Source organism: Niallia sp. CD-39 (assembly GCF_059874745.1).
This window is the reverse complement of the sequence record NZ_JCBCPS010000001.1, coordinates 1189984-1241630: the sequence shown is the minus strand read 5'-3', so window position 1 is coordinate 1241630 and position 51647 is coordinate 1189984. Positions and strand designations below refer to the sequence as shown.

The 51647-nt window shown below is 38.1% G+C and carries 45 protein-coding genes, 1 pseudogene and 2 other annotated features (1 of these 48 running past the window's edge); of the genes and pseudogenes, 40 read left to right on the top strand and 6 right to left on the bottom strand.

Annotated elements, in window-relative coordinates:
* Positions 1–712: 712 nt before the first annotated feature.
* On the top strand, positions 713–1564 hold the full coding sequence (locus AC6F34_RS06320) for a patatin-like phospholipase family protein (RefSeq protein ID WP_500770062.1): 852 nt from the start codon (positions 713–715) through the stop codon (positions 1562–1564).
* Between the two features lie 48 nt (positions 1565–1612).
* Here the strand turns inward: AC6F34_RS06320 and AC6F34_RS06315 are convergent, their stop codons facing one another.
* Entirely contained in the window at positions 1613–1744 is a 132-nt protein-coding gene (locus tag AC6F34_RS06315; protein WP_500770060.1) for a hypothetical protein, read from the bottom strand.
* A 389-nt stretch (positions 1745–2133) separates the two neighbouring features.
* Positions 2134–2386 (top strand) — a binding site (T-box leader).
* 66 nt (positions 2387–2452) lie between these two features.
* On the opposite strand from AC6F34_RS06315, the gene ilvB reads away from it, so the two are divergent.
* The 18 genes and pseudogenes from ilvB to AC6F34_RS06225 all read left to right on the top strand — a co-directional run bounded on the left by ilvB (position 2453) and on the right by AC6F34_RS06225 (position 23793).
* On the top strand, positions 2453–4177 hold the full coding sequence (gene ilvB, locus AC6F34_RS06310; RefSeq protein ID WP_500770058.1) for an acetolactate synthase large subunit: 1725 nt from the start codon (positions 2453–2455) through the stop codon (positions 4175–4177).
* On the top strand, positions 4174–4692 hold the full coding sequence (gene ilvN / locus AC6F34_RS06305) for an acetolactate synthase small subunit (RefSeq protein WP_500770056.1): 519 nt from the start codon (positions 4174–4176) through the stop codon (positions 4690–4692). The genes ilvB and ilvN overlap by 4 nt, the downstream gene beginning before the upstream one ends.
* Before the next feature lie 35 nt (positions 4693–4727).
* A complete protein-coding gene (gene ilvC / locus AC6F34_RS06300) occupies positions 4728–5753 on the top strand; it encodes a ketol-acid reductoisomerase (protein ID WP_500770053.1) in 1026 nt (341 codons plus the stop codon).
* On the top strand, positions 5740–7284 hold the full coding sequence (locus AC6F34_RS06295) for a 2-isopropylmalate synthase (RefSeq protein ID WP_500770051.1): 1545 nt from the start codon (positions 5740–5742) through the stop codon (positions 7282–7284). Before ilvC ends, AC6F34_RS06295 begins: the two co-directional genes overlap by 14 nt.
* Positions 7285–7307: 23 nt before the next feature.
* Positions 7308–8420 (top strand): 3-isopropylmalate dehydrogenase, encoded by a 1113-nt coding sequence (gene leuB, locus AC6F34_RS06290; RefSeq protein WP_500770049.1) that lies wholly within the window; start codon positions 7308–7310, stop codon positions 8418–8420.
* Between the two features lie 70 nt (positions 8421–8490).
* A complete protein-coding gene (leuC, locus tag AC6F34_RS06285; RefSeq protein ID WP_500770047.1) occupies positions 8491–9906 on the top strand; it encodes a 3-isopropylmalate dehydratase large subunit in 1416 nt (471 codons plus the stop codon).
* Between the two features lie 12 nt (positions 9907–9918).
* The gene (gene leuD / locus AC6F34_RS06280; protein WP_500770045.1) at positions 9919–10515 is read left to right on the top strand and encodes a 3-isopropylmalate dehydratase small subunit; all 597 of its coding nucleotides are present in this window, start codon (positions 9919–9921) and stop codon (positions 10513–10515) included.
* A gap of 449 nt (positions 10516–10964) precedes the next feature.
* A complete protein-coding gene (locus tag AC6F34_RS06275; RefSeq protein ID WP_500770043.1) occupies positions 10965–11972 on the top strand; it encodes a tetratricopeptide repeat protein in 1008 nt (335 codons plus the stop codon).
* 116 nt (positions 11973–12088) lie between these two features.
* Positions 12089–13375 carry a trigger factor gene (tig, locus tag AC6F34_RS06270; RefSeq protein WP_500770042.1) on the top strand — a complete coding sequence of 429 codons (1287 nt, stop codon included), beginning with the start codon at positions 12089–12091 and terminating at the stop codon, positions 13373–13375.
* A gap of 272 nt (positions 13376–13647) precedes the next feature.
* Positions 13648–13806, top strand: a pseudogene (locus AC6F34_RS06265) (ClpX C4-type zinc finger protein); the annotation flags it as partial.
* 285 nt (positions 13807–14091) lie between these two features.
* Positions 14092–15357 (top strand): ATP-dependent protease ATP-binding subunit ClpX, encoded by a 1266-nt coding sequence (clpX, locus tag AC6F34_RS06260; protein ID WP_500770040.1) that lies wholly within the window; start codon positions 14092–14094, stop codon positions 15355–15357.
* Between the two features lie 320 nt (positions 15358–15677).
* Complete coding sequence (gene lonB / locus AC6F34_RS06255; protein WP_500770038.1) at positions 15678–17348, top strand: ATP-dependent protease LonB; 1671 nt, start codon at positions 15678–15680, stop codon at positions 17346–17348.
* Positions 17349–17723: 375 nt separating this feature from the next.
* Positions 17724–20051, top strand: a complete 2328-nt coding sequence (gene lon, locus AC6F34_RS06250; RefSeq protein ID WP_500770036.1) for an endopeptidase La — start codon at positions 17724–17726, stop codon at positions 20049–20051.
* Positions 20048–20629, top strand: coding sequence for a ribosome biogenesis GTP-binding protein YihA/YsxC (gene yihA, locus AC6F34_RS06245; protein WP_500770034.1), 582 nt, complete (start codon positions 20048–20050; stop codon positions 20627–20629). The genes lon and yihA overlap by 4 nt, the downstream gene beginning before the upstream one ends.
* Positions 20630–21023: 394 nt before the next feature.
* A complete protein-coding gene (locus tag AC6F34_RS06240; RefSeq protein ID WP_500770032.1) occupies positions 21024–21311 on the top strand; it encodes a DUF5316 family protein in 288 nt (95 codons plus the stop codon).
* A gap of 222 nt (positions 21312–21533) precedes the next feature.
* Positions 21534–22313 carry a transporter substrate-binding domain-containing protein gene (locus AC6F34_RS06235; RefSeq protein WP_500770030.1) on the top strand — a complete coding sequence of 260 codons (780 nt, stop codon included), beginning with the start codon at positions 21534–21536 and terminating at the stop codon, positions 22311–22313.
* 117 nt (positions 22314–22430) lie between these two features.
* Positions 22431–23042, top strand: a complete 612-nt coding sequence (locus AC6F34_RS06230) for an amino acid ABC transporter permease (RefSeq protein WP_500770173.1) — start codon at positions 22431–22433, stop codon at positions 23040–23042.
* A 13-nt stretch (positions 23043–23055) separates the two neighbouring features.
* Positions 23056–23793, top strand: coding sequence for an amino acid ABC transporter ATP-binding protein (locus AC6F34_RS06225; RefSeq protein ID WP_500770028.1), 738 nt, complete (start codon positions 23056–23058; stop codon positions 23791–23793).
* A gap of 62 nt (positions 23794–23855) precedes the next feature.
* On the opposite strand, the gene AC6F34_RS06220 is transcribed toward AC6F34_RS06225, so the two are convergent.
* Positions 23856–24332, bottom strand: a complete 477-nt coding sequence (locus tag AC6F34_RS06220; RefSeq protein WP_500770025.1) for a hypothetical protein — start codon at positions 24330–24332, stop codon at positions 23856–23858.
* 210 nt (positions 24333–24542) lie between these two features.
* Between AC6F34_RS06220 and hemA the strand changes: the two genes are divergently transcribed.
* The 6 genes from hemA to hemL are packed head-to-tail and all read left to right on the top strand — an operon-like array spanning position 24543 to position 30786.
* On the top strand, positions 24543–25895 hold the full coding sequence (gene hemA / locus AC6F34_RS06215; RefSeq protein ID WP_500770023.1) for a glutamyl-tRNA reductase: 1353 nt from the start codon (positions 24543–24545) through the stop codon (positions 25893–25895).
* A gap of 14 nt (positions 25896–25909) precedes the next feature.
* Positions 25910–26737, top strand: a complete 828-nt coding sequence (locus AC6F34_RS06210; protein ID WP_500770021.1) for a cytochrome C assembly family protein — start codon at positions 25910–25912, stop codon at positions 26735–26737.
* A 45-nt stretch (positions 26738–26782) separates the two neighbouring features.
* A complete protein-coding gene (gene hemC / locus AC6F34_RS06205; protein WP_500770019.1) occupies positions 26783–27715 on the top strand; it encodes a hydroxymethylbilane synthase in 933 nt (310 codons plus the stop codon).
* Between the two features lie 14 nt (positions 27716–27729).
* Positions 27730–28479 (top strand): uroporphyrinogen-III synthase, encoded by a 750-nt coding sequence (locus AC6F34_RS06200; protein WP_500770017.1) that lies wholly within the window; start codon positions 27730–27732, stop codon positions 28477–28479.
* Positions 28480–28489: 10 nt separating this feature from the next.
* Positions 28490–29467: a porphobilinogen synthase gene (gene hemB, locus AC6F34_RS06195; protein ID WP_500770015.1), complete on the top strand. Its 978-nt coding sequence runs from the start codon at positions 28490–28492 to the stop codon at positions 29465–29467.
* A 20-nt stretch (positions 29468–29487) separates the two neighbouring features.
* A complete protein-coding gene (gene hemL, locus AC6F34_RS06190) occupies positions 29488–30786 on the top strand; it encodes a glutamate-1-semialdehyde 2,1-aminomutase (RefSeq protein ID WP_500770013.1) in 1299 nt (432 codons plus the stop codon).
* 54 nt (positions 30787–30840) lie between these two features.
* Here hemL and AC6F34_RS06185 read toward each other — a convergent pair whose 3' ends face one another.
* Positions 30841–31782 carry an SDR family NAD(P)-dependent oxidoreductase gene (locus AC6F34_RS06185; RefSeq protein WP_500770011.1) on the bottom strand — a complete coding sequence of 314 codons (942 nt, stop codon included), beginning with the start codon at positions 31780–31782 and terminating at the stop codon, positions 30841–30843.
* A gap of 57 nt (positions 31783–31839) precedes the next feature.
* Complete coding sequence (locus AC6F34_RS06180) at positions 31840–32418, bottom strand: TetR/AcrR family transcriptional regulator (RefSeq protein ID WP_500770009.1); 579 nt, start codon at positions 32416–32418, stop codon at positions 31840–31842.
* Between the two features lie 227 nt (positions 32419–32645).
* Between AC6F34_RS06180 and spoVID the strand changes: the two genes are divergently transcribed.
* Entirely contained in the window at positions 32646–33743 is a 1098-nt protein-coding gene (spoVID, locus tag AC6F34_RS06175) for a stage VI sporulation protein D (RefSeq protein ID WP_500770007.1), read from the top strand.
* Between the two features lie 103 nt (positions 33744–33846).
* Positions 33847–34920 (top strand): spore coat protein YsxE, encoded by a 1074-nt coding sequence (gene ysxE, locus AC6F34_RS06170; RefSeq protein WP_500770005.1) that lies wholly within the window; start codon positions 33847–33849, stop codon positions 34918–34920.
* A gap of 18 nt (positions 34921–34938) precedes the next feature.
* On the opposite strand, the gene AC6F34_RS06165 is transcribed toward ysxE, so the two are convergent.
* Positions 34939–35295, bottom strand: coding sequence for a hypothetical protein (locus AC6F34_RS06165; protein WP_500770003.1), 357 nt, complete (start codon positions 35293–35295; stop codon positions 34939–34941).
* A 180-nt stretch (positions 35296–35475) separates the two neighbouring features.
* Positions 35476–35717 (top strand) — a binding site (T-box leader).
* A 47-nt stretch (positions 35718–35764) separates the two neighbouring features.
* On the opposite strand from AC6F34_RS06165, the gene AC6F34_RS06160 reads away from it, so the two are divergent.
* The 3 genes from AC6F34_RS06160 (at position 35765) to AC6F34_RS06150 (ending at position 41585) form a co-directional block, all read left to right on the top strand.
* Entirely contained in the window at positions 35765–38410 is a 2646-nt protein-coding gene (locus tag AC6F34_RS06160) for a valine--tRNA ligase (protein ID WP_500770001.1), read from the top strand.
* Positions 38411–38482: 72 nt separating this feature from the next.
* Positions 38483–39775 carry a bifunctional folylpolyglutamate synthase/dihydrofolate synthase gene (locus AC6F34_RS06155; RefSeq protein ID WP_500769999.1) on the top strand — a complete coding sequence of 431 codons (1293 nt, stop codon included), beginning with the start codon at positions 38483–38485 and terminating at the stop codon, positions 39773–39775.
* 91 nt (positions 39776–39866) lie between these two features.
* Positions 39867–41585: a sensor domain-containing diguanylate cyclase gene (locus AC6F34_RS06150; protein ID WP_500769996.1), complete on the top strand. Its 1719-nt coding sequence runs from the start codon at positions 39867–39869 to the stop codon at positions 41583–41585.
* Between the two features lie 89 nt (positions 41586–41674).
* Here the strand turns inward: AC6F34_RS06150 and AC6F34_RS06145 are convergent, their stop codons facing one another.
* Positions 41675–43198 carry a PulJ/GspJ family protein gene (locus AC6F34_RS06145; protein WP_500769994.1) on the bottom strand — a complete coding sequence of 508 codons (1524 nt, stop codon included), beginning with the start codon at positions 43196–43198 and terminating at the stop codon, positions 41675–41677.
* Between the two features lie 61 nt (positions 43199–43259).
* Here AC6F34_RS06145 and AC6F34_RS06140 point away from each other — a divergent pair, with 61 nt between their 5' ends.
* From AC6F34_RS06140 to pilM, 10 genes are all read left to right on the top strand, one after another.
* Positions 43260–43640, top strand: a complete 381-nt coding sequence (locus AC6F34_RS06140; RefSeq protein WP_500769992.1) for a type IV pilus modification PilV family protein — start codon at positions 43260–43262, stop codon at positions 43638–43640.
* A 5-nt stretch (positions 43641–43645) separates the two neighbouring features.
* Positions 43646–44098: a hypothetical protein gene (locus tag AC6F34_RS06135; protein WP_500769990.1), complete on the top strand. Its 453-nt coding sequence runs from the start codon at positions 43646–43648 to the stop codon at positions 44096–44098.
* A 90-nt stretch (positions 44099–44188) separates the two neighbouring features.
* The gene (locus AC6F34_RS06130; RefSeq protein WP_500769988.1) at positions 44189–44617 is read left to right on the top strand and encodes a hypothetical protein; all 429 of its coding nucleotides are present in this window, start codon (positions 44189–44191) and stop codon (positions 44615–44617) included.
* A 27-nt stretch (positions 44618–44644) separates the two neighbouring features.
* The gene (locus AC6F34_RS06125; RefSeq protein WP_500769986.1) at positions 44645–45637 is read left to right on the top strand and encodes a G5 domain-containing protein; all 993 of its coding nucleotides are present in this window, start codon (positions 44645–44647) and stop codon (positions 45635–45637) included.
* Positions 45638–45661: 24 nt separating this feature from the next.
* Positions 45662–47320, top strand: a complete 1659-nt coding sequence (locus AC6F34_RS06120) for a GspE/PulE family protein (protein WP_500769984.1) — start codon at positions 45662–45664, stop codon at positions 47318–47320.
* 14 nt (positions 47321–47334) lie between these two features.
* Positions 47335–48375: a type IV pilus twitching motility protein PilT gene (locus AC6F34_RS06115; protein ID WP_500769982.1), complete on the top strand. Its 1041-nt coding sequence runs from the start codon at positions 47335–47337 to the stop codon at positions 48373–48375.
* A 1-nt stretch (position 48376) separates the two neighbouring features.
* A complete protein-coding gene (locus AC6F34_RS06110) occupies positions 48377–49582 on the top strand; it encodes a type II secretion system F family protein (protein WP_500769980.1) in 1206 nt (401 codons plus the stop codon).
* A gap of 102 nt (positions 49583–49684) precedes the next feature.
* Complete coding sequence (locus AC6F34_RS06105; RefSeq protein ID WP_500769978.1) at positions 49685–50176, top strand: prepilin-type N-terminal cleavage/methylation domain-containing protein; 492 nt, start codon at positions 49685–49687, stop codon at positions 50174–50176.
* A 294-nt stretch (positions 50177–50470) separates the two neighbouring features.
* Positions 50471–51226 (top strand): prepilin peptidase, encoded by a 756-nt coding sequence (locus AC6F34_RS06100; protein ID WP_500769976.1) that lies wholly within the window; start codon positions 50471–50473, stop codon positions 51224–51226.
* A gap of 28 nt (positions 51227–51254) precedes the next feature.
* Positions 51255–51647, top strand: partial view of a type IV pilus biogenesis protein PilM gene (pilM, locus tag AC6F34_RS06095; protein ID WP_500769974.1) — the 5' end (the start) only. It continues 597 nt past the right edge of the window; the window shows 393 of its 990 coding nt (coding positions 1–393); it begins with the start codon at positions 51255–51257; its stop codon lies beyond the right edge, outside the window.

Here is a 51647-nt window from a genome sequence, read left to right as displayed (position 1 = left end):
CAATCAATTCACCGTGCGAGAAGAAGCAGACATTGACAAAATCGGGAAAGCTATCGTACGTGAACTTATACAAGCGAGGGAGGCAGGGGCGTAATGGAATTTTGGTTGTCGTTTAATAATGGCGCTGAACGATTGCGCTTACCGGATGCGTGATATTCGGAAGTGCCTTCGGGCGCTTTCCGCTTTACATACGCTTGTGAGAGCGATTCTGGCGAAATTAACTTTAAATTTGCGTAGGATTGTCCGTTTATCTGCTTGTATATAATAGAAGAAAATGCTAAGATTTACTCAAACGGTCAGTTGAACGCTCAATGACCGATTCAACTAGCGCTAGGTATTACGAGTTTATAACGTCGAATATGACGGGTCGGGAGTTCGAATCTCTCCTGGGACGCCATTATTTACTACATACACTACCCATTAAACTCATTCCTTTTGGAATGGGTTTTTCTTTATGCTTATGGAGAAACAGTGCACAGCGGAAAAGATAATCTATACTTTATCCAATTTTTGTTATAATATAAGGAACCTTAGGCTAAGTATAATAGGGTGAACAGATTGCAGTTTCTATTAAAGACCTATAAAATAGATTGAATAAATTATTAAAATGATACGCGCAGTGCAGTGCTTGTAGCGCAAATGAGTAAAGTACAAAACATTCGAATTGGCTTAAACACATAGCTGATTGTTAAAAGGAAGGAGAACACAAACATTGGTAAAAACAGGTTTAGTGCTTGAAGGTGGAGGAAGTAGAGGCGTTTTTACAGCGGGCATTTTGAATGTACTCATGGAAGAAGAAATGTATTTGCCATATGTAATTGGTGTATCGGCTGGGGCATGTAGCGGATCTTCCTACATATCAAGACAAAAAGAACGAAACCGTGCAGTAAATCTCGATTTTCTAGATAATCCAGAATATTTGTCGTATCGGAACTACTTTAAAAAAAGAGAGTTATTTGGAATGGATTTTTTATTTGATCGGCTACCGAATGAGTTAGCACCATACGACTTTCAAACATATCATGCAGCAGAAGAGGAGTTTGTTGTAGGCACAACAGACTGCATAACAGGAGAATCGATTTACTATAAGAAATCTGAGTACCCAGAGGATTTATTAACAATCTTACGTGCATCAAGCTCCTTACCCTTCGTTGCACCGGTAGTGTCATTCGACAATCGCTCACTTATGGATGGAGGGATCTCGGACCCAATTCCAATCCGAAAGGCGATTGACGACGGATATAAGAAAAACATTGTGATTCTCACTCAGCAGCGCGACTATATGAAGAAACCGCAGTCGTTCGGCTGGTATATGAAGAGGAAATACAAAATGTATCCAGGTCTACTAAAGGCAGTTGAAAAACGACATGATGTATACAATGATACACTTGCGTTTATTCGAGAAGAAGAGAAGAAAGGCAATCTATTTGTAGTAAGCTCCGAAGAGCCTTTATTAGTTGGAAGAGTAGAACGGAATCGTGACAAGCTTTTGCATCTTTATGAGAATGGGCAAAAGCAGATGAAGCAGCTCATGCCAAGTCTAAGGGAATTTTTACAAGAATAGCAGAAAATGAGCCGTACAGTTCACTACGAATAGTACGGCTCTAAACGTTTACATACTCGTAATAATAGTGATAATTGATGCGATCGCTGCTACAGTAGCTACAAGAAATTGGGCCGGCAACTCAATATGAGTTTCTTTTCTTTTACCTGTACCATCCTCCTTAACAATGTAAACTTTCATCGTTAGACCTCCTAAAAAAATTGTGATCTTTCTGCCATTAGTATTTCCATAGCAAGGGTTGTCCTAGTAGGAAATGAGTAAAAAGAATATCGACAATGTCCGTTACAATCCGCCAAATTCTAAAAATGAAATCCAAATAATTAGGCTGTTGATTGGCGCTTTATTTGAGTTAGTCTCACAATTTTTTTCTTTTTTTTCAAAGTCAACACTGGTAAGCATGTAAGCGTATACAATTAAACTGATTAATCAAAATTATCAAATAATTCTCAAATTTACTGTTGACGTCTTCTTAAATTGGGCGTAAGATAGTCCTCAACAAAGCTTTTGCATAACAAAAATAAATAAACACCATGATTTGCAGTTGTTTTTTTTACATCAAAATTTAATGGTTTAAAGCGATGAAGAGGATAAGTAGGTTTATACAATGAGAATTAACAGAGAGCCGGAGGTGCTGGAAACCGGTAATTCTCGTATAAGTTGAACTCACCTCGGAGTGTGAGCCTGAACAGACTTTAGTAGGGCTTGCCGAGTGTTCATCACTCGTTATCAAAAGAAACAGTAATCATGCTGTTAGAGAGCACGCAAAATGCGTGAATTTGGGTGGTACCGTGGAATAGGTCATAAAGCCTTTTCATCCCTATGCCGACAGGCAATTTTTAGGGATGAAAGGGCTTTTTATATTGAAAAAATGAGGGAGGTTACCGTTGCATGTTGCAGGAAGCGGCATTGTCTGAAAGGGAAAGTGAAAGGAAGCAACCGCAGATTGGTGCAGATTTATTGTTAAAGGCGCTGGAGGATGAAAAGGTAGAAGTGATTTTTGGTTACCCAGGGGGGGCGGTGCTCCCAATCTATGATAAGATTTATCATTCGAAAATCTTACACGTCTTACCGAGACATGAACAAGGTGGAATTCATGCAGCTGAGGGGTATGCAAGAGTTTCAGGAAAGCCTGGCGTTGTCATCGCTACTTCTGGGCCAGGTGCAACGAATGTTGTGACAGGTTTGGCTGATGCGATGATGGACTCATTGCCTCTTGTAGTATTTACCGGGCAAGTTGCAACGGGTGTCATTGGATCGGATGCGTTTCAGGAAGCAGATGTCTTAGGGATTACAACACCAATAACAAAGTATAACTATCAAATTCGTAAGATTGAAGATATTCCAAGAGTTGTAAAGGAAGCCTTTTATATCGCTTCTAGTGGTCGACCAGGACCGGTATTAATTGATATTCCAAAAGATATTGCAGCAACTCCAGTCTTAAACGAGATAGCTGAACAAGAAATCCATCTTCCAGGATATCAGCCTACTACTCAACCAAATTATTTGCAAATCCGAAAACTAACTGAAGCGGTAAGTCGAGCGAAAATGCCTGTTATTTTAGCAGGAGCAGGAGTGATACATGCGAAGGCGTCAGCAGAATTGAGACAGTATGCAGAGCAGCAACAGATTCCAGTCATTCACACGTTACTCGGTCTTGGAGGGTTTCCAGCAGATCATTCACTAGCACTTGGATTAGCAGGAATGCATGGGTGTTACACAGCGAATATGGCTCTTTCAAAATGTGACTTGCTTATTAACATCGGTGCAAGATTTGATGATCGGCTAACAGGTAACTTAGACCACTTTGCACCAAAAGCGACTGTCGCTCATGTTGATATTGACCCAGCTGAGATTGGAAAAAATGTTCCAACAGCCATTCCAATAGTAGCAGATGCAAAGGAAGCCTTAATCCAAATGATTGCTCAATCTGGAAAACCGCCGACGCATATCGAGTGGATGAAAGCATTAAAGGGTTGGCAAGAGGAATATCCATACTTTTATGATCAAAAAAGTGAAAAGGTGAAGCCACAAAACGTGATGGAACTTGTTTATAAGCTTACAGATGGAGAAGCAATCGTAACGACAGACGTTGGGCAACATCAAATGTGGGCAGCTCAGTATTATCAGTTTAAGGAAGCAAACCGCTGGGTTACGTCAGGTGGACTTGGCACGATGGGCTTTGGTTTACCAGCTAGCATTGGTGCCCAAATTGCTAAACCCGATGCTCTAGTCATTGCTGTTTTAGGAGACGGTGGTTTTCAGATGTCTACACAAGAGCTAGGTGTGATTAGGGAGTTAAATTTACCGATAAAAATCATTATCTTAAACAATCGTTCACTTGGAATGGTAAGGCAGTGGCAACAGATTTTCTATGATGAGCGTTATTCACATAGTAAGTTTATGTCTCAGCCATCTTTTGTCAAACTAGCGGAAGCTTATGATATAAAAGGCATTACAATTTCTACAAAAGAACAAATGGAGAGAGAATTAAAAAGTGCGTTATTAAATAATGAACCAATGCTAATCGATCTTCATGTAGATGCGGATGAAAATGTATACCCAATGATTGCACCAGGAAAAGGGTTGCACGAAATGGTAGGTGTAAAGCCGTGAAAAGAGTCATCTGCTTAACTGTTTTAAATCGACCTGGTGTCTTAAATAGAATTACTAATTTGTTTTCTAAACGAAATTACAATATTGAAAGTATTTCAGTCGGGTTATCCGAACATGAGGGAATGAGCCGTATCACTTGTGTAATCCATGTTGATAATGAACAGGCAAGCGAACAAATTACGAAACAATTAAACAAGCAAATCGATGTCATAAAAGTAACTGATATATCGGATCAATCAATTGTGGCAAGAGAATTGGCTCTGATCAAGGTTCAATCATCTCCCCACACGAGAAATGAAATTTATTCATTGATTGAACCGTTTCGAGCGACAATTATCGATGTTAGCAAAGAAAGCTTAGCGATTCAAATTACAGGAGAATCAGAGAAAATTGAAGCGTTCATTGAGTTAATTAAACCATATGGAATTAAAGAATTGGCTCGTACTGGAACAACGGCTTTTGTTCGTGGTACACAACGAGCTGTGAATGGACAAAAGTCGATCTCGATTGTATAAACAATAAATTTGAACGTAAAAGGAGAATGATGAATATGGCGAAAATGTATTATAACGGGGATGCAAATGAGACTTACTTACAAGGAAAAAAGGTTGCAGTAATTGGATATGGCTCTCAAGGTCATGCTCATGCTCAGAATATGAGAGACAGTGGTGTAGAGGTTGTGATTGGACTCCGAAAAGGAAGGTCTTGGGACCAAGCGGAAGCAGATGGCTTTCAAGTTTATTCTGTGAGAGAAGCTACTGCCCAAGCAGACGTCGTCATGATTCTTTTACCAGATGAATTACAAACAAAAGTTTATAAAGAGGAAATTGAACCAAACTTAACGAATCAACCTATCCTTTTTGCACATGGATTTAATATTCACTTTAATCAAATCGTCCCACCGAAGGAAAGTGACGTATTGCTCGTTGCACCGAAGGGTCCAGGACATTTGGTTCGACGCACATATGAAGAAGGAGCTGGAGTACCTGCATTGTTTGCAGTTTATCAGGATGTTACGGGAGAAGCGAAGGAATTAGCACTTGCATACGCAAAAGCGATTGGTTCCTTAAGAGCAGGAGCTTTAGAAACAACATTTAAAGAAGAAACGGAAACCGATTTATTTGGGGAACAAGCTGTACTATGTGGAGGTTTAACTTCGCTCGTGAAAGCAGGCTTTGAAACGTTAACAGAAGCAGGCTATCAGCCAGAGCTCGCCTACTTCGAATGTTTGCATGAGTTAAAGCTTATCGTTGACTTAATGTACGAGGGTGGTCTTGAATATATGAGGTATTCGATTTCAGATACAGCACAATGGGGTGACTTCACGAGTGGACCAAGAGTTGTTGATGAAAGAGTGAAGGAAGAAATGAAAGCAGTGCTTAAAGACATTCAAGACGGAAAGTTTGCAAAAGGTTGGATTTTAGAAAACCAAGCAAATCGTCCTGTGTTTCATGCAGTGAATGAACGCGAAAAACAGCATCCTATTGAACAAGTTGGGAAAGAGTTACGTAAAATGATGCCGTTTGTCGTACCGAACACTAAGAAGAAAGAAGTGGTTGTGAGTGCAAACCATTAAAATATTCGATACAACTTTGCGTGACGGAGAGCAGTCAGCTGGGGTAAACTTAAATTTTTCTGAAAAAATAGAAATATCGAAGCAGCTAGAGCGGTTACATGTTGACATCATTGAGGCTGGGTTTCCTGCAGCGTCAAAAGGTGATTTTACCTCAGTCGAAGCAATTGCTAAAACGATAAAGCAATCATCCGTGACAGGACTAGCGAGAGCGGTATTAACTGATATTGATACGGCATGGGAAGCATTAAAAGCAGGTGAACAGCCTAGACTGCACACATTTTTAGCAACTTCACCAATCCATAGACAATTCAAATTAAAAATGACGAAAGAACAAGTGATTGAAACTGCAGTTGCATCTGTAACGCATGCAGCAAAGAAATTTCCGTTGATTCAATGGTCAGCAGAAGATGCATCAAGAACGGAGCTTCCTTTCTTAGCGGAAATTGTTGAGAAAGTTATCCAAGCAGGAGCCAGAATAATAAACATTCCAGATACAGTTGGGTATGGGACACCAGCTGAATACGGAGCGATCTTCAACTACTTGCGAGAACACGTTCCTTCTATTGATAAAGTTTCACTTTCTACTCATTGCCACGATGATCTCGGCATGGCGATTGCGAACTCCTTAGCTGCGATTGAAAACGGTGCGACACAAGTCGAAGGGACGATTAATGGAATTGGTGAACGAGCAGGAAATGCATCACTTGAAGAACTTGCAGTAGCTTTGCATATTCGCAAAGATTTTTATGGAGCAAAAACGAATCTTAAACTAGATGAAATTAGCCGAACGAGCAATCTCGTAAGCAAGTTAACAGGAATGGTCGTTCCAGCGAATAAAGCTGTAGTTGGTCGTAATGCATATGCACATGAATCAGGCATTCATCAAGACGGAGTCTTAAAGGAAAAAACAACTTATGAAATCATCTCTCCTGAATTGGTAGGCTACCAGTCGAATTCAATGGTTTTAGGCAAACATTCTGGAAGGCATGCATTTAAAAATCGCTTACATGAGCTTGGTTTTGTCATTCAAGAAGAAGAGATTCATCAGTTATTTATGATTTTTAAAGATTTAGCAGATCGCAAAAAGGAAATGACAGATGATGATTTAGTCGCCATTGTCTTAGAAGAAAAGATGTCAAAGGATCAACGCTATTACGAGTTAATTCAGATTCAAGTGCAATACGGAACAAATAATGTCCCGACAGCAACGGTCACATTATCAGGTCGTTCCAATGAATTGATCCAAGAGGCAGGTACTGGAGCTGGAAGCATCGAGGCACTTTATAACACATTAGAAAAATGCATCAATGGAAAAGCGAACTTGCTCGATTACCGTATTCAATCTGTTGGAGCGGGTAGAGATGCACTTGCTCAAGTGTATGTTGGCTTGAATTACGAGGGTGTGGAGACAAGTGGAAGGGGCCTTGCTCAAGATGTACTAGAAGCTTCGGCAAAAGCATATTTAAATGCAGTGAATCGCATCTTTTATACAACTAATAAAAATAGTGAATTTGTGCATCAATCATCATAATAAAAAAATTCGGAGGGATAAAAATGGAAAAGCGTATCGCGGTACTACCAGGTGATGGCATTGGCAAAGAGGTTGCGCATGGGGCTGTTGAAATTCTCCAAGCTGTTGGGGAACGATTTGGGCATGTATTCACATTTGTGTATGGTGAGATTGGTGGATCTTCGATTGACAAATTTGGAACCCCTTTAACAGATGAAACAATTGAACTTTGCAAAAAAAGCGATGCGATTTTACTTGGGGCTGTAGGTGGACCAAAATGGGATCAAAACCTACAGCATTTGAAGCCAGAGCGAGGCTTGTTGAAAATTCGTAAAGAATTAAATTTATATGCGAATCTACGACCAACACATTATTATGAAAGCTTAGCTGAAAATTCTCCACTCCGTAAAGAGTACATTGAGGACGTGGACTTGTTAATGGTACGAGAATTAACCGGTGGCTTATATTTTGGGAAGCCTAGTGAACGCAAGAGTCATAATGGAGAGGATGTAGTCGTTGATACACTTTATTATGAAAAGACAGAAATGGAAAGAGTTTTAAAGCTGTCTTTTGAACTTGCGCGCAATCGATCGAGGAAAGTGACATCCATTGATAAAGCAAATGTTTTAGAATCCAGTAGGCTATGGAGAGAGGTAGCAGAGGATGTTTCTATCCAATATCCAGATGTTGTGCTTGAGCATATGCTTGTTGATAATGCAGCGATGCAAATCGTGAAAAATCCGAAGCAATTTGATGTGATTGTAACAGAAAATATGTTTGGAGATATTTTAAGTGACGAAGCATCCGTATTGACTGGCTCGTTAGGAATGCTACCTTCAGCCAGTATTTCAGTAGATGGACCATATTTATATGAACCAATTCATGGATCTGCACCAGATATTGCAGGGAAGAATAGTGCAAACCCATTAGCAATGATCTTATCTGCAGCGATGATGCTACGACTTTCCTTTGGGCTTGAAGAGGAAGCACTTGAAGTGGAAAAAGCAGTAACCCAAGTTCTTGATGCGGGTTTTAGAACAAAAGATATTGCCTATTTTGGAAAGACGACCGTATCCACTGATGAAATGGTTCAAGAAGTCAAAGGCATGCTGTTGGATTCAGAAGCGATTATCCACATCATGAGTGCGTATGCGTAATAGCAACAAGTGAGGATGTCGACTAATCGGCATCTTTTCTACTAAATAAATAGTCGAGAGGAGATTGATGATGGGAAGGTCTATTATCGAAAAAATTTGGGATCAACATATTGTTCACCAAGAAGAAGGGAAACCAGATTTATTATACATTGACTTACACTTAGTCCATGAAGTAACTTCACCTCAAGCCTTTTCAGGATTAAGAATGAAAAATCGAAAAGTGCGACGACCAGATAAAACGTTTGCAACAGTCGATCATAACATTCCGACCGATAATCGCTATGATATTCAAGATAGAGTCGCCCTGACTCAAATGACTACATTAGAAAAGAATTGTCATGAGTTCGGCATCACTTTAGCTGGAATCGATAGTCCTGATCAAGGCATCGTTCATGTCATCGGACCAGAGCTTGGTTTAACACAGCCAGGAAAAACCATTGTATGTGGAGATAGCCATACATCGACTCATGGTGCTTTTGGGGCCATTGCTTTTGGGATTGGAACGAGTGAGGTAGAACATGTTCTTGCCACACAAACCATTTGGCGTACAAAGCCTAAAACCTTAAAAATTGATATTAATGGCAAGTTAGAGCAAGGCGTAACGGCTAAGGATGTCATTTTATACATTTTAGCTACATATGGCTTTGATTTTGGAACAGGACATATTATTGAATATGCTGGAGAAGTAATCAGAAATATGTCTATGGATGAGCGGATGACGGTTTGTAATATGTCAATTGAGGGTGGTGCGAGAGCAGGACTAGTCAGTCCAGACGAAACAACTTTTTCCTATTTAAAAGGAAGAAGGCATGTACCATCAGGTAAGGAATTTGCAAGTATCGTAGACCAATGGAAAGCGATGGCTTCTGACTTTGATGCAACGTATGATCGTGTCATTCGTATCGAAGCAGGTGATATTGGACCAATGGTTAGCTGGGGGACGAATCCGGCAATGACATCAAAGGTAACAGATACCATCCCAACAACCGCTAATTTCCAAACTGAACAAGAGAAGAAGTCATTCGTTGCAGCATTACAATATATGGGTTTAGAAGAAGGGCAGCGAATTGAGGATATTAATATTCAACATGTCTTTATTGGATCATGTACGAACTCACGCTTAGAGGATCTGCGCCAAGCAAGTGATATTGTTAAGGGCCATAAAGTCCATCCTAAAGTACGAGCACTCGTAGTTCCTGGTTCACAACACGTGAAAAAAAGAGCAGAAGAAGAAGGGTTACATGAAATCTTCATAGAGGCAGGGTTTGAATGGAGAGATTCGGGGTGTAGCATGTGCTTGAGTATGAATAATGACATTGTTCCGAGTGGAGAGCATTGTGCATCAACATCTAATCGGAACTTTGAGGGGCGACAAGGTAGTGGAGCAAGGACGCATTTAGTAAGTCCTATTATGGCTGCAGCAGCGGCTATACATGGAAGAATTTTTGATGTAACAAACATGTTGAAGCCCCAATCCGTTCAGTAAGGAGGACATAGCATGGCTGGAATAAATAGAATAGAAGCAAAAGCAGTGGCATTTAATCGTATAAATGTAGACACTGATCAAATCATTCCAAAACAATTTTTAAAAAGAATAGAGAAGACAGGATTTGGCCCTTATTTATTTTACGATTGGAGGTTTAAGGCGGACGGGTCACCAAATCCTGACTTTGAGTTTAATCAACCTAAAAATCAAGGATCAGGAATTATGATTACAAATGATAATTTTGGGTGTGGCTCAAGCCGTGAACACGCTCCTTGGGCATTACTGGACTATGGGTTTAAAGCAATTATCGCTCCATCATTTGCAGATATCTTTCATCAAAACTGTTTGAAGAATGGTTTATTGCCAATTGTTCTTGATAAGAAACAGGTAGAATGGCTTTTAGAAGAGGCCGCGAAGGAGAGCTTGTTTTTAATTATTGATATTGAGAACGAAACCATCTCTAATGGAGACATATTTCAAACTTCATTTAAGATTGACTCTTATTGGAAAAAGATGCTTATTAACGGATGGGACGAAATTGAGATCACCCTTCAATTAGATGATAAAATTGGGGAATTTGAAAAAGGAAAACCATTCATTTCTATATAACATTGGTTGGCTTTTAGCAGGTACATGATTTACAAGCCTAAAGCGTAGACAAAGTCGAGAATCGACTTTGTCTATTTTTTAAAGATAAGTAAGCATATCATTTCGTTATAAAAAGATGAAATATGATGCTCTTTCTATTCAGCGTTAAGTTACCTGTGTATAATTCTTCGATTAGTAGGGAGGCTGTGACTCCTTGAAAATGCTCTGTATATTCTACGTGCGAGGCAATTCGAATATTATTCCTTGCCCTGCGGGAATAGAATGACATGTGAAGCGTAAGTCGAACACTAGAAACAATGCTGCTTACGACATTTTCGCTAAATCGTCCACTCGAAGGGATTATCGAAGATGCTTTCATATAAGTATTGAGGAACTTTATATAATTTTTGTTTTTTAAGAAAGCACATGCTACACTTACTGCAAACGTTAATGTAAAGGGACGAATGGTTATGGGGAGACGAGATCAGCCAAACAAAAAAGATAATGTTATTAACTTCCCAGGTGTCGAAACTAGATACTTAGAGGAAGGAATGGCTCATATTCAAGCAAAGAACTTCGAAGAAGCCATGCAACTATTTGAAAGCGGCTTAGAAGTAAATCCAAGCCATCGAGAATTGAATGTTGGCTTAGCGTTAGCATATTTTGAAACAGGGAAGCTGCAACAAGCAAAAGAACAATTGAAGCAGATGCTGACGAATCAGCTAGGAGATTATCTCGAATTGATGGATATGTACATTATGATCCTCGTTCAGCTTGGTGAATATGAAGAAGTAACAACGATTATCGAAGTGTTATTAGAAGAAGGCAATATTCCGAGTAGCCAGCTAGAGCATTTTAGTAAGATGCTAGATTTTAGCCGAAGGATGGAGAATAACACTTCTCAAAATGTAGTGAAGGAAGAAGAGCAAGAAATTGATTTTTCGACAGTAAAAGAACAAAATGAGCAAATTCAAATTGCGTCGATGCTGTCCAAGTCAAATATTGCACGTCAGCTTGGTCAAATCATTGAATACCTTCAAGACGAAGAAGGTTCTCTGTTTTTTAAAACGCTTTTGCTAAATGTATTGCAAGAGCATCACTATAATGAAGAGATTATAGTCAATAAAGTTGGCCGGAAGCTAGAAGTGATCCCATTAGAGCTTCCTCCTTTTCCGCACATACCACAAATGCAAGCACTGGTCGCTGAATTAGAAAGCAAGCTGTCTCACGAAGATCCTGTTAGCTATGAGATCGTTCTTGAGATGGTCAAGCGACACTATTTTTATCTATACCCATTTACAAGTTATAAAGAGACCGAAGCATTAGCTGCTGCCTATCATGCCATTGTTTATCTTTATCAAGGCAGGGAAATAGTAGATGAAGAAATTGCCTCGAAATATAGAGCTTCGCTTAACGAATATGAGGCAGCAATTAAAGAAGTGAGATGGTTAGAAGAAATTTCTTCAGTTAAAATATAGTCTCAATCTTGAAAGCTTGTATTCCTATGTTATAATATAATGGTTGTATTATGTGAAAAGGTATCATTTAACAAAATGAATGAAATGACAATAGATTTTTGGAGGGAAATATACGTATGTCTGCTAAGTTTGAGAAGTTAGAAGGGAACGAAGGCGTTCTTACAATTGAAGTAGATGCAGAAAAAGTAAACGAAGGTTTAGATGCTGCATTTAAAAAAGTAGTTAAACAAATTAATGTACCAGGTTTCCGTAAAGGGAAAATGCCACGTGGCATGTTCGAAAAGCGTTTCGGTGTGGAATCATTATACCAAGATGCTGTAGATTATTTATTACCAGAAGCATATGCAAATGCAATTGATGAAACAGGAATCGAGCCTGTTGATCGTCCTGAAATCGATGTTGAACAAATCGAGCAAGGAAAAGCATTAATTTTCACAGCTAAAGTTACTGTAAAACCTGAAGTAAAATTAGGCGAATACAAAGGAATTGAAATTGAAAAATTTGATACTGATGTAACAGATGAAGAAGTAGAGAACGAAATCAAAGCATTGCAAGAAAAACAAGCTGAGCTTGTAGTGAAAGAAAGTGGAGCTGCTGAAAACGGCGATACTGTAGTAATGGACTTTGAAGGCTTTGTTGATGGCGAAGCATTCGAAGGTGGAAAAGCGGATAACTATTCATTAGAGCTTGGTTCTGGACAATTCATTCCAGGATTTGAAGAGCAAATTGTAGGTGTTTCTACTGGTGAATCTAAGGATGTTGAAGTAACATTCCCAGAAGAGTACCACGCTGCAGAGCTTGCTGGAAAAGCAGCTACATTCAAAGTAACTCTACATGAAATTAAAACAAAAGAACTTCCTGAGTTAAACGATGAGTTTGCAAAAGATGCAGATGAAGAAGTTGAAACACTTGAAGCTTTAAGAACAAAAACAAGAGAAAAATTAGAGCACAGCAAAAAGCATGAAGCTGAGCACTTTGTACAAGATACAGTTGTCCAAAAAGCTGCAGAACAAGCTGAAATGGAAATTCCTTCAGCAATGGTTGATACAGAAACAGATCGTATGCTACAAGAATTTGAGCAACGTCTATCTATGCAAGGAATGAACTTAGAGCTTTACTTCCAATTCTCAGGTCAAGATGAGGCTGCATTACGCGAGCAGATGAGTACGGATGCAGAAAAACGCGTACGCATTAACTTAACTGTTGAAGCAATTGCAAATGCTGAAAACATCGAAGTAACTGAAGAAGATGTAAATGCAGAAGTTGAAAAAATGGCTGAAATGTACAACATGGAAGCTGACGCAATCAAGTCTGCTTTAGGTGGAAGCTTCGACAACGTAAAATCAGACTTAAAAATGAAAAAAGCAATCGATTTCCTTGTGGAAAACAGCAAAACTGTATAATATAATAAGTGAAACAAGGCGCGATTTCATCGTGCCTTGTTTTATACCATCAAAGTAAGTACATAGATAGTAAGAAGCAGGCGTTTTAATAAATCCCTACACTTTTTATTTAACAATACGGCATCTAGATAGGGATAGGTCATGAGCATTCCTCGACTAAGGATGTGATACATTCCATAATTGTTTGATCGTAATTCTTTAAATGTCTACCTTGCTTAGCAAGTTCTTAAGTCAATAAAAAGAATGAGTTTAATTAAGGGAGGAGATTATACATGTTTAAAACTGACGGTGAAGGAAGACAACTGAAATGTTCTTTTTGTAGTAAAAATGAGGAGCAAGTACGAAAGTTAGTTGCCGGACCAGGTGTTTATATATGTGATGAATGTGTCGAGCTATGTATGGGGATTGTAAAGAGTGAGCTTGGGAACAAGTAAATTTTAGTTTAAGTTAGATTATACCCTATAACTACTTATGGAATGAACAGTATTTGGTTAAGCTTAAGGGAGTACATATTGATTTTTGTATGGAATGAATCATATTTTAAAAGTAAACATACATATATAGATTGAAACGAAGCGTAATATTTCCTATTTACTGGATGAGTGTGATACAATGCAATACATAATTGTTTTAAAAGAAGTCTTATAGGCTTACTTTGATTTTGATGACGATTCGTTTCCATACATGAGAATGTTTTCATTTAAGGGGTGAAGGATTTGTTTAAGTTTAATGATGAAAAAGGGCAATTAAAATGTTCTTTTTGTGGAAAAACACAGGAGCAAGTACGAAAGTTAGTTGCTGGACCAGGTGTTTATATATGTGATGAGTGTATTGAACTTTGCACTGAAATTGTTGAGGAAGAGTTAGGTACAGAAGAAGAAGTAGAATTCAAAGATGTACCAAAGCCAGCTGAAATCCGTGATATTTTGAACGAATATGTTATTGGTCAGGACCAAGCAAAAAAATCCCTAGCAGTTGCTGTGTATAATCATTACAAGCGTATCAACTCGAATAGTAAGATTGATGAAGTTGAATTAGCAAAGAGTAACATTGCAATGATTGGACCAACTGGTAGTGGGAAAACGTTACTAGCCCAAACGCTTGCACGTATATTAAATGTTCCGTTTGCAATTGCAGATGCAACGTCTTTAACTGAAGCGGGGTATGTTGGTGAAGATGTAGAAAACATCTTACTAAAACTGATTCAGGCTGCAGACTATGATGTAGAGAAAGCTGAAAAAGGAATTATTTATATCGATGAGATTGATAAAGTAGCGAGAAAATCTGAGAACCCATCGATCACAAGAGATGTATCAGGTGAAGGTGTTCAGCAAGCTCTCTTGAAAATTCTTGAAGGTACGGTTGCTAGCGTGCCTCCTCAAGGAGGAAGAAAGCATCCGCACCAAGAATTTATTCAAATCGATACGACAAATATCCTATTTATCTGTGGTGGTGCATTTGACGGAATTGAACAGATCATCAAACGCCGTTTAGGTCAAAAGGTGATTGGGTTTGGCTCTGATAACAAAAAGGCAGACATCGAAGAGAAGGACTTGCTTGCAAAAGTACTTCCAGAGGATTTATTAAGGTTCGGATTAATTCCAGAATTCATCGGTCGTCTACCAGTAATCGCAAGTTTAAATCAATTAGACGAAGAAGCATTAATTGAAATTTTAACAAAGCCAAAGAACGCTCTTGTTAAGCAATATCAAAAGATGCTTGAACTAGATGATGTTGAGCTCGATTTCGAAGAAGGAGCGCTAAAAGAAATCGCGAAAAAAGCGATTGAACGTAAAACAGGTGCTCGTGGCTTAAGATCTATTATTGAAGGCATTATGCTTGATGTAATGTTTGATCTACCTTCACGTGATGATATTAAGAAATGCATCATTACGGATGAAACGGTTGCATCGTCTGCTGCGCCTAAGCTGCTTCTTGAAGACGGAACGGTTATTGATAAAGAACGTAAAACATCTGCATAATTTTATAATGAAAACACTCTTAAGTCGAGCTTGAGAGTGTTTTTTTATAAGGATGTTACAGATAATTGAAAAACAATTGCAGGCACAGTAGCCACCATGAACAATGGGTTCTAGTCGGATCTTCATAGAAGTTACATGCCTCGCCTAAAAGTCTTTTTCATTTATTCTCTGTTATTAAAAGTTTCTTAGAAAACATGTAACTAAAAATCTAATCTGCTTTTTTCTGATCAACTGATTTCCTTCTTTTGTCTGTTTATTCCACTTTGCGAGAGGAGATACTAGCTTTTATCAGCTAGAACTTCAAAGCAGGAGGGAATATAATGACGTGGACGGGGATTGCATTAATTATCCAATTATTTTTTGGAGTAGTGATTGGATTATATTTTTGGAATTTATTAAAAAGTCAAAGAACACAAAAAGTTTCAATTGATCGAGAATCGAAGAAAGAAATGGATCAATTAAGAAAAATGAGGTCGATTTCGCTATCAGTACCACTTGCTGAAAAGGTAAGGCCTTCTTCTTTCGCAGATATTATTGGGCAAGAGGATGGAATTAAGTCATTGAAAGCAGCATTATGTGGGCCTAACCCACAGCATGTAATTATTTATGGACCTCCTGGTGTTGGAAAGACAGCAGCAGCACGACTTGTGTTAGAAGAGGCAAAGAAGAATCAGAAGTCTCCATTTAAGCCAGCATCTGTTTTTGTAGAATTGGATGCGACAACAGCAAGATTTGATGAAAGAGGCATTGCAGACCCATTGATTGGGTCAGTACATGATCCTATTTATCAAGGTGCTGGTGCGATGGGCCAAGCCGGAATTCCACAGCCAAAACAAGGTGCGGTTACAAATGCGCATGGAGGGGTATTGTTTATTGATGAGATTGGAGAGCTTCATTCCATACAAATGAACAAGCTTTTAAAAGTTTTGGAAGATCGAAAAGTTTTTCTTGAAAGCGCATATTACAACGAAGAAAACACACAAATTCCAACGCATATTCATGATATTTTCAAGAATGGGCTGCCAGCTGATTTTCGTTTAATTGGTGCAACAACACGTACACCTAATGAGATTCCTCCAGCGATACGATCACGTTGTATGGAAGTCTTTTTTAGAGAATTGACAGAGGAAGAAATTACGCAGGTTGCTAAAAATGCTGCCGATAAAGTAAAGCTTTCTATTTCGAACCACGGGTTACATACACTTGCATCTTATGCAAGAAATGGCCGTGAAGCTGTGAATATGATCCAAATTGCAGCAGGATTAGCAATTACAGAGGATCGAGATTTTATTAAAGACGAGGATATCGAATGGGTAGTACAATCGAGTCAGCTTACCCCAAGAATGGAACGTAAGGTTGAAAGTAGTCCTACTATTGGTCATGTTAATGGATTAGCTGTTCATGGTCCAAATACAGGTTCTTTATTAGATATTGAAGTAACAGTAATTCCTGCAAAGGAGAAGGGTTCCATTACGATTACAGGTATTGTTGAGGAAGAAAGTATTGGTGGTCAAAGCAGATCGATTAGAAGGAAAAGTATGGCAAGAGGATCAATCGAAAATGTCATTACTGTACTAAGAACAATGGGTGTTCCCGCAGATGAATATGATATTCATGTGAATTTTCCGGGTGGAGTACCTGTAGATGGTCCATCGGCTGGTATAGCGATGGCAACCGGTATTTACTCTGCCATTTATAAGTTGCCTGTTCATCATCATGTTGCGATGACTGGTGAAATTAGTATACATGGATTTGTTAAACCAGTAGGTGGAGTTTATCCGAAGGTGAAGGCTGCTAAAAAAGCAGGCGCAGAGATCGTGATTATACCAAAAGAAAATGAACAGTCTGTTTTAAAAGAAATCACCGATATTAAAGTAATTCCTGTTAGTAACTTTCGAGATGTGTTGAATATTGCAGTTCAGCATCAAGGGTATGTAAAGGAAACAAAACTCCCACATTTATTTGAGATTGAACAAAAAGAATCAATGTAGAAAGAGATTAATACTTTCGGTTTGATAAGAATGACCAAACCGAAAGTTTTTTTCTAAGAAGGCCATTTTGTTATGTACAGACAATTTCAAATGAAGCCTCATCTTAGAAAGACTGAATAATAGAAGATATTATCAGCGAATTTCAGAGCTAAATCATAGCAATCAACCTTGCCATTATATATACTTTTAATACAAATCATCCTTTGTATGACTTTAGTATGGGTTTTAGTCACTATTTTCGAGTATGAGTGATAAGCAATTCTGTGATGAATTGTTGAAAAATCTCTATACGTAAACAGTCGACACTATTAGATAAATAGGATAGAATTGTACAAAGAAATGAGCATAATTGATAAAGATTGTGGAGGTAGTCATATGACGAAAAAGGAAGAAATCATCGTCCCCCTCCTGCCACTTCGAGGTCTACTTGTTTATCCAACAATGGTCCTTCATTTAGATGTGGGACGTGATAAATCAGTACAGGCACTTGAAAAAGCAATGGTAGATGACCATTACATTTTTTTAACAACCCAAAAGGATATCTCAGTTGATGAACCTACTTGGGATGATTTATTTGAGATGGGCACTTTAACACGTGTAAAGCAAATGTTAAAACTCCCGAATGGAACGATCCGTGTACTTGTAGAAGGTATTAAACGTGCAAAGATTACTGAATTTAACGAAGAAGAGCCGTTTTTTTCTGTTCGAGTATCTACATTTGAAGATAATCCTGAAAAGGATGTAGAGTCCGAAGCATTAATGAGAACGCTACTTGATTACTTTGAACAATACATAAAAGTTTCGAAAAAGATTTCTACTGAAACATTTACATCAGTGGCTGATATCGAGGAACCAGGGCGCTTAGCGGATATTATTTCGTCACATTTGCCGTTGAAGCTAAAGGAAAAGCAAGCTATATTAGATACCCTAGATATTAAAGAAAGATTAAATCAAATAATCGAGATCATTCATAATGAAAAAGAAGTATTAAACCTTGAGAAGAAAATTGGTCAACGTGTTAAAAAGTCAATGGAACGTACGCAGAAGGAATATTACTTACGAGAACAGATGAAGGCGATCCAAAAAGAACTTGGGGATAAAGAGGGAAAAACTGGCGATGTAGCCGATCTAACCGCTAAAATTGAAGAAGCTGGAATGCCAGAACATGTTCAAATAACAGCTTATAAAGAATTACAAAGGTATGAAAAAGTTCCAACAAGTTCCGCTGAGAGCTCAGTTATTCGTAATTATTTAGAATGGCTTGTTTCATTGCCATGGAGTAATGCGACAGAAGATGATCTTAACATTCATAAGGCTGAAAAAATCTTAAATGATGATCATTATGGACTGGAAAAGGTAAAAGAAAGAGTTCTGGAGTATTTAGCGGTACAAAAGCTGACGAATTCCTTAAAAGGACCGATTCTTTGTTTAGCGGGCCCTCCAGGGGTTGGGAAAACAAGCTTAGCAAGATCGATCGCGGCTTCATTAAATCGCAAATTCGTTCGTGCCTCATTAGGAGGGGTACGTGATGAATCTGAAATTCGTGGGCATCGCCGTACATATGTAGGTGCAATGCCAGGTCGCATCATTCAAGGGATGAAAAAAGCGGGTACAATTAATCCAGTTTTTCTTTTAGATGAAATTGATAAAATGTCCAATGATTTTCGTGGAGATCCATCTTCAGCGATGCTTGAAGTCTTGGACCCTGAACAAAATCATAATTTTAGTGACCACTATATTGAGGAAGCCTACGATTTATCAAAAGTAATGTTTATTGCAACAGCGAATAATCTCAGCACGATTCCGGGTCCACTTCGCGACAGAATGGAAATCATTACAATTGCGGGGTATACAGAGTTAGAAAAAATTCATATAGCCAAGGACCATCTTCTTCCTAAGCAAATAAAGGAGCACGGTCTAACGAAAGCACAACTTCAATTGCGAGAAGACGCGATCAAGAAATTGGTTCGTCATTACACAAGGGAAGCTGGAGTTCGTGGCTTAGAGCGTCAATTAGCAACAGTTTGTAGAAAAACTGCAAAAATCATCGTCTCTGGTGATAAAAAGAGAGTTGTAATCTCTGAAAAGAATTTAGAGGAATTTTTAGGTAAGCCGAAATTTAGATACGGTCAGGCTGAGATGGAAGATCAAATCGGTGTAGCAACAGGGTTAGCCTATACGACTGTTGGTGGTGATACGCTGCAGATTGAGGTTTCGCTTTCGCCTGGTAAAGGGAAGCTTGTTCTAACCGGGAAGTTAGGAGATGTCATGAAGGAATCTGCTCAAGCTGCCTTTAGTTATATTCGTTCAAATGCAGATACTCTTGGAATTCCAGCGAACTTCCATGAGAAAAATGATATTCATATTCACGTTCCAGAAGGAGCTGTCCCAAAAGATGGACCGTCTGCTGGGATTACGATCGCAACTGCGTTAATATCGGCTCTATCAGGTAAGCCAGTGCGAAAAGAGGTAGGAATGACCGGAGAAATTACGTTAAGAGGCCGAGTGTTGCCAATAGGTGGGCTAAAAGAAAAATCACTAAGTGCACACCGTGCGGGCTTAACGAAGATCATTTTACCGAAAGATAATGAAAAAGACATTGATGACATTCCTGAAAGCATTCGCGAAGATCTAGAATTTGTGTTAGTGTCACATTTAGATGAAGTGTTAAAGCATGCAATACAGGATGGTGGAAAAGAATGAAAGTAACATCTTCAGAAATAGTCATCAGTGCTGTTAAGCCAGCGCAGTATCCAGAAACAGCCCTTCCAGAATTTGCATTAGCGGGCCGTTCAAACGTTGGAAAATCTTCTTTTATAAATAAAATGTTAAATCGTCGTGGGTTAGCTCGAATCTCTTCAAAGCCAGGCAAGACCCAAACGTTAAACTTTTATTTAATCAATGAGATACTGCACTTTGTTGATGTACCAGGTTATGGTTATGCAAAGGTATCGAAAAAAGAAAGAGAAGCATGGGGAAAAATGATTGAAACGTATTTAACGACAAGAGAGCAGCTAAAGGCTGTCATCATGATTGTCGATCTAAGACATCCCCCATCAACCGATGATGTGATGATGTATGGATTTCTAAAGCATTACAGTATACCATGCATCATTATTGCCACAAAAGCGGATAAAATTCCTAAATCTAAATGGCAAAAACATTTGAAAGTAACGAAAGAAACGTTAGAAATCGAGGGTGATGACCCAGTCGTTCTCTTTTCCTCTGAAACAGGGCAAGGTAAGGACGAAGCTTGGTCGGTTATTAAATCATATATGTAAGTGCAAAAAGGCCGGAATGAATTTCCGGCTTGAGATTGTAGACAAAGTCGATTTCGACTTTGTCTACATTTTTTTCGTAGTACTTTTTGATAATAAGAGAAACCCTCAGAATGTCTTGAAAACGCTTGTCAGACTAGGCGTGCGGTCGAATGAAGACCCGAATAGAACACACGGTTCATGAGAGGACGAGTGAGACAAACAACGACGTATGCGAGCGTTTGTCAACAGTCTGAAGCCGGAATGAATTTCCGGCTTTTTTGTATGAGGAATTTTAGAAATATCATTATTTTCTTAAAAAAGTATATACAATCAAGCTTTAGAAAAATATACTATTAAGAAACCATTTAAAAAGAATGAAAATAAAGAAAATTCAAATAGATATGGAGGGCAAATCATGAGAAGATGGATGTTTACTGGAGTGACTGTTGCTTTGCTACTATCGTTACTTAGCTATTTATTAGATGATCGCAATATTGCGATTTATGTTTCTGGAGCAATAGGTATTGGTTCTATGTTAATTAGCTCAATGTTATTAAATGTTTTTACTGGAAATCAACCAATGCGTTCAAACATTGCTGCTGAAACAGTAGAGGGAAAAAGAAACCGAATGAATGCTGCATTCCGTTTAGGAGTCTTCGCGTTACCGAATATACTTGTTGCCACGACATTCATCCTCTTATAATCTCTAGCACTACTCAATCTCTTAAAAGGTTCTATCCATAAAAAATTCACATATTCTTATATAAAAGGCATATCCAAAAAAGGATATCCTTTTTAGTTGGCAATGCTAGTCTACAGGCGCTACATGTACTAGTACATCGCCTGTTTCTATTATTTACTATGTTTATCCTTTTTTTAAAAGGGTATTTACCATTGTAGATATAAAAAGGGGGAATTTAGAAAAGTGAAATTTTTAACGCAAGGTTTAGTTGCAGGTGGTTTGTTGGTTCTACTATCAGCATGTGGATCAAGTGAGGGTGCTGAAGGAACGGGTCTCGTTGAAGAAGGAAAGTTTACATACGCTTCCTCTGGTGAATTTAATCCTTTTTCTGTGACAGAAGCAGATGGAACGATGAGTGGGTTCGATATTGAAGTAGGAGAAGCGGTTGCTGCTGAATTAGGACTTGAGCCGGTTCAAATGAAATTTAAGTTTGGTGGGATTGTAGAGGGAGTTAGAGCTGGGCGCTTTGATGCTGCTGTTGCAAGTCACTCAATTACAGAAGAGCGTCTACAAGCTGTGAATTTCTCCATCCCATATTACTATTCTGGGCCACAAATTTATGTTCGGCCAGATAGTGATATTGAAACATTGGAAGACTTAAATGGATTGGAAGTAGCTGTTGCAAGAGGTACGACCTATGTAGAAACAGTCTTATCGGTAACGGATAATGTAGCATATTACGACAGCGATGTTGTTGCCTTGGAATCATTAAGCATGGGTAAACATGATGCTGTCATTACAGATTTTGTGACTGGAAGTGAAGCAATTGGTGCTGGCATGAAAATAGACGGTCGTGACCTATTAGGTGTGAGTGAACAAGCGATTGCTGTTTCGAAAGATAATGAAGAGTTACTAGAAAAGATAAATGCAGCATTAGAAACTTTGCACGAAAATGGGACACTGAAAGAAATTAGTGAAAAGTATATAGGAGAAGACATTACCGTTGATCCAAATCAAGAATAGTCAATTGTGGGCGAATGAGGTTCCATTCGCCCCTTTTTAAATTGTAAACGGTGAATTACAACAGGATGGAGGAGGATCAATGTGGATTTACTAACAAGATTTATTGAATCATATCCAATGTTTTTAAAAGGGATGCTACTTACATTCCAATTAACAGTTGTTTCTGTCATTATTGCAATTGGGATCGGGCTTGTATTTGCATTAATGAAGATATCAAAAGTGAAGGTTCTTGAGTGGATTGCCGATGTTTACATATTTGTCGTACGTGGAACACCGCTCGTTGTCCAAATTTTTATCTTCTATTATGGACTAACAAACTTAAATATATCAAGCTTCTGGGCAGTTGTGCTAGGCTTGGCCTTTCATAACGGTGCCTATATTGCCGAGATTTTTAGAGGAGCCATTCAGTCGATTGATAAAGGACAAACTGAGGCTGGCCGATCATTAGGAATGTCACATGGATTAACGATGAGAAGAATCATCTTGCCACAAGCAAGCAAACGAGCGCTCCCGCCTTTAGGGAATCAATTCATTATTGCCGTAAAGGATTCTTCCTTGGCCTCGTTTATAGGAATGCATGAATTATTTAGTGTTGCTACGACACAAGGATCAATCTACTACAATTACATGGATTACTTATTAATCGTCGCTGTTTATTATTTAATTCTCGTGCTATTCTTCTCGTCAATTGTTCGTCTAATGGAAAAGAAAATGGCGATAAGTGATTAAAGGGGGAAGAAAAATGAGTAAAGAGACAATGATTGAAGTGAAAAAGTTAAATAAATCTTTTGGTTCACTCCATGTATTAAAAGATGTAGATATGACGGTAAAGGAAAGTGATGTCGTCTGTCTAATTGGTGCAAGTGGTTCTGGAAAGAGTACATTGCTTCGATGCATGAACTTTTTAGAAATGAAGGACAATGGGGAAATCATTGTGGAAGGAGAACAAGTAGAGCAAGAAACTCATGATTTTAACAAAGTGCGCGAAAAGGTCGGCATGGTGTTTCAGCATTTTCACTTGTTCCCCCATAAGACGGTACTAGACAATGTAATGGAAGCTCCTATCTATGTAAAGAAACTTTCTAAAGAGGAAGCCAAAAAAGATGCGCAAGCATTATTGGCGAAAGTAGGGCTATCAGACAAAGAAAATGTATATCCATCCAAGTTATCTGGTGGACAGAAGCAGAGGGTTGCAATTGCCAGAGCGCTTGCCATGAAGCCAGATATAATGTTATTCGATGAGCCAACATCTGCACTAGATCCTGAGTTAGTAGGGGAAGTATTGGCTACAATGAAGGAGCTAGCTGAAGAAGGGATGACAATGGTTGTTGTTACCCATGAAATGGGCTTTGCAAAAGAGGTTGCAGACTGGGTTGTTTACATGCATGACGGACGCATTGTAGAGGTTGGACATCCAAAAGATTTATTTGAACAACCGAAGGAAGAGCGCACAAAAGCATTTTTAGATTCCGTCTTATAAAAAATGGATAAATAGAAAAGGACAGGTAATGATAAAACATATCACCTGTCCTTTTTTATGGTCTACTTTTTTATAAGCGCAATGAAACCTGCGATGATGAGTAAAAGTGGCCAAAATGAAAGGAGGAAATCTGTCATCGTTTCTATTCCTATTAATTGTATAAATGTATCTTTGAATAGGAGTAATACAGCAGCAGAAAGGAAAATAACTCCGTGCAATAAACCAGTCCCGGTTTTTAAGTAGCGTAGCAACAACCCGAGAGCAATCATAAGCAAGATGCTACTTGTATGACTAGCCAAAATCTCAAGATGTTCTACCAAATGAAAGTGCAACCCAATCCCTGTGAAGAGAACACCAGGTAAGATGGCTTCTGCCTGATTTCCTTTGTAGCCCTTCATTAAGAATGCAATGCCAATGAGTAAAATGAGCGTATACCATGTTAAATACGGGTGTATTACAGGTAAGGAAAATTGCTTTAATAGAAAGAAAAACCCTACCCCGATTAAAAGTACACCATTAAAGATTTTTTCACTTTTCATTTTTTTTCACTTCCAATCGTGTATACTTGAATAGTTGTCATTTTTTTGATAATGTACATAAAGGAATAGTTTTTATTTAATAATAATTGTAATTTAGAAGATATGAGTTAAATTCATCATCTGTTCACAATTTGAAAAGTTGTGACATTAACTACCGTGATATAATTATACTAGCATTTTTCTGATTTTTTGTAGGGGGTTTCTACTATTATGCATATGATTGTTGTTGGACTAAATTATAAAACCGCCCCTGTTGAAATTCGCGAACGTTTGACATTCAACCCATCGCAACTTGGGGAAGCGATGCAGGCTTTGCAACAAAAGAAAAGCATTTTAGAGAATGTCATTATTTCAACATGTAACCGAACGGAGATTTATGCAGTTGTCGATCAATTGCATACTGGCCGCTATTATATTAAAGATTTTCTTGCTGAGTGGTTCAATTTAGATAAAGATGATTTTACACCATACTTGTTTATTTATGAACAAGAAGGCTGTGTTGAACATCTTTTCAAAGTATCCTGTGGTTTGAATTCGATGGTACTCGGAGAAACACAAATTCTCGGTCAAGTTAGACAAAGTTTCCTTTTAGCACAAGAAGAAGAGGCAACTGGTACGATTTTTAACCACCTGTTTAAAGAAGCCGTCACAGTTGCAAAAAGAGCTCATACTGATACTGATATCGGTGCAAATGCTGTTTCTGTTAGTTACGCAGCAGTAGAATTAGCAAAAAAAATCTTTGGCTCCATTGAAAATAAGCATGTGCTTATTTTAGGCGCAGGTAAAATGGGTGAGTTAGCGATCCAAAACCTATATGCAAATGGTGCGAGCAAGGTGACCGTTGTAAATCGTACGTTTGAGAAGGCAGTCGATTTAGCAAAGAAATATGATGGACAAGCAAAATCTCTACAAGAACTGCAATGTGCATTGCTTGAAGCAGATATTTTAATTAGTTCAACAGGTTCGAAAGACTTTGTCATTACAAAAGAAATGATGGTACATGTTGAACGCTTGCGTAGAAAGCAATTATTTATGGTCGATATTGCTGTGCCTCGTGATTTAGATCCTGCACTTGGCGATTTAGATAGCGTTTTCCTATATGATATTGATGATTTAGAAGGAATCGTTCAGGAAAATATGAAAGAAAGACAAAAGGCCGCTGAAAAAATTGAACTCATGATTGAGGAAGCGATTGTACAGTTCCAACAATGGTTAAATATGCTCGGTGTGATTCCGGTTATATCAGCATTGCGAGAAAAAGCACTCTCAATACAATCTGATACGATGGACAGCATCGAGAGAAAACTTCCGAATTTAACAGATCGTGAACGGAAAATATTGAATAAACATACTAAAAGTATTATTAATCAAATGCTAAAAGATCCAATCTTACATGCGAAGGAAATGGCAGGTAAACGGAATGCTGATGAGGCATTGGATCAATTTATTAAGATTTTTAATATCGGCGAATTAGTCGAAGAACAAAAAATGGATAAGCAAGAGCAGACTCAAGTGAAGAAACATGTGAAAATCCATGCACAACAACCTTCCCTTCAACATTAGGAGAGATCACGCCTATGCTCGATATATATATGACAAGGTTGCATGAGTTCACATTATTCATCTATGCAATCACTGTACTTTTATACTTTATTGATTTCTTACATCGTAACCGGAAGGCAAATACTACAGCCTTCTGGTTACTTGCGTTTGTTTGGGTGTTACAATCAGGGACGTTTATTTACTATATTTTTCATATTGGGCGATTCCCTGTACTAAATGTCATAGAAGGCCTCTATTTTTATACATGGGTTTTAATTACATTATCATTGATTTTAAATAAGTTATTACGTGTAGATTTTATCGTCTTTTTTACAAATGTCATTGGATTTATCGTCATGGCGGTCCATACGTTTGCCCCAGGTCAATTTGGATCACCGATTATCGCGGATAAAATGGTTTCGGAGCTCTTATTGATTCATATCACATTTGCGATTTTATCTTATGGCGCTTTTTCATTATCATTTGTTTTTTCCCTTCTGTATCTCATACAATATAAATTGTTAAAACAGAAGAAATGGTCCATTACACTGCAAAGAATACCAGATTTGAATTCTTTAGAACGACTAAGCTATATTCTTAATTTAATTGGTGTACCACTCTTAATGTTTAGCTTAATTCTTGGGATTCAATGGGCATATATTAAAGTTCCTGATATGATTTGGTTAGATTCAAAGGTGCTTGGCTCCCTGTTAGTCCTTATTTTATATAGTCTGTTTCTATTTATGAAAGTAAAGAGAGGACTGTATGGGAAGTCACTTGCCTATTTAAATATTGCATCATTTTTACTCGTACTTATTAATTTCTTTTTATTTGGGATATTATCAAGTTTTCATTACTTGTAACGAATGAATATGCGTTGTTTGCATCAAATTTAGGAGGCTATTTAGATGAGAAAAATAATCGTTGGTTCGAGAAGAAGCAAGTTAGCATTAACACAAACGAATTGGGTTATCCGTCAGCTACAAAAAATCGCACCGGATTACGAATTTGAAGTAAAAGAAATTGTAACAAAAGGTGATCAGATCCTAGATGTAACACTTTCTAAAGTTGGTGGAAAAGGATTATTTGTTAAAGAGATTGAGCAGGCGATGCTTGATAAAGAAATTGATATGGCTGTACATAGTATGAAGGATATGCCAGCAATCCTGCCAGAAGGATTAACGATTGGAAGCATACCTGAGCGTGAAGATCATCGCGATGCTTTGATTTCAAACGGACATGTAAAATTAGCCGATTTAAAAGCAGGATCAATTGTTGGGACAAGTAGTTTAAGACGTGCAGCACAGATTATGGCGATTAGACCAGACTTAGAAATTAAGTGGATCAGAGGAAATATCGACACGAGATTAAACAAGCTTGAAACAGAAGGGTACAATGCAATCATCTTGGCGGCAGCGGGTCTATCTCGTATGGGTTGGTCTAAGGAAGTGGTAACGGAATATTTAGATGCAGATCTTTGCTTACCAGCAGTTGGTCAAGGAGCACTATCAATTGAATGCCGTGAAGGTGACGAAGAGCTTCGAGCCATTTTAGATGCATTTACTTGTGAGGAAACGAGTAGAACAGTGACGGCTGAACGTGCGTTTTTACATAAGATGGAGGGTGGCTGCCAAGTGCCAATAGCAGGTTATGCGACGTTAACAAAGGAAGGAAACATTTCTTTAACTGGATTAGTCGGTTCTCCTGATGGGAAAACATTAATCAAGGAAATGGCCATTGGAAGAGACCCACAAAAGGTTGGACAAGAGGTCGCTGACCAAATGATTAAAATGGGAGCTAAAGAACTCATTGATCTTGTGAAGAAAGATCTTGAAAAATGATAGGATCGAAACCATTGCAGCATAAAAGCGTACTTGTTCCACGTGGGAGAGATCATGCAAAATCAGCATCAGATCTAATAACTTCCCTCGGTGGAATACCGGTTGAAATCCCATTGCTTTCGTTTCGAAGTAGCCTTTCCAATGAAGAGAAAATGGATTTATATCAGTCATTTGTTACATTTGACTGGGTGATTTTTACGAGTGAGGTAACGTACTCAACAGTCTTCCCACCAGAACAAATTGAACAGACACGATTGCTTCCAAAAGTTGCAGCAATCGGGAGTAAAACTAAAGAAGTGCTTGAAAGGGATAAAATAAAGGTGGATTTTATTCCGTCAAAATATGTTGCTGAAGCATTTGTAGACCAATTCGTTCTTATAGCAGATCCAAGTTCTTCGGTCTTGTTGCCGAAGGGGAACTTGGCACGAGATTATATTGCTTCAGCCTTAACTGAAAAAGGTTTTAATGTTGTTGAAGTCGTGGTTTATGAGACATTTTTTCCAGAAGAAAGCAAAGTCGCATTAACCAATTGCTTAAAAAGAAAAGAGCTTGATGTTGTTCTTTTTACAAGTCCTTCAACGGTGGATCATTTTCTAGAGGTGCAGGGAATACAAGCTGAAAAAGGTGATTATTTAATCGGCTGTATTGGACCTGTGACTAAGAAACGGGCAATCGAACGTGGTCTGTCTGTTCATGTAATGCCAGACTCATTTACAGTCCATGATTTAATTATGCAGGTTTGTCATTATCTTCAAAAAAAGTAGGAGGTTCATTATGAATATGAGATTTAATCGTCATCGCAGGTTACGAAAAACGGCCAATATGCGAGCCTTAGTAAGGGAAACGAAACTACAAGTTGAAGACTTTATCTATCCTATTTTTGTAGCAGAAGGTGAAAACATAAAAAGAGAGATTCCTTCAATGCCAGGCATTTATAATTTATCTCTCGACCATTTAGCAACAGAAATGGATGAGGTTGTTTCACTAGGAATTAAATCGGTTCTATTGTTTGGAATTCCGAAAGAAAAGGATGCATGTGGAACTCAAGGCTTTCATGAGCATGGAATTGTCCAAGAAGCAATACGCATGATTAAGAAGAACTATCCTGATGTGATCGTCGTTGCTGATACATGTTTATGCGAATATACAGATCATGGACATTGTGGAATTATTGAAAATGGTGAAGTATTAAATGATGAATCACTTGAATATTTGGTGAAAACAGCGATCAGTCAAGCGGAAGCTGGTGCGGATATTATTGCACCTTCCAATATGATGGACGGTTTTACGACAGCTATTCGAAATGGGTTGGATGAAGCAGGATATGAGCAAGTTCCAATTATGTCCTATGCAGTGAAATATGCTTCCGCATTTTATGGTCCGTTCCGTGATGCTGCGGATAGCACACCACAATTTGGGGACCGCAAGTCGTATCAAATGGATCCAGCGAACCGCCTAGAGGCGCTGCGTGAAGCGGAATCGGATTTAATGGAAGGCGCTGATTTCCTCATCGTAAAGCCGGGGATGCCTTATTTAGACATTGTTAGAGATGTGAAAAACAATATTAATTTGCCACTTGTGATTTATAATGTAAGCGGGGAGTATTCCATGGTTAAAGCAGCTGCACAGAACGGTTGGATTGACGAAGAGCGCATCGTTCTTGAAATGCTAACCGGAATGAAGCGTGCTGGCTGTGATTTAATCATCACATATCATGCAAAAGATGCGGCAAAGTGGATCACAAAACAATAAACGATGGAAAGAGGGATTTCATGCGTACATATGATAAATCTATTGCTGCTTTTACAGAGGCAAAAGAATTGTTACCAGGTGGGGTAAACTCACCAGTTCGTGCATTTAAATCAGTCAAAATGGATCCAATCTTTATGGAGAGAGGAAAAGGATCAAAAATCTATGATATTGATGGCAATGAGTACATTGATTATGTGTTGTCATGGGGACCACTTATTTTAGGTCATGCCAATGATCAAGTTGTGGAAGGCATTAAAAAGGTTGCTGAAAGTGGGACGAGCTTCGGTGCACCAACTGAGCTCGAAAACAAAGTTGCTCAACTTGTCATTGATCGCGTACCTTCGATTGAAATGGTACGGATGGTTTCTTCAGGTACGGAAGCAACGATGAGTGCATTACGTTTAGCTCGTGGTTATACTGGCAGAAACAAAATCATGAAATTTGAAGGCTGTTACCATGGACATGGGGATTCTTTGCTGATTAAAGCGGGATCTGGGGTAGCAACATTAGGTTTACCTGATAGCCCTGGGGTACCAGAGAGTATTGCAAAAAATACGATTACAGTCCCTTATAATGATTTAGAAAGCGTAAAAGCTGCATTTGACCAGTTTGGTGACGATCTTGCCGGTGTCATTGTTGAGCCTGTGGCAGGAAACATGGGGGTTGTTCCTCCACAAGAAGGTTTCCTTCAGGGGTTAAGAGAGATTACCGAGCAGTATGGTACAGTCTTAATCTTTGATGAAGTTATGACCGGCTTCCGAGTTGATTACAACTGTGCACAAGGATATTACGGTGTGACACCTGACCTGACTTGCTTAGGAAAAGTAATCGGTGGAGGACTACCAGTAGGTGCCTACGGTGGAAAACGTAAAATTATGGAACAAATCGCTCCATCTGGTCCGATCTATCAAGCCGGAACACTATCTGGTAATCCATTGGCAATGATTGCAGGTTATGAGACATTAAGTCAGTTAACACCAGAATCTTACCAAGAATTTGCACGCAAAGCAGATTTATTAGAAGAAGGACTATCTCTTGCTGCGAAGAAGTATAACATTCCACATACAATCAACCGTGCAGGATCAATGGTAGGTATCTTCTTTACGGATGAAGAAGTTGTAAACTATGAACAAGCAAAAGCATCTGACCTAGATTTATTTGCTTTCTACTATCGTGAAATGGCAAACGAAGGTGTGTTCTTGCCACCATCACAATTTGAAGGGCTATTCCTATCAACCGCTCATACAGATGAAGATATTAACAAAACAATTGAAGCTGCAGAAAAAGCATTTGCGAAGTATCATAGCGAGCAAGAGTAATTATTTTTAAATCAACTAAGCTGACCATTTAATAACGAATGGTCAGCTTTTTACTTATAAATATCTATTTTGTAGTAGCATCCATTCATATGTTTCTTTTAATGCTTGTTTATAGGGTGTATGGGGCAATGGGCCAACATTTAATTCATATTTCTGTCCATTTAATAGGATAGGTCTTTCTGTTAGATACATCATTTCTGACAATTCTCTCATAAAAGGAGAAAAGACTCCTAAAAATGCAATCATTTCTTTTGAAACGACTCGAATGTTCTTCTTGTAGTTCGCTAATTCTCTTATGATAGATAGAATATCTTCACCAGTAATTGGATGAGGTGATGGTATATTCCAATTTTGACTATATGTATCGGAACGAAGTGCTAAAGTAATGATTGCTTTTGCAGCATCATTTGTGAAAAGAAACTCTCTAGCAACCATTTTATCTCCAATATAATTAGCTTTTTTATCTACAATTACATTTTTTAATGTTTCGTGAAGGAGAGTATTTTCTGCATTCGGTCCAAATAGATCAGGTAAATGGGCAATGAGGTAAGGCAAATTACTTTCTTTGATTTTATTTTCCATTATCAATCGAATTTCCCCTTTTTTTGTATGAGGGTTTTTATTAGCATCCTCTGTGATAATAGAATCATGAATTCCATAAGCATATACATTATCAACTAGAATCAACTTAGCATTTTCCATCTTTGCAGCGGCAATCATATTTTCAATGATCTTCTCGTGTGAATGTTTCCATTGATGATAAGGCACATTGATTGCGTGGAAAATAGTATCTACCCCCTTGCAAGCATGTTGTAATTCCTCAAGGTTTAATCCATCTCCAGGAATAATTTTAACATTGTGCATATGCTGAAAATGGTGTTCTAGCTTCGTTTTATCTCGAGAGAATGCAATGACCTCGATGTTGTGATTTACTAATTCATGTACAAGTGCATATCCAATACCGCCTGTAGCACCTAAAACAATCGCTTTATTCATTTTAGTACCTCCTTTTTATTGACCGGTGGTTAATAAAAGCTAAAAATGGAGCTCTTATCAATCTTGTTGATGAAGAGCTTTTAGTAAAAATAAAATATGTAAATGTGCAGAATCTTTGGCTTCTTCAAAATCACGTACATTTCCAATATAATGTAAGACAAAACCGTGTAAGGAGATAAATGTAGAATAGGGTTCATTCAATTTCAGTTTATTATTCATAAACTCCTGTACACTCTGAGAAAATTTAGCATAGCTAAGATTGGAGGCTTCATGTATTAATGTGTTGACTTCAGTGTTTTTTGTTAAAAACATCAGCTTATATTGACTTTGGTGATTTAGGCCAAATTTTATAAAACCCTCAAACAGATCATAAAGCTTTGATTTTGAATCCCTGTCTGAGTAAGCAACTTCATCGATGAGATTGTTTAGATTCTTGAAGTCTGCAGAAATAATCGCATAAAACAATTCAGCTTTGTTTTTATAATGATAGTACAAAGCTCCATGAGTGCAACCAATATTTCGAGCTATACTCCGCATGGAAACTTGGAAATAGTCTTTTTCTGAGAATTGAGAACGTGCTTCGATTAAAATTACATCTTTTGTGATTTCTTGAGATGAAGGTTTTCTAGGTGACATATTTCCTCCATAAACTTTATTAACCGCTGGTCAATTTTATTCTAATTCAAATCATTTGGAAAAACAAGTGAAAATTTTAAAAGATTAAGATAAAGGAATAGGTAGAATTCCGTTTTGATCTACAAGCAATTGGTATGATGTATTTTCTAATCATAATCATACATTTCATCACATAAATTGATAATGACATAGTGATTTAAAGAAATGAATTGAAGGGAGGAATCGCTTTGTCTCAAGAATATCAATCAAGCTTACGCTTTTCATTAGAGGAATCAGTATGGTTCCAAAGAGGACAGGAAGTATCGCAATTAATTTCGATTTCATTAGACCCTAACATTACAATTCAAGAACGAGATCAATATGTAACGATTCAAGGTGCACTTGAGTTATCAGGAGAATATGAAAAAACACAAGGTGAGTTTTCTGAACAAGAGCAACATTCGAAAACAAAGTTTGTTCAAACAGTGATGGATCGCAATGATGGAACTTGTGAGTTTACTCATTTCTTCCCTGTAGACATTACGATTCCGATTAATCGTGTACGTTCACTAGAAGAAATCAATGTTGAAATTGAATCGTTTGATTATACGTTTCCAGAAAGAAGCTGTATGAAGTTAAATGCTAATTTGTCTATTACTGGATTGTATGGGGAACAACAGGTTGAGCAAGTTGAAGCTGAAAATGACTTCAGTTATGAAGAGGAAGAAGAATCGGAAGTTTGGGCACAGCCAAGAGAAGAAGAGGAAGAATCGGAAGTTTGGTCACAGCCAAGAGAAGAAGAGGAAGAATCGGAAGTTTGGGCACAGCCAAGAGTAGAAGAGGAAGAAGAACATGACGATTTCGTTACGGAGCTTCCAATTGCAAAGAAAGAAGAAGGAGAAGAAACATTTGAGCCTTTTACAGTTGAAGCGAAGAAGGAGCCTGAGCTTGTAGCAAGCGATACAAGAGAAGAAAAAGAAGAAATTCCAGAGGTAACTTATGTTTCTCAGCGCTTCGAACAAACCATTCATCCTCCACAAGAGGAAGAGGAAATGGTCGCAGAAGAAGTTCAGACCGAAGAATCATCGAGTGTTGAAGTGAAAGGGAAGAAGAAGGCGAAAAATAAAAAGAGCATGACGTTAACAGAGTTTTTCGCGAGAAAAGAAGAGAATGATGTTGCAAAATTAAAGATTTGTATCGTGCAGCAAGGAGATACTCTTGATGGAATTGCGGAAAGGTATGAACTACCAGTGTCTCAGATTCAAAAAGTGAATCAGCTTGAATTAAATCAGGATATTTATGAAGGGCAGGTTTTATATATTCCAGTCGTTGTTGCTCATTCATAAGCGTGGGCGGGGGCGGATAATTTACGTAGTTATCCGCTTCTTTCTTTTGATACGTGATTCGATCTTCTTCACTCGTATTGTTATTTGAAAGAGAGTGATCGTTGTGGAAAAAGAGAATTTGCTTAAACAACTAGGCCCTATTTTAAAAAATTATGATGTTAAGGCTAATTTTATTGAGGACTTTGGTAAAGTAAAAAAAGTTTATAGTTCAAAAGGCGTTTTTGCATTAAAAAAAGTTGATCCTCATTATGGTGCTGATTTTATTCGGCATATTCAATCGTTGTACCAAAAGGGCTATCACAGAATTGTCCCGATCTATCCAACAACAGATGGACGATATGCAGTATTAACCAGGCAAACGATGTATTATTTAATGCCGTGGCTTGCCAATGAAGAAAAGGAAGATCGTTCCGAGCGTCAGCAGCAAATGTTTCGTGAGTTGGCAAGGATGCATGTACTGTCATCACATGAAATTAAAATGGATGCAGAAACACGAAGTGAACATTATGAAAACACATTGCTGGAGTGGGAAAAGCAAAAGGAGTTTTTAGAAGGATTTATTGAGGAATGTGAAAGAAAAGACTATATGGCTCCATATGAACTTTTATTTTGCGTATATTACAATGACATCGTTCAAGCAATTAAGTACTCAGAAGATAAGATAAAGGAGTGGTATGAGCGCACAAAAGAGGAAGAAAAAGCTAGGGTTGTGATCAACCATGGCAAGTTGTCACCCGAACATTTTCTTTTTGATGATAGAGGCTATGGGTATTTCTTGAATTTTGAAAAAGCAAAGAATGGCTCACCGATACACGACCTATTGCCGTTTATATCGAGATCATTAAAAACTTATCCGAAGCGTGCTGATGATGTTGTGGAATGGTTTTATACGTATATGAAGTACTTTCCGTTAAGAGAAGATGAACTTCTCTTATTTCAAAGTTATTTTGCGCATCCTGGTCCTGTATTGCGAGCTGCTGAGAAATATTTTAAAGAGGGTAAAAGGCAAAAAGGTGAAAGAAGAATGGTTCAACAGCTTCAACGGCAGTTTTGGCTATTAAAAAACACAGAATATGTCATTATGAGAATTGAAGAGACGGAACAACAAAAGAAAATAGCTGCAGAGCAGGCGGCACAGGCTGCTGCACAAGCAGAAGAAGGTGGGGCCCAAAGTTAAAGATCGATTGGGCTCCATTTATTTTTCTTCTCTATGCAAGATGATCTCCTTTGCCTCTAAATTTCTACTCTCTTTATTTTCACTAATTTTTGCCGGTTTCTTAAGAATAATCGATACCTCTTCGCCATTTTCAATATCATGTAAAGCAATTTTTTGACCATCATCAGACTGAAGGGTCGTTTGATCATCGATCGAGACATTACAGGAATACGCGATTAATTCCTTTGGTTTCATTGTTTTTGGAAGGTAGTTTGAACAATCGATGACAATGCGGTTTTCATTTGCATATACCTCTGCTTGTCCTGTTAATGAGGCTGTTTCATTCGTGCAGCTTGTCAAAAACAATAAACAGCCAATCAGTAGTAAGTATTTCATCCTCATCCACCTTTCGTAAGGTTTATCTTTTAGTTATTCCATTTTTATTCCATAAATCCTTTGCTCATTCCTGCTTCGGAATACATATACATAGTAAAAACGTATATTTTTCGAAAAAGATGAGAATGATATTGACGAAAACGGTTAGTATTCGATACTATATCTAATATAACAAAATAATAAATCGCTTTGAGAGGGAAGAGTACAGTGATTGTTCACCTTTAAGAGAGAGAAACCATTTGGTGGGAGGTTTCTTAAGGAAGATGCATTGGAAGGTCGCCCTTTAGCTTCTTTTCTGAACAACCAATAGGTTCATTAGGAAAAGACGGGAAATCCGTTATCTATTTTAAGAGTCAATGAATCGTATTTATGATTTATTGAAAAAAAGGTGGTACCGCGAAGCAGCTCCATTCGTCCTTTACGACGAGTGGGGTTTTTTGTTTTTTTTGAACACGAAAGGATGATAAAAATGGAACAAAAGGACATTTCAATGCCAACGAAATATGATCCAATTTCAATTGAGCAAGGACGTTACGAATGGTGGTTAAAAGGAAAGTTTTTCGAAGTGAAAAATGATGAAAAGAAAGACCCTTATACGATTGTTATTCCGCCACCAAATGTTACCGGTCGATTGCATTTAGGCCATGCTTGGGATACAACTTTACAAGACATCATTACACGTATGAAGCGTATGCAAGGCTATGATGTATTATGGCTACCAGGAATGGATCATGCGGGGATTGCGACACAAGCAAAAGTGGAAGAAAAATTGCGTAGCCAAGGGAAAACTCGTTATGACCTTGGAAGAGAAGCGTTTGTAGAGGAAACGTGGAACTGGACGAATGAATACAAAGGTCATATTCGTGAACAATGGTCAAAGCTTGGTCTTGGGTTAGACTATACGAAAGAACGTTTTACATTAGATGAAGGTCTTTCTAAGGCGGTAAATAAAGTATTTGTTTCGTTGTATGAAAAAGGCTTGATCTATCGTGGTGAATATATCATTAACTGGGATCCAGCTACAAAAACAGCGCTATCTGATATCGAGGTTATTTATAAGGATGTTCAAGGTGCATTTTACCATATGAAATATCCGTTGGCTGACGGCTCTGGTCATATTGAAGTTGCGACAACTAGACCAGAAACAATGCTTGGCGATACCGCAGTAGCCGTTCACCCAGAGGATGAGCGCTACAAGCATCTAATTGGTAAGAACGTTCTTCTTCCAATTGTGAATCGTGAAATTCCGATCGTTGCAGACGATTATGTAGATATGGAATTTGGTTCTGGTGCAGTTAAGATTACACCAGCACATGATCCGAATGACTTTGAAATCGGTAATCGCCATAACCTGGAACGAATTCTCGTGATGCACGAAGATGGAACGATGAATGGAAAAGCTGGTAACTACGAAGGCATGGATCGTTTTGCTTGCAGAAAGCAAATCGTAAAAGATCTACAAGAAGAAGGCATTCTTTTCAAAATTGAGGATCATATGCACTCAGTTGGTCACTCTGAGAGAAGTGGAGCAGTCGTTGAGCCATATCTTTCAACACAATGGTTCGTTAAAATGCAACCACTAGCGGATGCTGCAATTGATCTGCAACAAAGTGATGATAAAGTAAACTTTGTACCAGGACGATTTGAAAACACATATTTACGTTGGATGGAAAACATTCGAGATTGGTGTATTTCACGTCAACTATGGTGGGGACACCGTATTCCAGCTTGGTATCATAAAGAAACTGGCGAACTTTATGTTGGTGAAGTAGCTCCAGAAGACAGTGACAACTGGAAACAAGATGAAGACGTATTGGATACTTGGTTCAGCTCAGCGTTATGGCCGTTTTCAACAATGGGGTGGCCAGATGATCAATCCTATGACTTCAAGCGTTACTACTCAACAGATGTATTAGTAACTGGCTATGATATCATCTTCTTCTGGGTATCACGCATGATTTTCCAAGGTCTTGAGTTTACGGAAGAACGTCCATTTAAAGATGTATTGATTCATGGATTGGTTCGAGATGAGCAAGGTAGAAAAATGAGTAAGTCCTTAGGGAACGGTGTTGACCCAATGGATGTTATTGATCAATATGGGGCGGATTCATTACGTTACTTCCTATCAACTGGAAGCTCTCCAGGTCAGGATTTACGCTTTAGCATGGAGAAGGTAGAATCGACGTGGAACTTTGCTAATAAAATTTGGAACGCCTCACGATTCGCTTTAATGAATATGGAAGGCTTAACTTATGAGGAAATTGATCTTACTGGTAAAAAATCTGTAGCAGATCAATGGATCTTAACGAGATTGAATGAAACGATTGAAACAGTAACGAGATTATCTGATCGCTATGAATTTGGAGAAGTTGGCCGAGCGTTATACAACTTCATCTGGGATGACTTTTGTGATTGGTATATTGAGATGGCGAAGCTGCCATTATACGGAGAAGATGAGGAAGCGAAAAAGACGACGAGATCGGTGCTTGCTTACGTACTTGATCAAACAATGCGTCTGTTGCATCCATTTATGCCATTCATCACAGAAGAGATTTGGCAAAACCTCCCTCATAGCGGTGAATCGATTACAACAGCAAAATGGCCAATCGTTAATCCTGAGTTAACCAATGAGGAAGCGGCTGCAGAAATGAAACTATTGGTGGAGATTATCCGTTCTGTTCGTAATAGCAGAGCAGAAGTAAATACACCAATGAGCAAGCAAATCAACATGATCATCAAAGCGAAGGACGAAGGAATTGTCGAGAAGCTTGAGAAAAACCGCCAGTATGTTGAGCGCTTCTGTAATACAGAAAACTTGCAAGTTTCAACAAATGTAACTGCACCAGATAAGGCGATGACATCTGTCGTTACAGGTGCTGAGATTATCCTACCACTCGAAGGACTAATCAATATTGAAGAGGAAATTGCACGTCTGCAAAAAGAGTGGGATAAGTTGAACAAAGAAGTAGAGCGTGTTCAGAAAAAACTTGGAAATGAAGGCTTCATCAAAAAGGCGCCAGAGAAAGTAATTGAGGAAGAACGAGCAAAACAAGCCGATTATTCCGATAAAAGAGCAGCTGTTGAAGCAAGGATGAATGAACTAAAAGCTGAGTAAAAATTTAGACGAACCCATTGTTGGGTTCGTCTCCTTGTGTAAAGAACCAAAAAAATTGAAAAGGAGTTTTCCATGTTTCATACTTATAGTGAAGCTTTAGCCTGGGTTCAAGCACAACTGAAGTTCGGGATAAAGCCTGGTTTAGAACGAATGGAATGGTTATTAGATAAAATAGGAAACCCTCAGCACAATGTGAAAACGATTCATATTGGGGGGACAAATGGGAAAGGGTCAACAGTCACATACCTTCGCAATATCCTTGAGAATGGAGAATATACAGTTGGAGCATTTACATCTCCTTATATCGAGCATTTCAATGAGAGAATCTCGATTAATGGTAGATCAATTTCTGAAGATGATTTTGTTCTTGCAGCAAATGCCCTATTTCCCTATGTCCAAGAATTAGAGAATCATCCACTCGGAAGCGCAACAGAATTTGAAATCATTACGGCAATTTCTTTTTATTATTTTGCCAACATAAAAGAAGTTGATTTTGTCCTATATGAGGTTGGGCTTGGTGGAAGATACGATTCTACGAATGTAATTACACCGTTACTTTCCATCATTACGAATATTGGTAAGGACCATATGTCCATTTTAGGAGATACTTACGAGAAAATCGCCTATGAAAAGGCGGGCATTATTAAATCATTTGTACCGATCATTACAGCTGCTAGTCAACAAGAAGCACTAACTGTCATTCGAAATTCGGCATCTGAGTTAAACGCACCGTTATACTGCTTGTATGAGAACTTTACTGTTGAGGAGCATGCATCAACATCTTCAGGAGAACGCTTTGTATTTCAATATGAAAGCAGTAGGGTTCAGTGTGAAATTAATATGGTCGGACATCATCAAATTGAAAATGCGTCATTAGCTCTTATGGCAATTACTTTATTAAATAACCAAGGAACTATACAGATCGAAAAAGATGCAATAATAGAAGGGCTAAAAAAATCGTATTGGCCAGCTCGATTCGATGTTATATCCAAAAACCCGACAATTGTTGTAGATGGAGCCCATAATGTAGAAGGTGTTCGTGCCCTAACACTTGAGTTAGAAAAGCGATATCCAAATAAGAGAAAAGTAATTGTTTTTGCTGCACTTAAAGATAAGCCAGTAGAAGAGATGATAGGACTACTTGATGAGGCAGCAGATCAATTGAGCTTTATTTCATTCGATTTCCCTCGAGCAGCACAGGCTAACGATTTAATAAAAGCCAGTAATCATCCGGATAAAAGAGTGTTACAGAATTGGAATGAAGAGATACAAGGCTTGATACAAGAACTAACAGAGAACGATCTTCTCGTAATTACAGGTTCCTTATATTTTATTTCTCAGTTTCATCAATTCTTATCAAAATGATGAATATTTCAATTTTTACATGTGACAAGTACGCTTTAATTTGGTAAAATACACACAAAACACTACAATATACCTATAAAGGAGGATAAAAATGGTTAACAATAGAAACCAAAGGCTTATATGGGCGTCATGGTCTGTCTTTACTCCGCTCATTATTGGATTATCAATATCTTTTTATCCTCCTCAGTTTTCATACCCAATACAAGATATTGTTCTTTTTCTTTTATTAACAGTTGTCGTAGCATCAATGCCGGTAGTTATTAATAATACACCTGTTTTTGTATTGCAATGGATTTCCTTTGCAGTCTTTTTCTTATTTGGGATCGTAGCAGAAATTCTCCTCGCACAGTTTGCCATTCTGTTTCTGTTAATTAGACTGAAAGTATATAAGGGACAGATGTATCGTTTGCCACTAAATTCTCTCATGTTTTTAATTGTTTCCTTTTTAAGTGGGAGCATTTATTATGCAATTTTTGGTGTTCCAACGTTAAACTCCTCAGAACCGATACAATCTTTTTTTTATGTGATTGCATATCCGGTGTTGTATTATTCTTTGAATGTCATCTGCTTAGCTTTTATTGATAGCTTTGTGATTGAAAATGGTAAGTTTTCGTTTGGTAAAGATTTAACTTGGGATGCGGTCACTTCAATTGCATCATTTCCGGTCGGGTTTATTCTATTAATCTTGTATATCGAGGTTGGATCTATTTCAGTTTTATTAGTTGGAATTCCTTTTGCTTGTGTATCTATTATTTTAAGCTTGTATTCTTCTAGCGAAAGAGTAAATGAATATCTGCAAAAGGGTGCGGAAATTGGGCATCAACTAGCAGAGCGGTTGCAAGTAAAAGAGGTACTAGATCTATTTATGGAAAAGCTTGCTGCCATGCTGCCGGTGGATTATGCATATATTTTAGATATCGTGAATGACGAAGAGTTAAAAGTGATTCGAAGTTTTGAAAAAGGGAATCACCACTTAATCACCATGCCTACATTACAAAAAGGAGACGGAATTGCCGGGCATGTTTGGGAAAAGAAAAAGGGGATGCTATTTAAATCGAGAAAAGAGTGGGCGCATCTTGAAAATGGCTATATGCCTTATGATATTGAAAGCATTGTGTGTGTCCCTATTATTCGCAATAGCCGGACGACAGCGATTTTGTTTTTAGCTTCAACTCGAAAGTCGATCTTTGAAAAATATCAGTTAATGATTGTTGATATTTTATGTTCACATCTTGCGATTGCTGTAGATAACGCACGTCATTATGAAGAAGCAAAGGAAAAAAGTATCCGTTGTGGATTAACGAATTTGTACAATTATCGCTATTTGGAAAATCGGTTACATCATGAGTTTTTGAGGTTTGAAAGTGGAGAGCAACAATCACTATCACTAATCATCCTAGATATTGATCATTTTAAGAAAATCAATGACCGATACGGACATCAAAGCGGCAATGAAATCTTATGCGAATTAGCGATTCGTTTAACGAGTTTAGTCGGGAACGCAGGTACTGCAACGAGGTATGGTGGAGAGGAATTTATTATCGTTTTACCTGATTGTGATAAACATGAGGCAATAATACTTGCAGAGCAAATTCGGATGGACTTAGTGCTCAACCCATTTATTTTGCAACAGCATATTGAAGAAAATCATCATGGAGCGGAAGTATATATAACGGCATCATTTGGAGTAGCAAGTGCACCAAGAGATGCTGACGACCATCTATCATTAATTCGCCATGCGGATCGTGCCCTCTACTTTGGCGCAAAACAAGCAGGAAGAAATAAAGTCGCCGAATATGTGAAAGTATAAATTGAGTAACCATTATTATTAGGCTAAAAGAGTATTTTGAACAGAACATAAGCCGTATGGACTAAAATCCAAACGGCTTTTCTGTTCGCTCAAAAAGGTATATTATCAAAGGGGTTTCCTTCAAATATAGCATGTGTACCACCGGAAGCTTCGTATGAATTTGCAATGATTGCACCTGAAACAGAACCACCTCCAGAAAGCGTTACTTTTGCATTCGGTGCAAAAATCAAAGTCGAATTAGCCCGTCCACCACCTAAAACTTGTACGTTTTTTCCGCCAGTAAGTAAATGTCCTTGAAATCCGGCTCCAGCTCGTACGATGAGGTTTGCGCTTTCAGCATAAAGCGAGGCGTTGATTTTTTGACTACCACCAATATCTACATCATTCGTTCCTTTATAAAAGAACCGAACTTGTTCGAAGCCACCATGTTGATTTAATGTACTACCTGAACCAGTAGTGATTCTATCTTTCACATAGAAAGTGACTTTGCCACTACCAAGAATATGAATATGCCCGTTCGTGAGGTTTAAATGGTCAACAACGATATTAAGATCTTGATTACCATTGTCTATATTTAATGAATAGTTACTATTTAGGCGAATTTCTTTAAAAGTAGTATCCTGAGTTAATGGTAATGTAAACTCATTGACAACCCAATTATCAACTTTTAATACACCATCTTTAATCACATCATAGGTAGAACCATCCTTCCTAGCATTCATGTCTTTTGCTAAAGGATAAGAAGGAAAGCTTGGGAACTGTGGCAATTGAAATTCAATCGGATCTATTGCAATTCTTTTAGGAACTTGATCTTTCATATAATCAGGAGCTTGAACAGCTGTATTGATTACACTTTCATGCACATAAATATGCCCATCCTTAATGCCTGCACCACCATCTAAAAAGATCGTTGGTGCACTTGTTGAATTCGTACCAATATTCCCTTTAATCGTTGCCCCACCCGATAAAGTAATGGTCGTTCTTGTGAAAACAGCTGTTCCAGATGGAAATCCAGGGTTAGTAGGTGTACCAGGCTCCTCTGGATCGGGTTTATCAGGATCTTCTGGACCACCTGGCTCTCCTGGATTCTCATTCTCACCCGGATCACTCGGATTAAAGACAATTTCATCTGGGAGATTCATTGATTGTGCAAGTAGCATCGAGTGTAGTTCATAGTTATGAATAATTTCTTGCTCTTCTGTTTCGATTAAATCTAGATAGATGTAATACGATTGTCTTCCATTAACAAGAAGAACAGTGTTAGACTCACAAGGGTTACCGTTAAACAGATATTCTGCTGTAGAGTCAGCTTGTTTATCAATGGGAGCATTATGTAGAATTATATAATCAATTTTAAACTTTCCTTCGCAATATGGAGCAAAATTTATCTCGTATTCATTTCTACTTTCCTCTTGATGTTTCTCTCGTAGTTGAGACATAATAGAGTTAGCTTCTTGTCTAATATTTACATGGGAAGAAGCAAAGGCATTGTGTTTAACAAGGGAAGTAAAGACTCCGTAGACGATGCCACCGAGCATTGTCATGATGACCAATGCAACTAAAACTTCAATTAAAGTAAAGCCAGCTTCTTTTTTTGGTTGATTACTAGGCATATAGTCACCCCTTTTCTACTTTTGATTGTACCGAATAAACGATAAAAGGTGAATTGTTTTTATGTGGAAACAGCAAAAACTAAATGAAAAAGGATTAACGCTCATAGAGGTTTTGGTTGCAACTGTGATTTTAGCTATTGTTTTAGGTGGCTTTTTTCACATTTTCTATCAATCTATCAGACAATCGTCAATGGTAGAAGACCAGCTAACAGCGATTCACTTAGCAAATGAGTACGTTGAGAGCTATAATCTACTACATTCAACCTACCCTAATTGTGATGGCACTAATCCGGTAATTTGTAAAGTGGAATTGAATAATAAGCTCTATACGATTGAAATGAATGAGATCAATGCAGAATTCGGAAATATGACATATTTACATGCTGTCATATTATTAGATAACAAGGTAGTATCAGATTTATATGCAGTAAAAGAGGAGTAAATGAAGTGATGTTAAAGCAGAATGAACAAGGATATGCATTGGTTGTTGTCCTTTTAATCATTGTAATTGTAGCTATTATGATACCACCTTTGTATACAAGTTTGTTTAATAGTGTAAACCAATATGATAAAACGGTGGATCAAGTCAGAAACGAACGGCTAGTTGAGATTGGAAACGTCTATGTGAACAAAGTGGTGGAAGATATTAAGCTAGCATTAAATGATCTAGAGGAAGATGATCACCTATTCATGGTTATTAATTCATTCTTGCAAGATTATAATCAAGATTTTATTTATGAAGACAATGTAAAAAAAGAAGTATCAGTAATATTCCATTTAGTTGGTACACAAATTCACTATACAATTAAATTGACCGAGGATGGGGAAGATATACCGTCATTTAGACCAATTGAAGATACAATTAATGTTTCAATCATTGATGTGGAGGGAAATGATTAAATGGTGTCGTATGTCATTGCTTGTTGTTTATATATTTTGTTCACATTCATCTTTTTAATGATTCCGAGTTCCCTGTCAAGGAAAAGCAAGTTGCTTCTTTTAACACTCTCTTTTTTTATCGTTATTATAGGTCTTTTGGCTAGTGCTAAAATACCTATCATCTATGTGTTTCTAAGTATTGTATTTCTGGTGTTAATTACCACTATTCTTTTAATGAATAGATTGATAAATTTAGATTTGGGTCCTATTGAAAGCTATCATGTGACGGTGGAAGATGTACAACAAGAAGAGAGAAAACAGATCGATGTACCCGCGACTTCGGTCGATATTCCCACTAAGTTGACAGATACTCATTACGAGATAAAACCGGTAAACGTTCCTAAGGAAGAAATAGATCGAAAATATTCGGAATGGAATGATATCGAACAATACATCAATGAAAGCGATGATCAACAAGTATTTGCTGAGCCTCATGATTTTCATCAAGGTGATATTGAAGAAATTATCTTTGAGAAATAATCCAATGGAGAGGAGAGCGTTGTTCAATTGAAGAAACAAACCATTTCAATATTTGCTTTTTTACTTATAAGCACGCTATCCATCTTTTCAATCTCTTTTTGGGGTCCGGATGTATATGCATCATTGAAAGATCATCTTTCCGCTAAAGTTGAAGTAGACGGGACTGAGTCTATTATTGAGGAAGATATTGTTGAAATTCCTGTAGAAGAGATTGATCCTATAGAGATCGAGACAATCGTAACAAGAGAAGTTACAACAGAGTCTTTACCAGCCGCCATAAGGCAAGAGCTATCTGAAGTTACCCAGTTGTTAATTCCATCACAAGAAACCTTCTCCCTGATCAATTGGTCGAAAGATTACCAGAATGTGAGCAATGAAAGTCTTCAGTTTTTATCATCCATCTTATACGAAATCATTTTACATACAAACATGCAAATTGTTGAAAGACAAACGGGAACAGAGCTTCCTGTGTTCGTATCATTAGGATACGAAGCATTGGTCGATGAAAAACAAGGAATTGATTTTTCTATTTACAATCCTAATCTCATCGATTATGAATTATCTTTTCAGTGGTTAGAAGATGTTGTTCACATGCAAGTTGCTGGGCAGCGTGCAGATTTCGATTACGAAATATTGGTAGAAGATAGGGAAACAATCTCTCCGAGAAAAATCACACAGTACTCTCCGCTCATTGAATTTGGTGAGAAGGTTCTTGAGCCCGGAACAGAAGGCTTATCCGTTAACGTGTATCGCCGGGTCCTCACTTTAGATGGCAAGGAGATTAAAATGGAGTTAATCAGTAAGGATTATTACCCTCCATCGCACCGAATTGTTGTCGTTCCGCTCATTAAACCGATTCTTCCTGAAGAGATTGAGTCCTCCGAACCTGAAGATGAACTTGATGAAAACAAAGATGATGAAGGAGATCCAAAAGAAAATCAGGACAGCAGTGGAGGAGAAAAATCTCCTGATGACGCCGAATTAGAGGATGAAGAGAATGGAGCAGATGAAGCGAAGTAGTTTATTGAGGAGAAGGTGTCGTTCATGAAGCAAACGAGACGTCGTTTAGGAGATTTATTAGTAGAATCCGGGCTAATTAGTGAAGAGCAGCTACAGATTACATTAAAAGAAAAAAGTGAGAGACAAAAGCTTGGCGATGCACTCCTTCAAAGAGGATACATCACTGAGCAGCAATTAATTGAAGTGCTCGAATTTCAGCTTGGAATTCCGCATATAAGCTTATACCGCTATCCGTTTGATACGAAGCTATTCAACCTTGTTCCCAAAGAAGTAGCAAAGCGAAAAATGCTGATTCCTTTAAAAAGAGAAGAAGACAAGTTATTTGTCGCCATGGCAGATCCGATGGATTATTTTGCAATTGATGACATAAGATTGTCTACTGGTTTTCAGGTTGAAGCAGCGATAGCGACCAAGGATGATATTATTCGTGCAATCAATAAATTTTATGATATTGAGGAAAGCATCGAAGAGCTGAAGCTTGAACATGTTGATTTGGCTAAAGAAGAAGAGAAAATTCATGATCAAGACTCTCCGGTGGTACGGCTTGTGAATCAACTTTTATATGGAGCGATTACTGCTAAAGCAAGTGATATACATATTGATCCTCAAGAAACGAAGCTTGTGATTCGTTATCGAATTGATGGCATGCTTAGAGTCGAGAGAATGCTGCCAAAGCATATGCATAACGTGTTAATTGCTCGTTTGAAAATTATGTCAAAATTAGATATTACGGAACATCGTATTCCTCAAGATGGACGAATGAAATTAAATCTTGACATCCACCCAGTTGATATTCGCGTATCAACATTGCCAACTGTTTTTGGAGAAAAGATGGTGCTTCGTGTTCTTGATTTAGGTAATACGATCAATGACTTAGACAAGCTTCGATTAAATCAATTAAGCTACCGCCGTTTTTTAGAAATGATTGAAAAGCCTTCTGGGATTGTGCTTATTACCGGGCCAACTGGATCAGGTAAATCTTCAACCATGTATGCAGCATTGAATCGTTTGAATCGTGAAGAAGTAAATATCATTACAATCGAGGATCCCGTTGAATATCACCTTGAGGGCGTTAGTCAAATACAGGTGAATCCTCAAATCGGAATGACTTTTGCAAATGGATTACGTTCGATTTTACGTCAAGATCCCAATATTATTATGGTCGGAGAAATTCGTGATAAAGAGACCGCAGAAGTGGCAATTCGAGCTTCATTAACCGGGCATCTCGTTTTCAGTACTTTGCACACGAATGATTCTTTAGGGACAATTACGAGATTAATTGATATGGGAATTGAACCATTTTTAGTCGCTTCTTCCCTTTCAGGTGTTGTCTCACAAAGGCTTGTTCGTCAAGTATGTCGTGATTGTGGAAAAGAAACAGTTGCGTCAATAAGGGAGCAAGAAATTTTCGCGAAACGGGGAATGAAACTAGATAAGGTAAGAAGAGGAAGTGGTTGCTCTTCTTGTAGTATGACAGGCTATAAAGGTCGAATAGCGATTCATGAAGTACTATCGGTGACAGACGAGCTGAAGCGTCTAATCATGAATGGGGCGTCTATTGCTGATATACGTGATGCTGCACTCAGTAATAAAACCGTATTTCTCATCGATGATGGATTACTAAAAGTAAAACAAGGATTGACAACAACTGAAGAAGTTCTTCGTGTAGCGACTTTAGAGTAGAGGTGTGTAACTCAATGAAAGAAAAAATTGATTACTTAATGCGTTCAGCCTTTGAATTAAAAGCATCGGATATTCACTTAACCGTTGGGGTTCAACCTGTATTCCGCATCAATGGAGAACTAAAAAGATACGGTCATGATGTGCTAATGCCAGAAGAGGTTGAAGAAATGGCAAGAGTCATTGTTCCAGAAGGGAAATGGACTGCTTTTAAAGACAAAGGCGAGCTTGATTTTTCGTATAGCATACGCGGAGTGTCCAGGTTCCGTGTCAATGCCTATCACCAGCGGTCATGCATATCGTTAGCCATTCGTGTAGTGCCAACAAGTATCCCAACAATTGACGACCTAGAGCTACCATCCGTTTTAAAAGAGGTCACATCTAAGCCGCACGGCCTTGTATTAGTAACTGGACCAACAGGAAGCGGAAAATCAACGACGCTTGCGAGTATGATTCATCATATGAATTTGCAGATGAAGAAGCATGTCATTACATTAGAGGATCCGATTGAGTATTTACATAAACATGGACAATCGATTATCGATCAGCGAGAAATAGGCTATGATACATTGAATTTTGCCAATGGATTGCGAGCGGCATTAAGGCAGGATCCTGATGTCATTTTAGTAGGTGAAATGAGAGACTTGGAAACCATTCAGACTGCAATTACTGCAGCTGAAACAGGACATCTTGTGTTTGCTACATTGCATACTTCTAGTGCTCCTGCAACGATTAATCGGTTAATTGATGTGTTTCCTTCATCACAGCAACAGCAAGTCCGAATACAATTAGCGTCAATCTTAGTTGCTGTTATTTCCCAACGGTTATTTCCTAGGCAAGACAAGCTAGGGAGGAAGGCAGCAACCGAAGTATTGCTACATACTCCAGCTGTTGGGAACTTAATTCGCAACGAGAAGATCCATCAACTTGTAAGTGTTATGCAAACTTCAAGAGCTCTAGGGATGCATACATTAGAAAGTTCAATTCAAGAATTGCTTTCACGGAATATTATTTCCAAAGAAGAAGCTGAACCATATTTACAGGAGATTCTTCAATAAAATGGCTCATTTTAAATATGTTGGCAGAAGCTTAAAAGGAAAAATGACTGGGAAAGTGACAGCGAGTAACAAGAGAGAAGCTGTTTTGAAGCTACGTGAAGAAGGAATTCGTGCCCTTGAGATAACCGAAATTCAACCAACATTTTTAACGAAAGACATAGCATTAGGACAGCCTGTGAAACAGCAACATTTTGTGCTTTTCTTAAGGCAGTTCGCTACCCTTTTGCAATCAGGTATTTCTGTTATTGATTCAATTAGTATTCTTGCTCAGCAAACTGAGAGCAAAGCGTTAAGGCAAGCGCTAGATGCTATAGTTGTTGACTTAAAAGAGGGCAATCCATTTTCAAGTGCTTGTTCAGATCATAAACGCATCTTTTCATCAATGTTCGTAAATATGGTACGTGCTGGTGAAGCAGCGGGGAGTATGGACGAAACGTTAGAACGATTAGCTATGGATTATGAGAAGCAGTATGAAACAAGGCAAAAGGTGATTTCGGCTCTTGCTTATCCATTTTTAGTTGGCTTTTTAGCTATCGCTGTTGTCATTTTTCTTCTCGTTTACGTTGTTCCAACTTTCGTGCAAATGTTTGCGGATATGGGAGGCGAGTTACCAACAATCACAGTGATCGTTGTTGCAATGAGTGAGTGGATGCAAGGGTATTGGTGGCTCTTATTCATCGTAGCAATCCTCATTGTTACGGTTTTGTATATTTTCTATCAAAGAAAAGAATCACGTTATTTCATCGACTTAGCCTTGTTGAAGATGCCCATATTCGGAAAGCTTCTTCAAAAATCTGCCATCGCAAGAATGACACGAACACTGCATTTACTTGTGACAAGCTCTGTGTCGATCTTGGAGGCAATGCCGATTGTTGAGAAGATCGTTAACAACGAAGTCATTGCGCGAGTTCTTTCAACTTCAGCGGATTCATTAGAAAAAGGAGAGTCCCTTGCAATTCCAATGAAGAACCATTGGGTATTCCCTCCGATGGTTTCTCAAATGATTGCAATTGGGGAGCAATCAGGTTCATTGGATTCAATGCTTGAAAAAGTGGCAGATTTTTACGAAAAAGAAGTTGAGTTAACAACAGAACGTTTAAAGTCATTAATTGAACCAATCATGATCGTATTGTTAGCTGCCGTTGTGGGTACGATTGTCCTTGCATTAATGGTCCCGATGTTTGAAATCTTCAACCAAATCGGTTAATTTGTCGAAATATATTATAGTTAATAAGAACTAATTAATAGAACTTAATGTTAAAATAAAGGGTATATATACCTATTAAAATTGGAAGGATGAACGATTTATATGAAACAACTACGTACTATCTTAAAAAATGAGCGAGGTCTCACACTTATTGAATTACTAGCAGTTGTTGTGATTTTAGGTATCATCTCAGCAATCGCAATCCCAAGCATCGGTGGCCTTATTGATAACTCGAAAAAAGACGCGCATGTCGCAAACGCACAGCAAATGATCAACGCAGCGAAACTTGCGATAGCTGCTGAGAAGTTAAATGAAGAGGAAGGAAACAAGAAGTCAATTGATTTAAAAACTTTGATTGACAAAGGCTATTTAGAACCGATGAAGGATCCTGATAGTGGTGAAGTCATTGCTGCATCTGAAACTGATGCTAATGCAAAAGGGTATAAGCCTACTGCTTCAAAAGTTGTCTATAATGGAAATAATTCATATAGTGTGATCTTAATTGGAGCCGAAAGAGGAATTCATGGTAATTCAAATACTGAACCTGTTGATCAAAATAATTTAGAGCGAGGCATAGTGAAGAAGAACAGCTAATGTAAACTCCCTATGAAGAAATAAAGAATGATAAGAAGATCATTGTAAATTTGGTTAGCGTGTAAGGTTTTTCTTTTATAGTCGGCGTGTTCCTTGTTCTGCTGGAAAAGCGTAGATTGGAGAGAGTTCTTTGTCGTTCTTACAATTGTGTGCTCTCGCACTACCAGTGGAAAGCGTCTGCCTTGAAATATAATCAAAGATGATCTTCGTTCTTTCTTACCATTTTCATATGTTTAATCTAATCTTTGAATGATAAAATGGATTCTAGTAAATAAATTGTAGGATTTGATTCTAATGAATGGTTTGTATTTAGTGATTGTATTTCTATATGGAATGGTACTAGGTTCGTTTTTAATGGTTGTCGGTTTACGGGTGCCGATGAAGAAGTCGGTTGTGACTCCTCGCTCGAGCTGTGTTCATTGTGGGCATCAGCTTCGAGCGTTTGAGTTAATTCCAGTTCTATCATATGTGCTTCAAGCCGGAAAATGTAAAAGCTGTAGGCAATATATTTCCCCTTTATACCCATTGATGGAGCTGTTGTCTGGCGGTTTATTTGTGTTAGCGCCTGTCCTACTAGGTTGGACAGCTGAACTAATCGTTGCTTGGACGCTAACGGCATTGTTTATTGTCATTTTTGTTTCAGATATCAAATACATGCTCATTCCAGATAAAGTCTTGCTTGCTTTTGCTGGGATTTTTCTTGTTTTGCGTATATTTATTCCATTAGATCCTTGGTGGAATGCAATTGCCGGGGCTGTCGTTGGTTTTACACTACTATTATTGATCGCTGTTATAAGTAAAGGCGGCATGGGAGGCGGAGATATAAAGCTCTTTGCTGTTATTGGCTTTGTTGTAGGTGTGCAAACAATGCTGCTCTCATTTTTCTTTGCCACCTTGTATGGTGCGCTTTTTGGTGTACTAGGCATTGTTTTCGGTAAAGTTAAGAGAAAGAGTGCCATCGCTTTCGGTCCATTTATTGCGATTGGTACACTGACCGCCTATTATTTTGGTGACACACTACTTGAATACTATTTAAATTGGATCTCATGATAGAGTTACTCGAAGAAAGGAGAATCCTATGTCTCTACCCATATTTTCACGAAAGAAAAAGAATGTTTATCTCATCATTAACGACTACAGTATTCGTTATGTAGAAGTCAAGCAACCACACACGCTCTCAGGAATTAAGTGGGGAGAACGTACGATTGCAAACGGAATCGTAAAGAATGGGAGGATTCTAGACTTCGAACGACTATCAAATATTTTACAAGAGTGTGCCGAGGAATGGGGTATTAAGAAAAGATCGGTTGGATTCATCGTCCCTGATTCACTTGTAATCATTCGAAAAATAACGATCCCAGCAGAAATTCAAGATGATGAAATCAAAGGCTACTTGTATTTAGAATTAGGCTCTACCATTCACCTTCCATTTGATGAGCCTGTATTTGATATTGTGAAATTGGAAGAAAAT

Excerpts from the sequence above, each read along its gene's own strand:
- hemC (WP_500770019.1), top strand. The coding sequence starts at position 26,783 with ATGAGAAAAATAATCGTTGGTTCGAGAAGAAGCAAGTTAGCATTAACA.
- leuC (WP_500770047.1), top strand. The coding sequence starts at position 8,491 with ATGGGAAGGTCTATTATCGAAAAAATTTGGGATCAACATATTGTTCAC.
- AC6F34_RS06315 (WP_500770060.1), bottom strand. The coding sequence starts at position 1,744 with ATGAAAGTTTACATTGTTAAGGAGGATGGTACAGGTAAAAGAAAAGAA.
- AC6F34_RS06120 (WP_500769984.1), top strand. The coding sequence starts at position 45,662 with ATGAAGCAAACGAGACGTCGTTTAGGAGATTTATTAGTAGAATCCGGG.
- hemL (WP_500770013.1), top strand. The coding sequence starts at position 29,488 with ATGCGTACATATGATAAATCTATTGCTGCTTTTACAGAGGCAAAAGAA.
- AC6F34_RS06140 (WP_500769992.1), top strand. The coding sequence starts at position 43,260 with ATGTGGAAACAGCAAAAACTAAATGAAAAAGGATTAACGCTCATAGAG.
- tig (WP_500770042.1), top strand. The coding sequence starts at position 12,089 with ATGTCTGCTAAGTTTGAGAAGTTAGAAGGGAACGAAGGCGTTCTTACA.
- AC6F34_RS06115 (WP_500769982.1), top strand. The coding sequence starts at position 47,335 with ATGAAAGAAAAAATTGATTACTTAATGCGTTCAGCCTTTGAATTAAAA.
- AC6F34_RS06180 (WP_500770009.1), bottom strand. The coding sequence starts at position 32,418 with ATGTCACCTAGAAAACCTTCATCTCAAGAAATCACAAAAGATGTAATT.
- leuB (WP_500770049.1), top strand. The coding sequence starts at position 7,308 with ATGGAAAAGCGTATCGCGGTACTACCAGGTGATGGCATTGGCAAAGAG.
- AC6F34_RS06240 (WP_500770032.1), top strand. The coding sequence starts at position 21,024 with ATGAGAAGATGGATGTTTACTGGAGTGACTGTTGCTTTGCTACTATCG.
- ilvB (WP_500770058.1), top strand. The coding sequence starts at position 2,453 with ATGTTGCAGGAAGCGGCATTGTCTGAAAGGGAAAGTGAAAGGAAGCAA.
- yihA (WP_500770034.1), top strand. The coding sequence starts at position 20,048 with ATGAAAGTAACATCTTCAGAAATAGTCATCAGTGCTGTTAAGCCAGCG.
- lonB (WP_500770038.1), top strand. The coding sequence starts at position 15,678 with ATGACGTGGACGGGGATTGCATTAATTATCCAATTATTTTTTGGAGTA.
- AC6F34_RS06100 (WP_500769976.1), top strand. The coding sequence starts at position 50,471 with ATGAATGGTTTGTATTTAGTGATTGTATTTCTATATGGAATGGTACTA.
- lon (WP_500770036.1), top strand. The coding sequence starts at position 17,724 with ATGACGAAAAAGGAAGAAATCATCGTCCCCCTCCTGCCACTTCGAGGT.
- AC6F34_RS06220 (WP_500770025.1), bottom strand. The coding sequence starts at position 24,332 with ATGAAAAGTGAAAAAATCTTTAATGGTGTACTTTTAATCGGGGTAGGG.
- AC6F34_RS06185 (WP_500770011.1), bottom strand. The coding sequence starts at position 31,782 with ATGAATAAAGCGATTGTTTTAGGTGCTACAGGCGGTATTGGATATGCA.
- AC6F34_RS06150 (WP_500769996.1), top strand. The coding sequence starts at position 39,867 with ATGGTTAACAATAGAAACCAAAGGCTTATATGGGCGTCATGGTCTGTC.
- AC6F34_RS06155 (WP_500769999.1), top strand. The coding sequence starts at position 38,483 with ATGTTTCATACTTATAGTGAAGCTTTAGCCTGGGTTCAAGCACAACTG.
- AC6F34_RS06275 (WP_500770043.1), top strand. The coding sequence starts at position 10,965 with ATGGGGAGACGAGATCAGCCAAACAAAAAAGATAATGTTATTAACTTC.
- leuD (WP_500770045.1), top strand. The coding sequence starts at position 9,919 with ATGGCTGGAATAAATAGAATAGAAGCAAAAGCAGTGGCATTTAATCGT.
- AC6F34_RS06110 (WP_500769980.1), top strand. The coding sequence starts at position 48,377 with ATGGCTCATTTTAAATATGTTGGCAGAAGCTTAAAAGGAAAAATGACT.
- hemA (WP_500770023.1), top strand. The coding sequence starts at position 24,543 with ATGCATATGATTGTTGTTGGACTAAATTATAAAACCGCCCCTGTTGAA.
- AC6F34_RS06230 (WP_500770173.1), top strand. The coding sequence starts at position 22,431 with ATGTTTTTAAAAGGGATGCTACTTACATTCCAATTAACAGTTGTTTCT.
- AC6F34_RS06160 (WP_500770001.1), top strand. The coding sequence starts at position 35,765 with ATGGAACAAAAGGACATTTCAATGCCAACGAAATATGATCCAATTTCA.
- AC6F34_RS06145 (WP_500769994.1), bottom strand. The coding sequence starts at position 43,198 with ATGCCTAGTAATCAACCAAAAAAAGAAGCTGGCTTTACTTTAATTGAA.
- AC6F34_RS06105 (WP_500769978.1), top strand. The coding sequence starts at position 49,685 with ATGAAACAACTACGTACTATCTTAAAAAATGAGCGAGGTCTCACACTT.
- hemB (WP_500770015.1), top strand. The coding sequence starts at position 28,490 with ATGAATATGAGATTTAATCGTCATCGCAGGTTACGAAAAACGGCCAAT.
- AC6F34_RS06225 (WP_500770028.1), top strand. The coding sequence starts at position 23,056 with ATGAGTAAAGAGACAATGATTGAAGTGAAAAAGTTAAATAAATCTTTT.
- ilvC (WP_500770053.1), top strand. The coding sequence starts at position 4,728 with ATGGCGAAAATGTATTATAACGGGGATGCAAATGAGACTTACTTACAA.
- AC6F34_RS06165 (WP_500770003.1), bottom strand. The coding sequence starts at position 35,295 with ATGAAATACTTACTACTGATTGGCTGTTTATTGTTTTTGACAAGCTGC.
- AC6F34_RS06210 (WP_500770021.1), top strand. The coding sequence starts at position 25,910 with ATGCTCGATATATATATGACAAGGTTGCATGAGTTCACATTATTCATC.